The 43,908-nt window shown below is 70.7% G+C and carries 33 protein-coding genes (1 of these 33 cut by a window edge); 24 read left to right on the top strand and 9 right to left on the bottom strand.

Annotated elements, in window-relative coordinates; translation table 11 throughout:
• Positions 1–183 precede the first annotated feature (183 nt).
• The 5 genes from ACFY0T_RS40585 to moeZ all read left to right on the top strand — a co-directional run bounded on the left by ACFY0T_RS40585 (position 184) and on the right by moeZ (position 7,218).
• Entirely contained in the window at positions 184–1,971 is a 1,788-nt protein-coding gene (locus ACFY0T_RS40585; protein ID WP_388882949.1) for a DUF3492 domain-containing protein, read from the top strand.
• Between the two features lie 656 nt (positions 1,972–2,627).
• Positions 2,628–3,659, top strand: coding sequence for a hypothetical protein (locus ACFY0T_RS40580; protein ID WP_388882982.1), 1,032 nt, complete (start codon positions 2,628–2,630; stop codon positions 3,657–3,659).
• Between the two features lie 620 nt (positions 3,660–4,279).
• Positions 4,280–5,239 (top strand): NAD-dependent epimerase/dehydratase family protein, encoded by a 960-nt coding sequence (locus ACFY0T_RS40575; RefSeq protein ID WP_388882946.1) that lies wholly within the window; start codon positions 4,280–4,282, stop codon positions 5,237–5,239.
• Positions 5,227–5,976 (top strand): spherulation-specific family 4 protein, encoded by a 750-nt coding sequence (locus tag ACFY0T_RS40570; RefSeq protein WP_388882943.1) that lies wholly within the window; start codon positions 5,227–5,229, stop codon positions 5,974–5,976. Before ACFY0T_RS40575 ends, ACFY0T_RS40570 begins: the two co-directional genes overlap by 13 nt.
• Positions 5,977–6,039: 63 nt before the next feature.
• Complete coding sequence (gene moeZ, locus ACFY0T_RS40565; protein ID WP_388882940.1) at positions 6,040–7,218, top strand: adenylyltransferase/sulfurtransferase MoeZ; 1,179 nt, start codon at positions 6,040–6,042, stop codon at positions 7,216–7,218.
• Positions 7,219–7,325: 107 nt separating this feature from the next.
• Here moeZ and ACFY0T_RS40560 read toward each other — a convergent pair whose 3' ends face one another.
• The 3 genes from ACFY0T_RS40560 to ACFY0T_RS40550 form a co-directional block, all read right to left on the bottom strand.
• Complete coding sequence (locus ACFY0T_RS40560) at positions 7,326–8,882, bottom strand: alpha/beta hydrolase (RefSeq protein ID WP_388882937.1); 1,557 nt, start codon at positions 8,880–8,882, stop codon at positions 7,326–7,328.
• A 114-nt stretch (positions 8,883–8,996) separates the two neighbouring features.
• Positions 8,997–10,541: an alpha/beta hydrolase gene (locus ACFY0T_RS40555; RefSeq protein WP_388882934.1), complete on the bottom strand. Its 1,545-nt coding sequence runs from the start codon at positions 10,539–10,541 to the stop codon at positions 8,997–8,999.
• Positions 10,542–10,685: 144 nt separating this feature from the next.
• Complete coding sequence (locus ACFY0T_RS40550; protein ID WP_388882931.1) at positions 10,686–13,517, bottom strand: lysylphosphatidylglycerol synthase domain-containing protein; 2,832 nt, start codon at positions 13,515–13,517, stop codon at positions 10,686–10,688.
• 186 nt (positions 13,518–13,703) lie between these two features.
• On the opposite strand from ACFY0T_RS40550, the gene ACFY0T_RS40545 reads away from it, so the two are divergent.
• The 5 genes from ACFY0T_RS40545 to nudC all read left to right on the top strand — a co-directional run bounded on the left by ACFY0T_RS40545 (position 13,704) and on the right by nudC (position 24,165).
• Entirely contained in the window at positions 13,704–14,069 is a 366-nt protein-coding gene (locus tag ACFY0T_RS40545) for an MGMT family protein (RefSeq protein WP_388882928.1), read from the top strand.
• Positions 14,070–14,371: 302 nt separating this feature from the next.
• Entirely contained in the window at positions 14,372–17,959 is a 3,588-nt protein-coding gene (locus ACFY0T_RS40540) for an ATP-dependent helicase (protein WP_388882926.1), read from the top strand.
• Positions 17,960–18,081: 122 nt separating this feature from the next.
• Positions 18,082–21,672 carry a UvrD-helicase domain-containing protein gene (locus ACFY0T_RS40535; RefSeq protein WP_388882923.1) on the top strand — a complete coding sequence of 1,197 codons (3,591 nt, stop codon included), beginning with the start codon at positions 18,082–18,084 and terminating at the stop codon, positions 21,670–21,672.
• 10 nt (positions 21,673–21,682) lie between these two features.
• Positions 21,683–23,095, top strand: a complete 1,413-nt coding sequence (locus tag ACFY0T_RS40530; protein WP_388882921.1) for a dipeptidase — start codon at positions 21,683–21,685, stop codon at positions 23,093–23,095.
• A 122-nt stretch (positions 23,096–23,217) separates the two neighbouring features.
• Positions 23,218–24,165 carry an NAD(+) diphosphatase gene (gene nudC, locus ACFY0T_RS40525; protein ID WP_388882918.1) on the top strand — a complete coding sequence of 316 codons (948 nt, stop codon included), beginning with the start codon at positions 23,218–23,220 and terminating at the stop codon, positions 24,163–24,165.
• Positions 24,166–24,177: 12 nt separating this feature from the next.
• Here nudC and ACFY0T_RS40520 read toward each other — a convergent pair whose 3' ends face one another.
• Positions 24,178–24,420 carry a mycoredoxin gene (locus tag ACFY0T_RS40520; RefSeq protein WP_081219297.1) on the bottom strand — a complete coding sequence of 81 codons (243 nt, stop codon included), beginning with the start codon at positions 24,418–24,420 and terminating at the stop codon, positions 24,178–24,180.
• 183 nt (positions 24,421–24,603) lie between these two features.
• Here ACFY0T_RS40520 and ACFY0T_RS40515 point away from each other — a divergent pair, with 183 nt between their 5' ends.
• From ACFY0T_RS40515 to ACFY0T_RS40495, 5 genes are all read left to right on the top strand, one after another.
• Positions 24,604–26,799 (top strand): ATP-dependent DNA helicase UvrD2, encoded by a 2,196-nt coding sequence (locus tag ACFY0T_RS40515; RefSeq protein ID WP_388882915.1) that lies wholly within the window; start codon positions 24,604–24,606, stop codon positions 26,797–26,799.
• A gap of 163 nt (positions 26,800–26,962) precedes the next feature.
• Positions 26,963–27,286, top strand: a complete 324-nt coding sequence (locus ACFY0T_RS40510) for a hypothetical protein (protein WP_388882912.1) — start codon at positions 26,963–26,965, stop codon at positions 27,284–27,286.
• Between the two features lie 174 nt (positions 27,287–27,460).
• Positions 27,461–27,829: a WhiB family transcriptional regulator gene (locus ACFY0T_RS40505; protein WP_099499760.1), complete on the top strand. Its 369-nt coding sequence runs from the start codon at positions 27,461–27,463 to the stop codon at positions 27,827–27,829.
• Positions 27,826–28,149, top strand: a complete 324-nt coding sequence (locus tag ACFY0T_RS40500) for a hypothetical protein (RefSeq protein ID WP_388882909.1) — start codon at positions 27,826–27,828, stop codon at positions 28,147–28,149. The genes ACFY0T_RS40505 and ACFY0T_RS40500 overlap by 4 nt, the downstream gene beginning before the upstream one ends.
• 118 nt (positions 28,150–28,267) lie before the next feature.
• A complete protein-coding gene (locus tag ACFY0T_RS40495) occupies positions 28,268–28,492 on the top strand; it encodes a hypothetical protein (protein ID WP_388882906.1) in 225 nt (74 codons plus the stop codon).
• A gap of 6 nt (positions 28,493–28,498) precedes the next feature.
• Here the strand turns inward: ACFY0T_RS40495 and ACFY0T_RS40490 are convergent, their stop codons facing one another.
• Positions 28,499–29,863: an ABC1 kinase family protein gene (locus ACFY0T_RS40490; RefSeq protein ID WP_388882903.1), complete on the bottom strand. Its 1,365-nt coding sequence runs from the start codon at positions 29,861–29,863 to the stop codon at positions 28,499–28,501.
• A complete protein-coding gene (locus ACFY0T_RS40485; protein ID WP_388882900.1) occupies positions 29,856–31,082 on the bottom strand; it encodes a TOMM precursor leader peptide-binding protein in 1,227 nt (408 codons plus the stop codon). Before ACFY0T_RS40485 ends, ACFY0T_RS40490 begins: the two co-directional genes overlap by 8 nt.
• A gap of 217 nt (positions 31,083–31,299) precedes the next feature.
• Here ACFY0T_RS40485 and ACFY0T_RS40480 point away from each other — a divergent pair, with 217 nt between their 5' ends.
• The 4 genes from ACFY0T_RS40480 (at position 31,300) to ACFY0T_RS40465 (ending at position 35,245) form a co-directional block, all read left to right on the top strand.
• The gene (locus ACFY0T_RS40480) at positions 31,300–31,896 is read left to right on the top strand and encodes a M48 family metallopeptidase (protein ID WP_388882897.1); all 597 of its coding nucleotides are present in this window, start codon (positions 31,300–31,302) and stop codon (positions 31,894–31,896) included.
• Positions 31,897–32,041: 145 nt separating this feature from the next.
• Positions 32,042–33,781 carry a TerD family protein gene (locus tag ACFY0T_RS40475; RefSeq protein ID WP_388882894.1) on the top strand — a complete coding sequence of 580 codons (1,740 nt, stop codon included), beginning with the start codon at positions 32,042–32,044 and terminating at the stop codon, positions 33,779–33,781.
• 11 nt (positions 33,782–33,792) lie between these two features.
• On the top strand, positions 33,793–34,473 hold the full coding sequence (locus ACFY0T_RS40470; RefSeq protein WP_054228171.1) for an AIM24 family protein: 681 nt from the start codon (positions 33,793–33,795) through the stop codon (positions 34,471–34,473).
• A 16-nt stretch (positions 34,474–34,489) separates the two neighbouring features.
• A complete protein-coding gene (locus ACFY0T_RS40465) occupies positions 34,490–35,245 on the top strand; it encodes an AIM24 family protein (RefSeq protein WP_388882891.1) in 756 nt (251 codons plus the stop codon).
• An 81-nt stretch (positions 35,246–35,326) separates the two neighbouring features.
• On the opposite strand, the gene ACFY0T_RS40460 is transcribed toward ACFY0T_RS40465, so the two are convergent.
• Both ACFY0T_RS40460 and ACFY0T_RS40455 read right to left on the bottom strand, forming a co-directional pair.
• Positions 35,327–35,848 carry an NUDIX hydrolase gene (locus ACFY0T_RS40460; RefSeq protein ID WP_388882888.1) on the bottom strand — a complete coding sequence of 174 codons (522 nt, stop codon included), beginning with the start codon at positions 35,846–35,848 and terminating at the stop codon, positions 35,327–35,329.
• A complete protein-coding gene (locus tag ACFY0T_RS40455; protein ID WP_388882885.1) occupies positions 35,845–37,260 on the bottom strand; it encodes a zinc-dependent metalloprotease in 1,416 nt (471 codons plus the stop codon). The genes ACFY0T_RS40460 and ACFY0T_RS40455 overlap by 4 nt, the downstream gene beginning before the upstream one ends.
• A 191-nt stretch (positions 37,261–37,451) precedes the next feature.
• On the opposite strand from ACFY0T_RS40455, the gene ACFY0T_RS40450 reads away from it, so the two are divergent.
• The 4 genes from ACFY0T_RS40450 to ACFY0T_RS40435 all read left to right on the top strand — a co-directional run bounded on the left by ACFY0T_RS40450 (position 37,452) and on the right by ACFY0T_RS40435 (position 40,830).
• Entirely contained in the window at positions 37,452–38,564 is a 1,113-nt protein-coding gene (locus tag ACFY0T_RS40450) for an SDR family oxidoreductase (RefSeq protein WP_388882882.1), read from the top strand.
• Between the two features lie 229 nt (positions 38,565–38,793).
• Entirely contained in the window at positions 38,794–39,255 is a 462-nt protein-coding gene (locus tag ACFY0T_RS40445) for a molybdenum cofactor biosynthesis protein MoaE (protein WP_388882879.1), read from the top strand.
• 177 nt (positions 39,256–39,432) lie between these two features.
• Positions 39,433–39,618, top strand: a complete 186-nt coding sequence (locus ACFY0T_RS40440) for a hypothetical protein (RefSeq protein WP_388882876.1) — start codon at positions 39,433–39,435, stop codon at positions 39,616–39,618.
• Positions 39,619–39,735: 117 nt separating this feature from the next.
• Positions 39,736–40,830: a PDZ domain-containing protein gene (locus tag ACFY0T_RS40435; RefSeq protein WP_388882873.1), complete on the top strand. Its 1,095-nt coding sequence runs from the start codon at positions 39,736–39,738 to the stop codon at positions 40,828–40,830.
• Positions 40,831–40,839: 9 nt separating this feature from the next.
• Here the strand turns inward: ACFY0T_RS40435 and ACFY0T_RS40430 are convergent, their stop codons facing one another.
• Entirely contained in the window at positions 40,840–41,382 is a 543-nt protein-coding gene (locus ACFY0T_RS40430; protein WP_388882870.1) for a PPA1309 family protein, read from the bottom strand.
• Positions 41,383–41,545: 163 nt separating this feature from the next.
• Between ACFY0T_RS40430 and ACFY0T_RS40425 the strand changes: the two genes are divergently transcribed.
• Positions 41,546–43,908 carry the 5' portion of a UPF0182 family protein gene (locus ACFY0T_RS40425; protein ID WP_388882979.1) on the top strand. Its footprint extends 556 nt past the window's final position, so 2,363 of the gene's 2,919 nt are visible here — the first part of the coding sequence; it begins with the start codon at positions 41,546–41,548; the stop codon falls past the right edge of the window.

The following is a 43,908-nucleotide window of genomic DNA, read 5'->3' as shown; positions in this document are numbered from 1 at the left end:
TACTGCCGCCCCCCGCCCCCCCCCCCCCCCCCGCCGGGGGCGCCGGCCCCCCCCCCCCCCCGCGGGGGGGGGGGCCCGGGGGGGGGCGCCCCCCCCCGCCACTGCGTTGTCCGCATACGTTCGTCCCGCTGCGAGCCGCCGGGTCAACGGCGGCTCCCCATACGGGAGATCGGGGGTGCACTCGTGCGCATCGGACTGCTGACGGAGGGTGGCTATCCGTATGTGAGCGGTGACGCCAGGCTCTGGTGCGACCGGCTCGTGCGCGGGCTCGGGCAGCACGAGTTCGACATCTACGCGCTCAGCCGCAGCGAGCGGCAGGAGGACGAGGGCTGGATCCAGCTGCCGCCCCAGGTCAGCCGGGTACGGACGGCTCCGCTGTGGACGGCCGAGGACGACGGTGCGGTGTACGGGCGCCGGGCGCGCCGGCGGTTCGCGGACGCGTACGGGGAGCTGGCCGCGGCGGTGTGCGGGGGGCGGGGGACTGCGGATGGCTCGGGGGCTTCCGGGCGCTCGGGGGTCTCCGGAAGCTCGGTCGGTTCCGGCGGATCGGTGGTGTCCCGTGGCGCGGCGGCCTCTGACGGTGTTGAGGCGGACCGTTTCGCCAGCGCACTGTACGGACTCGCCGAACTTGCCCGGGATGAGGGCGGCCTGGTCGGAGCGCTGCGCTCCGAGGACGCGGTACGCGCGCTGGAGCGCGCATGCCGTGCGCCCGGCGCGCTCCGCGCCGCCCGCACCGCGCGCGTACCCGATCTGCTCGCCGTCGCCGCCCACATCGAGCGCGTGCTGCGCCCCCTCTCACTGGACTGGTACGAGGACGACGGGCTCGACTCGGTCGACCTGTGCCATGCCGCGGCCGGCGGCGCGGCGGCACTGCCCGGCCTCCTCGCCCGGCACTTCTCCGGGGTACCGCTGCTGGTCACGGAGTACGGGGTGCAGTTACGGGCGCACTACCTGGCACCCGCCACCGTCGGAGAGGTTCCCGCCGTGCGGGCGTTGCTCGCCGCGTTCCACGGCAGGGTCGCCGCGGAGGTCTACCGGGCGGCCGCGCTGATCACGCCCGGCAACACGCACGCCCGCCGCTGGCAGGAGCGCTGCGGTGCCGACCGCGCCAAGCTGCGCACCGTCTACCCCGGCATGGAGGCGTCCCGCTTCGCCGAGGTGGGGGAGAGCGCGGAGGACAGCGGGTGCGCGGACCCGGACACGCTGGTGTGGGTCGGCCGCATCGAACCGGCCAAGGACCTGATCTCCCTGCTGCACTCCTTCGCGGAGATCCGCAAGGAGGAACCGAAGACACGGCTGCGGATCGTCGGCACGCCCGCCGACGGGCCCGCGGGTGCGACGTATCTGGCCCACTGCAAGGCGCTGGCCGCGCAGCTCTTCCCCGACGAGGCGGAGGGCGTACACGCCGTCGGCGACAACCCGGTGTCCTTCGAGGAGATCGGCGGCCCGGAGGTCCCGAGCCTCGCGGAGGCCTACGCCTGCGGAGCAGTGATCGTCCTCTCCAGCGTCGTCGAGGGCTTCCCGATCAGTCTCGTCGAGGCCATGTTCTGCGGCCGCGCCACGGTGTCCACGGACGTGGGCGCGGTCGTCGAAGTCATCGGCGGTACGGGCCTCGTCGTGCCGCCGCGCAATCCGCGGGCGCTCGCCGAGGCGTGCGTGGCACTCCTGCGCGACCCCGAGCGCCGCGAGCGCCTGGGCGCGGCCGCCCGCGCACGCGCCCTCGAACTCTTCACCGTCGAGCAGAACATCGCGGCATTTCACGGCATTTACCTGGAGATCGTCTCGCACTCCCCGGTGCGACGGGTGCTCGTGGACGAGGAGGGCGAACCGCTGCCCTTCGGAGTCCCGGCCGAGGCCCACGTACCCGGCCGCTGGACCGAGACCCGCCTCATGGCCACGGGCCGGCCGCGCTGGGCGGCAGGGGCGCCGGTGCGGGGCACGGCTCCCCTGGTCGCAGGGGAGGGGGCGTGATGAGCGAACTCGGAGAACTGGACCGCCCGGAAAAGCCGAACAGCCCTGGCGCCTGGGATGCGCGGTCGGAGGAGTCGCTTGTGTATGGGGTCGGGGAGCCGGACGCACGGACGGACGACGCGTCGGAGGGGGTCGACACCTCCAGCGGGGCCGGGGCGTCGGTTCGAGAGGCGGGTGAGGGGGCGGGGGATGCGCGCGCCGGTGCGGGCGGATCGTACGGCGGTACGGGTGGTTCGTACGGCGGTGCGGGCGGATCGTACGGCGATGCGGGTGGTTCGTACGGTGATGCGGGTGGTTCGTACGGTGATGCGGGTGGTTCGTACGGCGATGCGGGTGGTTCGTACGGCGGTACGGGTCGTTCGCGCACCGGTGCGGGTGGTACGCATGCCGGTCCGGGCGGTGGAAGCGGTGCAAGCCGCACTGGCGGGGTAGGCCGCACTGCTGGGGTAGGCCGCACTGCTGGGGTAGGCCGCACTGGCGGGGCAGGTGGTGCTGGCGGGGCAGGTGGTGCTGGCGCGCGCGAGTCCACCGGCTCCACGGGTTCCACCAGCTCCACGGGCGCCACGGGCCGCACCAGCTCCACGGGCCGGACCAGCTCCACCGGTTCCAGCGGCTCCACCGCACGCCGCGGTGCCGTCGACCCTGTGAAGGCGCTGATGCACCGGCACCGCGAGCTCTGCGAGCGCGCTGTCGACCCGTTGGAGATCGCGGCGGGTCTGGAGGCACACGGGGTGACCGACCGGACCGCCGCTCGGTTCCGGCACCGGGACGTGTTCTCGCTGGCCGAGGAGATGTACGCACGCCTGCCACGTGACGGCGAACCCGCGCCCCGCCCGGCGCCCTTGGGGCGCCCCGGCGCGCGCGCCGACTGGGCGGCGCTCGCCCTGTTGCCGGGCGCCCTCTGTACAACAGCAGCGGTCGGGCTGCGGATCACCGACGGGCAGCCGCGCCTCGCGGTCGCCGTGGTCGGCGCCCTCGCCGTGGCGCTCGGCCTGCGCCTTGCCCTCCGCCGCGGCCCCCTGAGCACCGGCCACCGCACGACAAGCGCCACGCGCGCGTGGACGTGCTGGCTCATCGCGTACGCCCTCCTCGGCGATGGACTGCTGAGCGCCGGCCTCGACGGCGGCCCCGACGGCGCCTGGCCCCTGGCCACCGCACCCGTGCTGGCTCTCGCCCTGTCCTGCGCCCCGGCGGCCTGGTGCGCCCACCTCTTCGCCGTACGCGCACGCCGAAGGCTGACCGCGAGCCGTGGCCTGGAGGAATTCGCTGCCTCCGTACAACCCCTGCTCCTCGGGGTGTTCGGCCTGTTCCTGTGCGCCCTCATCGGACTGCTCGCGCTGTGCGGGGCGGCGCTCGACGAGCCCGCCGCGTACGACGGCGCCGGGGCCCTCGGCGCGCTGCTCCTGCTCGCCCGTCTGCTGACAGCGCGCGGCTTCACGCACGCCCCCGCCCTCGTACTCGCCGTCGCGGGCGCGGCCGAGGCGACAGCCCTCGCCACGGTGTTCGCGGGCCGCCTCCCCGGCTGCTCGTTCCTGGCCGCCCCCGTCGAGACCGTCGTCGGCGCCTGGGGACCGGGCGCCGTACCGGCCCTGGTGTGCGGCGCGGCCGCCCTCGTCCTCCTCATCCACTCCACGCGCACCCTGACCCGGGCCTCGGCTCACGCGACGCCGTCAGGGGAGCCGCTGTGACGGGCCATGGGAGCGCAGGCGGACGCCCTGCCGTGGAGGCCGCAAGTCTCCACGTACCGGCAGTCGCGGAACCGGCGGAAGGGGCCGTGCCGGTACATCGAATGCCCGTCGCTCACCCCAGCCACGTTCAGCGTCCCAGCAGCGCCCACATCGCGACGGGCGGATGTACCGGCACGGCCCCGACCACCCACCAACCGCATGCGCCCACGCCGGGCCGCGCGACGGCACGACGTCCGCAACCCCGGAAGACCGCAGCCGCCCCACGCCGGACCATGCGACGGCACGACGTCCGCAACCCCGGAACACCGCGGCCACCCCACGCCGGACCGCGCGACGGCACGACGTCCGCAACCCCGGAAGGCCGCGGCCACCCACCCCACGCCAGACCGCGAGCCCGCACGACGGCCGCAACCCCACAGGGCCGTGGGAACCCCACGCGACCGCGCGACGGCAAGACGGCCGCAAGCCCAGAAGACCGCGGGCACCCCACGCCGGAGGCGCCCGCACCCCTCCCGCGGGGCCGACACCGCGGGCCCTCTCCCCGACCTACGGCATTACTTCGAAGGAGAACGCCAGATGATCACCTCCCGAACCGGAGAATCCGCCCCGGGAGCCGCCCGATGAGGGTCCTGCTGATCGGAGCCAACGGATACCTCGGCCGTTTCGTCGCCGACAGACTGCTCGCCGATCCCGCCGTGCAGCTCACCGCGCTCGGCCGGGGCGACGACGCCGACGTACGGTTCGACCTCGCCTCGGGCAGCCCCGGCGCGCTCACCCGCTTCCTGGACGCGGTGCACCCCGGAGTCGTCATCAACTGCGCGGGCGCCACCCGCGGCGGCGCCCGCGAACTGACCCGGCACAACACCGTCGCCGTCGCCACCGTCTGCGAGGCCCTGCGACGCAGCGGCTGCGGGGCACGGCTCGTCCAGATCGGCTGCGGCGCAGAGTACGGGCCCAGCCAGCCCGGCTCCTCCACCGCCGAGGACGCCGTGCCACGCCCGGGCGGCCCCTACGGCGTGAGCAAACTCGCCGCCACCGAACTGGTCCTCGGCTCCGGCCTGGACGCCGTGGTGCTCCGCGTCTTCTCGCCCACGGGGCCCGGCACGCCCGCCGGATCCCCGCTCGGCCGACTCGCCGAAGCCCTGCGCCGCGCCATGCAGTCCGGCGACGGCGAACTCAAACTCGGCGGTCTCGGCGTCCAACGCGACTTCATCGACGTCCGCGATGTCGCCCGCGCCGTCCACGCCGCCTCGCTCTCCGCCGCACAAGGCGTGATCAACATCGGCTCGGGCCGTGCCGTACGCCTCCGCGACGCCGCCGCCGTCCTCGCCCGCGTCGCCGGCTACGGCGGCGCCCTGCACGAACTCGACGGCCCGCCCGGCCCCATGAGGCCGACCATCGGCCACCCCCGCAGCGAACCAGACCACGCGGCCCCGGTCGCGTACCCCTATCCGGACGGCTGCGGCAGCTGGCAGCAGGCCGATGTGCGCACCGCACGCGACCGGCTCGGCTGGCGGCCCCGGATCAACCTCGAGGAATCCCTCGCCGACATCTGGATGGAGGCGGCATGCCGTATCTGACCAGCACCCCAGCGGGCACCGCGAGCACGGACTTAGCGATCGGCTTCGGCATCCCCGGCTATGCGCACCCCCTCGTCGCTCCCGTCGAGTGGGGCGAACTCACCCGCCCCGGCACCCCCTTGCACTGGGTCGTCCTGAGCGTGGCCAACGGTCCCGGCACGCGACCCGACCCGCACTGCCTCGAGGCCGCCGGACGGCTTCGCAACGCGGGGGTCCGGATCCTCGGGCACCTGGACACCACCTACGGTGCGCGCACCTTCGGCGAGCTGATCTCCGACGCCCACCGGTATCTCGACTGGTACCGGGTCGACGGCTTCCTCCTGCACCGCTGCCCCACCGAACGCACCGCGCTCCCCGAGATCCGCCGCACGGTCACCACGCTCCGCGCACTCCGTGACGACGCGCACATCGTCTTCGGCCACGGCACCCACCCCCACCCCGGTTACGCCGAGAACGCCGACCAGTTGGTGACCTTCTCCGGCCCCTGGAGCGACTACCGCTGGTCGCAGGTCGCCGAGTGGACCGCCGACTATCCGCCCGAGCGCTTCTGCCACTTCGTGCACGGTGTGCCGCGCGGCCACCTGGACGAGGCGCTGCGCATCGCCCGCTGGCAGGGCGCCTCGACGATCTACTTCACCGACCGCACGGACCAGGGCGGGCGCGTCGACCCCTGGGAGACGATGCCCGGTTACTGGGACGAAATCGTCTCGCGGGTCGGAACGGGTGTCTCGGAATGAAGAAGGGCGTGGCAGTGTTACGGCAAGAACAACTGTAGTGATTGACCGACCAACGGAGTCCCCGTGTCGCTGCCACCCCTGGTCGAGCCAGCTTCTGAGCTCACCGTAGACGAGGTCCGCAGGTACTCCCGCCACCTGATCATCCCCGACGTGGGCATGGACGGGCAGAAGCGGCTGAAGAACGCCAAGGTGCTCTGTGTGGGCGCCGGCGGCCTCGGATCGCCGGCGCTGATGTACCTGGCCGCGGCGGGCGTGGGCACGCTCGGCATCGTGGAGTTCGACGAGGTCGACGAGTCGAACCTGCAGCGCCAGATCATTCACAGCCAGGCGGACATCGGCCGCTCCAAGGCCGAGTCGGCGCGCGACTCCGTGCTGGGCATCAACCCGTACGTGAACGTGATCCTTCACGAAGAGCGGCTCGAGGCCGAGAACGTGATGGACATCTTCAGCCAGTACGACCTGATCGTCGACGGCACGGACAACTTCGCGACCCGCTACCTGGTCAACGACGCGTGCGTGCTGCTGAACAAGCCGTACGTGTGGGGCTCGATCTACCGCTTCGACGGCCAGGCCTCGGTCTTCTGGTCCGAGCACGGCCCCTGCTACCGCTGCCTCTACCCGGAGCCCCCGCCGCCGGGCATGGTCCCCTCCTGCGCCGAGGGCGGCGTCCTGGGCGTGCTGTGCGCGTCCATCGGCTCCATCCAGGTCACCGAGGCGATCAAGGTCCTCACCGGCACGGGCGAGCCGCTCGTCGGCCGCCTGATGATCTACGACGCCCTGGAGATGCAGTACCGCCAGGTCAAGGTCCGCAAGGACCCGAACTGCGCGGTCTGCGGCGAGAACCCCACCGTCACCGAACTCATCGACTACGAGGCCTTCTGCGGCGTCGTGTCCGAGGAGGCCCAGGAGGCGGCCGCCGGCTCGACGATCACTCCCAAGCAGCTCAAGGAGTGGATCGACGACGGCGAGAACATCGAGATCATCGACGTCCGCGAGATCAACGAGTACGAGATCGTCTCGATCCCCGGCGCCAAGCTGATCCCGAAGAACGAGTTCCTCATGGGCGCCGCCCTGGAGACCTTGCCGCAGGACAAGAAGATCGTCCTGCACTGCAAGACGGGTGTCCGCAGTGCGGAAGTCCTCGCCGTGCTGAAGTCCGCGGGCTTCGCCGACGCGGTCCACGTCGGCGGCGGCGTGATCGGCTGGGTCAACCAGATCGAGCCGGAGAAGCCGGTCTACTAGGCGTACGGCTTCTTCGGAGGAGGGGCTCGGCACCGCGTGTGCCGGGCCCCTTTCCCTTCCCGTTGCCCGAGGAGGCCTTGGCCGGTGCGGCCGGCCCTCGACGAGGTCTACGAGGCGCAGACCTTGCCGTCCTTCGGCACGGTCCCGTCCAGGAGATAGCTGTTCACGGTCGAGTCGACGCAGTCGCTCCCGCTCCCGTACGCCCCATGGCCCTCGCCCTTCCAGGTGAGCTCCACTCCGACGCCCTTGCCCAGCTCGTCGGCCATCCTGCGGGCGCCCTCGTACGGCGTCGCCGGATCCCCCGTGTTGCCGACGACCAGGATGGGCTTGGCTCCCGGCGCGCTGACCTCCGGGTTGTCGTACTGACCGGCCACCGGCCAGTCGTGACACCAACCCGCCGTGTCCCATCCCATGAAGTCCCCGAAGACGGGGGAGATCTTCTCGAACTCGGGCAGCAGCTTCTTCGTCTCCTCGGGCGCCGGCCGCTGCTTGTCGTCCAAGCACGATATGACCCGTTGTGAATGTGTCGTCGTGCCGTAGTGCCCCAAGGGGTCGCGGTCGTTGTAGCCGTCGGCGAGCTCCAGCAGCTGCGAGCCGTCCCCGTTCTCGGCCTGCTTGAGGGCGCTGGTCAGGCGCGGCCAGCCCTCCTTGCTGTACAGCGGCAGGACGATGCCGGTGAGCGCGAGGGTCTGGGTGAGCTTGCGCCCGCCGTCCGTCGGCAGCGGCTTCGCGTCGATCCGCTTCAGCAGGTCCACGATTTTCTCGGAGCCCTGCTTCGGGTCCTGGCCCGTGGACTTGAGGTAGTCGTCCAGGGCGCGCTGGAAGCCCAAGGTCTGGTTCTTGGCGTGACCCACCGTGTCGGCGCTCGGGTCGACGACGGCGTCCAGGATCAGGCGTCCCACGTTCTTGGAGAACAAGTGGGCGTACACCCCGCCGAGTTCGGTGCCGTAGGAGATGCCGAAGTAGTGCATCTTCTGGTCGCCGAGGACTTGGCGCAGCAGGTCCATGTCGCGGGCGGTGTCCGTCGTCGAGACGTGCGAGAGCAGCTTCCCGGCGGCCTTCTCACAGCCCTTGCCGAAGTCGGCGGCGTCCTTGAAGTACGCAGCCTCCTCGGTCGCGTCGTCCGGTGTGGCGTCCACCGACTCGGCGGCCTGGATCGCCTTGTCGCTGCGACAGCGCACGCCCTCGCTGGCGGCGACGCCGCGCGGGTCCCAGCTCACCAGGTCGTACCGCTCGTGGAGCTCGCCGACGACGCTTTCATACGCGGGCATCGTGGAGACGCCCGAGCCGCCGGGGCCGCCGAAGTTGAACAGGAGGGAGCCGATGCGCTTGCCCTGGCCTCCGGTGGCCTTCGAGCGGATGAGCGCGAGGCCGATCGTCTCGCCGTCCGGCTTCGCGTAGTCAAGCGGCGCCTTCAGCGTCGCGCACTGCCAGCCGCTACCCGGGGCGGGAGAGTCCGAAGTGCCCTTGCAGCGGCCCCAGTCGAGCTTCTGCGAGGTGAGCGAGGCGGGCAGCCCGGAGGCCGCGCCGGAGGAAGGGGCGGCGGCCGACGGCGTATCGCCGTTCTTCCCCTCGTCCTTGCCGTCCCCCGACGAGCCGCTGCTGCAGCCGGCCACCAGCAACGCGGCGGCGGCCGCGGCCGTCCATCGTGCGAAACGCGTCATGAGCTTCCCCTCGCCCGTGATCCGCCCGAAGTCGCGGATCACATGCAGGCCATATTAGGCGTCGACGGTCAGTCGCCACCGAGCCCTGTGGATAACTCTTTGACCTGTGGTTTTCTAAGAGCAGATGGTCCCGGCCGCTGGCAGGGTCCCCTCCAGCAGATAGCCGTTCACAGCGCCTTGCACGCACTTGTTCTTGCTGTCGTACGCCCCGTGCCCCTGGCCCTTGTACGTCAGCTCGACGCCGACTCCCTTGCCCAGCGCGTCCACCATCTTCTTCGCGCCCTCGTACGGTGTGGCCGGGTCGCCGGTGTTGCCGACCACGAGGATCGGTGCCGCACCGGCTGCGCTGACGTCCGGGTGGTCGGCGGCGCCTGCCACGGCCCAGTCGGTGCAGGTGACCATGCCCCAGGCCAGATAGTCGCCGAACAGCGGCGAAGCGGCCCGGAACTCGGGCAGTTTCGACTCCACGTAGTTCGAGGTGTAACGCGGCTTGTCGTCCGCGCAGTTGATGGAGACGTTCGCCGCGACGAGGTTGCTGTACTGGCCGTTCTCGTTGCGGCCGTTCATCGAGTCCGACAGCAGCATCAGCACCCTGCCGTCACCGTCGTACGCCTGCTCCAGCCCCTCCGTCAGGTACTCCCAGAAGTCCTTGGAGTACAGCGCCTGCGCGATGCCGTTGGTCGCGGCGGTCTGCGTGAGCTCGCGGGGGAAGACGCCGGGGATGGGCTTGCGGTCGAGATCCCTCAGCAGCTTGGCGATGCGGTCCTTGACGTCCTGCGGGGTGTCGCCGATCGGGCAGGGTTCGGTCTTCGAGGTGCAGTCGGCGGCGAAGTTGTCGAGCGCGAGCTGGAAGCCCTTGGCCTGCCCGAGCGAGCTCTGCTCGGGGTTCTGCGTCGGGTCGACGACCGCGTCGAAGACGGCGCGTCCCACGTTCTTGGGGAACAAGTGGGCGTAGACACCGCCCAGTTCGGTGCCGTACGAGATGCCGAAGTAGTGCAGCTTGTCGTCGCCGAGCACCTGACGCATCAGGTCCATGTCGCGGGCCGCGTCGGTCGTGCGCAGATGGGGGAGGGTCTTGCCGGAGTGCTTCTCGCAGTCCCCGTTGAACGTCTTGGTGTTCTCCAGGAGCTTCTGCTGCTCGGCGGTGTCGTCCGGGGTGGCGTCCTGCTGGAAGTACACGTCGAGCTGGCTGTCGTTCTCGCACTTCACACCATCGCTGCGGCCGACCCCGCGCGGGTCGAAGCTCACCAGGTCGTAGCGGGTGCGCAGCTTGGCGTAGCCCTCGCCGAAGGCGGGCAGTGTGGTGACACCCGAGCCGCCGGGGCCGCCGAAGTTGAAGATGAGGGAGCCGATGCGCTTGCTCTGGTCGCCGCTCGTCGTCGCCCGGATCAGCGCCAGCCCGATCGTGTCGCCCTTGGGGTCGGACCAGTCGAGGGGCACCTTCAGTGTGGCGCACTGCCACTCCGTACCGCCCGGCAGGGGCGAGGGAGGATTGCCGCCGCCTTCGGACGCGGACGGTGCCGGGCACTCCTTCCAGCTCAGCTTCTGGGCCGTCAGGTCCTCTTCCTTGGACTCGCCGCTGCAGCCCGTCATCAAGGAGGTCAGCAGGACGGCGGTGACGGTCAGGGCAGCGACGCGCAGCTGGGGAGGGTTCGGCATATTCCCCATCCTGCGGGCGTGCGGAGCGGGGCGCGCGGGGCGCGAGCCGTGTGGGTGAGGGCGCGCCGCGGACTCGTAGGGGATGGCCTGCGGATTCGTACGGGATGGTTCTGTGGACGCCGTACGGGATGGCCGTACGCCCGCCTAGAGCGCTCCCTTGCGCGTCAGGTGGTTGAAGAACAGCCACCCCGGGAGCACCGGAAGCCACAGTGTCAGCAGCCGGTACAGCAGCACCGCGGGCGCCGCGACCTCCTTGGGGAGGCCGACGGCGATCAGACCGAGCGTGAGGCTGGCCTCGACCGCGCCGACGCCGCCGGGGGTCGGCGCCGCCGAGCCGAGCGCGTTACCGGCGAGGAAGACGACGGCGACGCTGGCGAGGCTGAGCGTGGTGGTCTCCTCGTGGCCGAACGCGCGGATCGAGGCGTCCAGGCACATCACGAAGCAGGCGGTGAGCAGCAGCATGCCGCCGATGCCGGTGACCAGCTTCTGCGGCCGCTGCAGCACGTCGAGCATGCGCGGTACGACGCCCGCGAACAGCGACCTCACGCGCGTGACGATGAATTTGCGCAGGAACGGCACCGACGTCACCACGAGGACCAGCACCGCGACCGTCAGCAGACCCGCGATGACCGTGCGGGACGGCGACAGGGACGGCGTCTTCTCGGTGCCGGTCAGATAGCCGAAGGACAGCAGCATCAGGATGTGGCAGCCGAGCCCGAACAGCTGCGACGCCCCGACGCTCGCCACCGCGAGACCCGGCCGCACCCCGGCGCGCTGCAGGAAACGCGTGTTGAGCGCGACACCGCCGACCGCGGCGGGCGCCACGATCTTCACGAACGAACCGGCGACCTGTGCCGCCACGGTCCGCAGGAACGGCACCCGCTCGGGCACGAAGCCGAGCAGGCTCATCGCCGCCGCGAAGTAGCTCAGCGCCGAGAACAGCACGGCCGCGGCGACCCAGCCCCACTCGGCGTTGTCGAAGAGGGTCCCGAACTCGATGTGGGTGAGCTGCGTCAGCAGGAAGTACGCGCCGATCGCACCGGCGATGAAACTGATCAGCGTGCGCGGCCGGACGCGCTCCAGTCGAGCCGGTTCGACCGGTGCCTGCGGCCTGATCAGCAGCACCTGATGGCGGATCTGGGTGAGCAGATCCTCCTCGCGCGCCTCCTCCAGAGCCTCGTCGATCGCCCGCTTCTCGGCCCGCTGCTCGGCACGTACGGCCTTCTTGCCGGGCTTCTCCGGTACGGGCGCTGTGGCTTCCTTGGCCTCTTCGGTGCGGGCGAGCTTGTCCAGCCGGGAGGCCTCCAGGACGGCCTCGCGCTCGCGGTGCGCGCGCTCCCGTGCCAGTTTCCGCAGCGTCGCGCGCGTGGAGCGCGTCAGCGCGATCGGCTGCAGCATCGGCAGACAGTCCGCGACCGCGTCCGGGCCGAGCACGCCGACCGCCGACGCGACCGCGCGCTCCGCGCCCACGCGCAGTCCGAGGGTGGTGACCAGCTGGGCGATGTCCATGCGCAGCAGCAGGTCCCCCGCCGCGATCTCGCCGCCCCGCAGATCGGTGAGGATCACCGTGCCGGAACGATCCACCAAAATCGCGTCACCCGCGAGCCTGCGGTGCGCGATGCGCCGGGACTGCAGGGCCTGCACCTGATGCCAGGTGTCGCGCAGCAGCTCGTCGGTGATGAGCTCGTCGGGCAGCGAGTCGAGCGTGCGGCCACCCGTGTGCTCGTAGACGAGCATCACGGCGTCCGGACCGAGTTCGGAGGTCGCGATCAGCTTGGGCGCGTTCGCCCCGGCCGCGATGGCCGCGTACGCGAGGAGCGCCTCCTGCTCCAGGGCCTGGCGCAGCGACTGGAGACTGCGGCGCGTGGTGATGCCGCGCAACGTCAGGCGGCGCCATACGCGGTAGAAGAAGCCCTGAGCCTGCTGCTCGCGGTCGACCACTGTGACGTCCAGTGGCCGGCCGTCCTCCAGGGTGACGAAGTAGCGCCGGCCGCGGTCGCCGTTCTCCGTGGCCTCCGGCGACTCCTCGCGGGCCGCGGTCACCGGGTGGAAGCCGACGTGCCGCAGGCCCGCCATCAGCGTCCGCCCGGTGGGCCGCACGTTCGGCGAGCCGACCGCGTACAGCGTCCCGTACGCGACGGTCCAGCCGATCAGCACGGTGAGGATGATCGAGAACGGCGTCGTATAGCCCGTGACCAGCATGGAGAAGGCGTCGAGGAGCAGCACCACCCAGAGCACCGCACGCCAGCGCGGCCTGCGGGACATGCCGACGGCCGTCATATAGGCGATGACCGGTGCGAGATAGCCGTGCACGGGGTCGGTGAGGGCGTGGATGTCACCGGGCGAGGGCTGGGTGAGCGCCTCCTGGATGGAGTCCGGGGCCGCCTTCGCGACCCATAGGTCTGTGGCGAGCGTCACTCCGTGCGCCAGGACCGCGGCGAGGACGCCGTCGGCGATGCGCAGCCCGTCCCGCTTGATCAGCCGCTCGATCGCGAAGGCAACGGGAACCAGGAGGATCGCGATACTCGACGCCAGACCCGCGATCTTGATCAGCAGATCGGGTGCCTGGCCCGTGCCCTTGTTGATGTCCTGTTCGAGCCCCGAGGTGGTGCCGTGCGCGAACGCGGCGATGGCGAGCAGCACGACGATCGCGAGGAATCCGACCAGGAGCCGCATCAGATCGGACGGACGGTGCACGCGCGCGGGGAGCAGTGGTTCGTCGCCCTCGACCTCGTCGGCGTGGGCTTCGTCACCGCAGTCGGCGCCCTGCTTGACCTGCTTCTTCTCGTTTTCGTGCGTCTTAGGGGCGGGCTCGTGCGTCTCAGGCGTGGACGTTTCGCCTGCCGTGGAGGCCGAATCGCTCGCCCCGGAGGCTGTGTCCTTCTCGCCTTTCTCGTCGACGCCGTCGGCGTCCGGGCGCGACGAGGCCTCGGAGGTGCCCTCCGCGTCTTCGGGGTGCACGCCCTGCTGCCTCATCGTCTCTTCTTGATCTCGTATCACCAGTCACCGCCCGCACGATGGTGGCATGCCCGGCCGACACACGGGGGCATCAGGGTGCAAATGCGGGGGCGCACAGTCTGCCCCAAGCGTCGTCGCGGGGCGAGGGATACGCACAGTCGTCACCGCGTCACATTGTCGGTGGGGTGGGGCAGGATGGGGCGGATGAGCGAGGAGAGCCTTCCGGCGGACGCCCTGCCGGAGTACGCGGAGCGGGTCCTCGAGGTCGCCGAGCTGATCCCGCCCGGGCGCGTCATGACGTACGGCGACGTCGCCGAATGGCTGGGGGAGGGCGGGCCGCGCCAGGTGGGCCGCGTGATGGCCCTCTACGGAGGAGCGGTTCCGTGGTGGCGCGTCGTACGCGCGGACGGCGTGCTGCTCCCGGGCCACGAGCTGGAGGCGCTGGCCCACTACCGCGACGAGGCCACGCCCCTGAAGGAGGCGAGCAGAGCCTCCGAGGGGCATCAGCCGCGCATCGACATGAGACGGGCGCGATGGGACGGCGGCGAGCGCGCGGAAGGTCACACCTGACAGCTTCCGCCATCGGACGGGCGGAAGGGGAACCTGTGGCCCGTACGGAGGAAACGAGGCACATCCGTGACATGCCGTACGTTCGTGAAGCGAGGGACGCACGTGGCGTGAGGGAAGAAGGGGAAGCCCTCCTTCCACGTAGCTCACCGGCGTAGCGTCGTCGGCGCGCGTCTCCCTCACCCCGCGGCCACCGCCCTCCACACGCGGCGGCCTTTCCACCCGTCGCCCGACCACCACCCCTCCATGACGGCGCTCCGCGCCGGCAGTGTCAAACCGCACAACCACCAGGACCGGCGAACCACGTGAGCTCCTCTTCTTCCACCAGGCGCTTGGCGCACCCCCAGGTGCGCCAAGGGACCCGCGGCGCGTACCGACTGGTGCGTACCCCGCCGGCCCGGGTGGATCCCCCTCGTCTGGACGCAGGGCAGCGCGCGGTGGTTGACCACAGGAGCGGTCCGTTGCTCGTTCTCGCAGGTCCGGGCACCGGCAAGACGACCACGCTCGTCGAGTCCGTGGCCGCCCGGATCGCACGGGACGGCGACCCGGAGCGGGTCCTGGTGCTGACGTTCAGCAGGAAGGCGGCCGTCGAACTGCGCGACCGCATGGCACTGCGCATAGGGGCCGCCCGCGCGCCCCAGGCCACGACCTTCCACTCCTTCTGCTACGCCCTGGTCCGTGCCCACCAGGACAGCGACCTGTTTGTGGAGCCGCTGCGCCTGCTGTCCGGTCCCGAACAGGACGTGGCCGTGCGTGGGCTGCTCGCGGGCCAGCCCGACCTGGAGCGGCTGGGCCTCGCGCATGTGCGCTGGCCCGACGAGCTGCGCGCCTGCCTGACCACCCGCGGCTTCGCCGACGAGGTCCGCGCGGTCCTCGCCCGCAGCCGTGAACTCGGCCTGAGCCCCGATGCTCTGGACGCCTTCGCCCGGCGCATCGGCCGCCCCGACTGGGGTGCGGCGGCGGCCTTCCTCGCCGAGTACCTCGACGTTCTCGACCTGCAAGGAGTACTCGACTACGCGGAACTGGTCCACCGCGCGGTGCTGCTCGCCCGGCGCCCCGAGGTCGCCGAGCGCCTCGCTGCCCAGTACGACGCCGTCTACGTGGACGAGTACCAGGACAGCGACCCCGCGCAGGTGCGGCTGCTGCGTGCCCTCGCGGGTGGCGGGCGCACACTCGTCGCCTTCGGCGACCCCGACCAGTCGATCTACGCCTTCCGGGGCGCCGACGTGAACGGCATCCTGGACTTCCCCGACGCCTTCCCGCGCGCGGACGGCCGCCCGGCGCCGGTCGAGGTCCTCAGGACGTCCCGTCGCTCGGGCGCCGCCCTGCTGGGCGCCACCCGCCTGGTCACCCAGCGCATGCCGCTGACCCGTCTCCCGGCGGAGAAGGTACGCGCCCACCGCGAGCTGTCCCCGGTACGGGACGGGGGGCGCGTCGAGGTCTACACGTACCCGACGCCGGGCACGGAGCTCGACAACATCGCGGACATCCTGCGCCGCGCCCACCTGGAGGACGGCGTCCCCTGGAGCGACATGGCCGTCCTGGTGCGCGCGGGCTCCCGAACGATCCCCACGATCCGGCGGGCACTCACTGCCGCGGGGGTGCCGCTCGACATCGACGGCGACGATCTGCCGCTGCGGCACGAGCCCGCGGTCGCGCCGCTGCTGACGGCGTTGCGGGCGGTGGCACAAGCAGAGCTGGGTGAGGATTCCGGCACTGAACCGGCCGCACCCACAGAAGGCGAAGACACCCGCGGCGAGGAACCCGAAGAGGGCACCCACTCCGACTTCGAAGGGGCCATCGGTTCCGAGGAAGTCAGCGGCTCCGAGGGCGCCATCGGTTCCGAGGACGTCACCGGCGAAGAGGCCGCCGACTCTGAGGAAGTCACCGGATCCGCGGACGTCACCGGCTCCGACACCGGCTCCAAGGACGTCACCGGTTCCGAGGGTGACACCGGCTCTGAAGCAGCCGCAGACTCTGAAGCAGCCGCAGACTCCGAAGCGTCCGCGGTCGAGCCGCCCTGGCTCGACACCGAAACCGCGCTCACCCTGCTCGCCTCGCCCCTCGCGAGCATGGACGCCGCCGATCTGCGGCGCCTGGGCCGCGCGCTGCGCGACGAGGAGCGCGCCGCCGGCAACCTCGTACCGCCGCCGTCCGACGACCTCCTCGCTCGCGCGCTGGCCGAGCCGGAGCGGCTCGTCGCGCACGACCCGGCGTACGCCCGAGGAGCCCAGCGCCTTGGCGCGCTGCTGCGCAAGGCACGAGAGCGCCTCGCGGGCGGTGGGACGGCCGAGGAGGCGCTCTGGGACCTCTGGGAGGGCACCCCGTGGCCGCAGCGCCTGGAGCGGGCTGCCCGGCGCGGCGGCGCGGCCGGGCGCAACGCCGACCGGGACCTCGACGCGGTGTGCGCGCTGTTCGCGACCGCGGCGCGCGCCGAGGAGCGCACCGGGGGCCGCGGCGCCCTCAACTTCCTCGAGGAGATCGAGGCCGAGGACATCGCCGCCGACACGCTCACCCGCAGGGCCGTACGCCCCGAAGCCGTACGCCTGATGACCGCGCACCGCTCCAAGGGCCTGGAGTGGCGCCTCGTCGTCGTCGCGGGCGTCCAGGAGGGCCTGTGGCCGGATCTGCGCCGCCGCGGCTCCCTGCTGGAGGCGGACCGCATCGGACGCGACGGCCTCGCCGAACCCCTCACGCCCGGAGCACTCCTCTCCGAAGAGCGCCGTTTGTTCTACGTGGCCGCCACGCGCGCGCGTGAACGCCTCGTCGTCACCGCCGTGAAGGCCCCCGCCGACGACGGCGACCAGCCCTCCCGCTTCCTCACCGAACTCGGCGTCGAGGCCAAGGACGTGACCGGCCGCCCGCGCCGCCCGCTGTCCGTCGCCGCACTGGTCGCCGAGCTGCGCGCCACGACCGTCGACCCGCGCGTCTCGGACGCCCTCAGGCAGGCCGCGGCCCGCCGCCTCGCCCGACTCGCCGCGCTCGCCGACGAGGACGGGCGTCCGCTGGTCCCCTCCGCGCACCCCTACCGCTGGTGGGGCATGTACGAGCCGACCGAGAGCAAGGTCCCGCTGCGCAACCGGGACCAGCCCGTCGTGCTCTCCGGAAGCGCCCTCGACCAGCTCGCCAACACCTGTGCCCTGCAGTGGTTCCTGGGCCGCGAGGTGAAGGCGGACGCGCCCGCGACCGCCGCCCAGGGATTCGGCAATGTGGTGCACGTCCTCGCCGACGAGGTCGCGTCCGGACACACCCCCGCCGACCTGGCCGTCCTCATGGAGCGCCTCGACTCCGTGTGGAACGCGCTCGCCTTCGACGCGCCCTGGAAGTCCGCCCAGGAGAAGGAGCACGCGCGCGTGGCGCTCGAACGCTTCCTGAGGTGGCACGTCATGGACCGCACCGGACGTACGCCGGTGGCCAGCGAGCACGACTTCGACGTGACGCTCGAAGCGGGCTCCTACGAAGTACGCATCCGCGGCTCCATGGACCGCGTCGAGGCGGACACCGAGGGCCGCGCCTATGTGGTGGACTTCAAGACCGGCAAGCAGGCGCCGAGCGCCGCCGAGGTGACACACCACCCGCAGCTCGCCGTCTACCAGCTCGCCGTCCGCGAAGGCGCCGTCGACGACGCCTTCGACGGCGCACGCCCCGAGCCGGGCGGCGCCGAACTCGTCCAGCTGCGCCAGGGCGCCGCCAAGAAGAACGGCGGCGAGATTCTCCCCAAGGTGCAGGCCCAGGAGCCCCTGGAGGGCGAGTGGGTGGGCGACCTCCTGGCCACGGCCGCCGGAAAGGTTCTCGACGAACGGTTCTCGCCGACGACGGGACAACACTGCACGCACTGCGCGTTCCGGGCGTCGTGCAGCGCCCGGCCGGAGGGGCGGCACGTCGTCGAGTGAGGTGCCCGAGGGACGTCACACAGACGAGTGATGTACGGCACCACGTGTGCTGACCAGCGGTTCTTTCGCCTCGACGGCCGATGTGGCCCCGGCTGTCAGTGGGCGCCGCTAGCCTCTCTGAGGTGTCCGCCCGTATCACCGATCCCGAGCAGCTCAAGGAGCTCCTCGGGATCCCCTTCACCCCGGAGCAGACGGCCTGCATCATCGCACCGCCCGCCCCGCAGGTGATCGTGGCCGGAGCCGGTTCGGGCAAGACCACGGTGATGGCGGCGCGCGTGGTGTGGCTGGTCGGCACCGGACAGGTCGCCCCCGAGCAGGTCCTCGGCCTGACGTTCACCAACAAGGCGGCGGGCGAACTCGCCGAGCGCGTCCGCAAGGCGCTCATCAAGGCGGGCGTCACCGACCCGGACGTGATCGACCCCGACAACCCGCCGGGCGAGCCGGTCATCTCCACGTACCACGCCTTCGCGGGCCGCCTGCTGACCGACCACGGGCTGCGCATCGGCCTCGAACCCACGTCCCGCCTGCTCGCCGACGCCACCCGCTACCAGCTCGCCGCGCGCGTGCTGCGCGAGGCACCGGGGCCGTACCCGGCGCTGACCCGCTCCTTCCCCGACCTCGTCGGCGACCTCCTCACGTTGGACTCCGAACTCGCCGAACACCTTGTACGCCCCGAGGACCTGCGCGCATACGACGCCGAGCTACTGCGGTTCCTGGAAGGCGCCAAACTCACCAACGCCGACCTGCGCAAGGTCCCCGAAGCGGCTGCGGCCCGGCGTGAACTCGCCGAGCTGGTGGGCCGCTATCGCGCGGCCAAGCGCGAGCGCGACCTCCTCGACTTCGGCGACCAGATCGCCCTTTCGGCCACCCTCGCCCGCACCCGCCCCGAGGTCGGAGAGATCCTGCGCGACGAGTTCCGCGTGGTTCTGCTGGACGAGTACCAGGACACCTCGGTGGCCCAGCGTGTCCTGCTCGCGGGGCTGTTCGGCGGCGGCACGGGGCACCCCGTGACCGCGGTCGGCGACCCCTGCCAGGCGATCTACGGCTGGCGCGGCGCCTCCGTCGCCAACCTCGACGACTTCCCCGAGCACTTCGCGCACCCTGACGGCCGCCCCGCGATCCGTCAGGCGCTCAGCGAGAACCGTCGCAGCGGCGGCCGCCTCCTCGACCTCGCCAACGGCCTCGCGGAGCCCCTGCGCGCCATGCACGCGGGCGTGGAGGCCCTCCGCCCCGCTCCCGGAGCCGAGCGCGACGGCCTGGTCCGCTGCGCGCTGCTGCGCACCCACGCCGAGGAGATCGACTGGCTCGCCGACTCCCTCGCGCATCTCGTACGCACCGGAAAGGCGCCGGGCGAGATCGCGGTCCTGTGCCGTACGGCCGGCGACTTCGCCGAGATCCAGGGTGCGCTCGTCGCCCGCGACATCCCCGTCGAGGTGGTGGGCCTCTCCGGATTGCTGCACCTTCCCGAGGTCGCCGATCTCGTCGCCGTCTGCGAGGTCCTCCAGGACCCCGGCGCCAATGCCTCTCTGGTCCGCCTGCTCACCGGCCCGCGCTGGCGGATCGGCCCCCGCGACCTCGCCCTCCTGGGACGACGCGCCCGCCTTCTTGTGTCCCACGCGCGCGTGGGGGCCGACGACGACCCGGACCGCAGGCTCGCCGCGGCCGTCGAGGGGGTCGATCCGGCCGAGGTGATATCGCTCGCGGACGCGCTCGACACGTTCCTGGAGATGCCCATGGAGGCCGAGGGAGACGACGACGGGCTGCCTTTCTCGCCGGACGCACGCGTGCGGTTCGCTCGGCTCGCCGCCGAGCTGCGCGACCTGCGCCGCTCGCTCGCCGACCCGCTGATGGACGTCCTGCACCGGGTGCTCGCCGTCACCGGTCTGGAGGTCGAGCTCTCCGCGTCCCCGCACGCCCTGGCCGCCCGCCGCCGCGAGACCCTGTCGAACTTCCTGGACATCGCCGCGTCCTTCGCCGCGGGCGACGGCGAGGCGACCCTGCTGGCCTTCCTCGGCTTCCTGCGCACCGCCGCGCAGTACGAGAAGGGCCTCGACAACGCCCTGCCCGGCGGCGAGAACACCGTCAAGGTGCTCACCGCGCACAAGTCCAAGGGCCTGGAGTGGGACGTTGTCGCGGTGCCCGGCCTCGTCACCGGCACCTTCCCCAGCACCCAGGGCCGCGAGAAATGGACCGCCCAGGGCAAGGTCCTGCCGCACGAGCTGCGCGGAGACGCCGACACGCTGCCCGACATCGACGCCTGGGACGCCAAGGGCATCAAGGCCTTCCACGAGGCCATGAAGGACCACCAGCACACCGAGGAACTCCGCCTCGGCTACGTCACCTTCACCCGCCCCCGCTCGCTCCTGCTCGGCTCCGGTCACTGGTGGGGACCCTCCCAGAAGAAGCCGCGCGGCCCCTCGGACTTCCTGCACGCCCTGTACGAGCACTGCGCGGCCGGACACGGTGAGATCGAGGTCTGGGCGGACGAGCCCGCGCAGGACGAGGAGAACCCCGCCCTGCGCGAGGCGGCCGCCGACCACGCGTGGCCGCTCCCGCTCGACGACATGGCACTCGCCCGCCGCCGCGCGGCCGCCGAGACCGTACTCGCCCACCTGGAGCGGGTGGCGTCCCACGAGGAGGACCACCCCGGGGCTGAGGGGGGCCGGCCCCGGGCCGCCCACGACCCGTCCTCGTACGACGATCCGGACTGGCCACCTCCGCCGGAGGACGACGAGTCCCCCTACGGCGAATCCCCCTACGACGATTCCCCCCACGACGCGTTCCCTTACGACGAGTCCCCCTACGGAGAAGACGACTTCCCCGACGGAGACGACTCCGACTGGGACTCCTGGGCGACGGACCGCCCTGGGCAGCACGCGACCGACCGGTCGCCCGCCCGTCCGACGGTTCCGCACCAGGGGACGGCCCCGCAGGCGCGTCCTCATCCCGAAGACCCGGCGCACCTCACTCCCGAGGAGGCCCGCACCCTCGCCTCCTGGGACCGCGACCTGGACGCGCTGACCGGAGAACTCCTGCGGGCCCGCGCGAGCGTCACGGACGTACCCCTGCCGTCGTCGCTGACCGCCTCGCAGCTGCTGCGGCTGGCCGCAGACCCGGACGGCTTCGCGCAGGAGCTGGCACGCCCCATGCCGCGCCCCCCACAGCCCGCCGCGCGCCAGGGCACGCGCTTCCACGCCTGGGTGGAGTCCCGCTTCGAAGAGCTGCGGCTGCCCATGCTGGAGCCGGAGGAGCTGCCCGGCAGTGAGGCCGAGATCGCCGACGAGCGCGATCTGGAGGCCCTCAAGGAAGCCTTCGAACGCACTCCGTACGCACACCGCACTCCCCACCGCGTCGAGGCACCCTTCCAGCTCGCGATCGCGGGACGGGTCGTACGCGGCCGTATCGACGCCGTCTACAGGGAGGACGACGGCGACGGGACGACATACGAGATCGTCGACTGGAAGACCAGCCGCAGCCGCACCGCGGACCCCCTCCAGCTCGCGCTCTACCGCCTCGCCTGGGCCGAGCAGCAGGGCGTGCCCCTGGAGTCCGTCAAAGCCGCGTTCCTGTACGTCCGCAGCGGCGAGGTCGTCCGACCGGGCGCCCTCCCGGACCGTGCCGCACTGGAGCGCCTGCTCATCGAAGACCCGGGAGGCCCACAGGAAGAGGCTCCCGGGGAACCGCCGGACGAACACGCCTCCGTGGGCGGATAGGCTCGTGAGCATGAGCAAGCCCGTTGACAATGCCGTCAGCACAGTCCGTACGTACATTCAGAACCACCGCGACGCCTTCCTCGGCGACCTCGCGGAGTGGCTGCGCATCCCCTCGGTGTCGGCTCAGCCCGACCACGCCGCGGACGTGGCGCGCAGCGCCGACTGGCTTGCCGCCAAGCTCCGGGAGACCGGCTTCCCGACCACGGAGGTCTGGCCGACCGCGGGCGCCCCGGCCGTCTTCGCCGAGTGGCCCTCCGAGGACCCGGGAGCCCCCACGGTTCTGGTCTACGGGCACCACGACGTGCAGCCAGCAGCCCGCGATGACGGCTGGGACACGGAGCCCTTCGAGCCGGAGATCCGCGGAAACCGCCTCTACGCGCGCGGGGCCGCAGACGACAAGGGCCAGGTGTTCTTTCACACACTCGGCGTCCGCGCTCACCTCGCCGCCACCGGGCGCACCGCGCCGGCGGTCCACCTCAAGCTCCTGATCGAGGGCGAGGAAGAGTCCGGTTCCCCGCACTTCCGTGACCTTGTCGAAGCGCGGGCGCAGCGGCTCGCCGCCGACGCCGTGATCGTCTCCGATACCGGCATGTGGTCCGAGGACACCCCCACGGTGTGCACCGGCATGCGCGGCCTCGCGGAGTGCGAGATCGAGCTGCATGGCCCCGAGCAGGACATCCACTCCGGCTCCTTCGGCGGCGCCGTACCCAACCCGGCGACCGCCGCCGCCCGACTCGTCGCGGCCCTGCACGACGAGCACGCGCGCGTGGCCGTGCCCGGCTTCTACGAAGGCATCACCGAACTCACCGACCGGGAGCGCGAACTCTTCGCCGAGCTGCCCTTCGACGAGGAGCGGTGGCTGCGCACGGCCAAGTCGACCGCCACCTACGGAGAGGCCGGACACACCACCCTGGAGCGCATCTGGGCCCGCCCGACCGCCGAGGTCAACGGGATCGGCGGCGGCTACCAGGGCCCCGGCAGCAAGACGATCATCCCGTCCTCGGCCATGGTGAAGCTCTCCTTCCGGCTCGTCGCGGGACAGGATCCGGACCGCATCGAGAAGGCCGTACGCGCCTGGGCGGCCGAACAACTGCCCGCGGGCATCCGGCACGAGATCACGTTCAGCGCGGCCACGCGCCCATGTCTCACGCCCCTGGACCACCCGGCCCTGCAGTCCGTCGCCCGCGCCATGGGCCGCGCCTTCGAGCAGCCGGTCCGCTTCACCCGCGAGGGCGGCTCGGGACCCGCGGCCGACCTCCAGGAGGTCCTCGGCGCCCCCGTGCTCTTCCTGGGCATCTCCGTCCCCTCCGACGGCTGGCACGCCCCCAACGAGAAGGTCGAACTCGACCTCCTCATGAAGGGCGTCGAAACCACCGCCCACCTGTGGGGCGATCTGGCCGAGAACTGGCCCGAGGCACACTGAACAAGGCATCCACGAAGAAGGCGATCCACGCCCTGAGGAGCACCAAGCACACCCGCACCGCCGTACGTCCTGCTGAACCGCCCGCCGAAATAACCGTTCCACCGGGGGAGTTGGAAGCACCCGTGACCACCTGGACCGACCGCACAGCCAACCGTCCCATCACGCTCACCGCCCCGAGTGGCATCGACCGGGCCGCCCACCACCGGCTCGACGAGGCCTGGCTCGCGGCGGCCTGGAGCCACCCCACGACCCGCGTCTTCGTGGTCTCTGGCGGTCAGGTGCTCATCGACGAGACGGCGGACGGCACCACCGAACTCGTGATGACCCCCTCCTTCGAGGCCCCGCTCACCGAGGCACACCGCTACTTCCTGGGCACGGACGACGACGGTGTGAGCTATTTCGCACTCCAGAAGGACGCGCTTCCCGGCCGCATCGACCAGTCCGCGCGCCCGGCGGGCCTGCGCGAGGCCGGACTGCTGCTGTCACCCCGCGACGCGGGCCTGATGGTGCACGCGGTCGCCCTGGAGAACTGGCAGCGACTGCACCGCTTCTGCTCGCGCTGCGGCGAGCGCACGGTCATCGCGGCCGCCGGCCACATCCGCCGCTGCCCCGCCTGCGGCGCCGAGCACTACCCGCGCACCGACCCGGCCGTGATCATGGCCGTCACGGACGACGACGACCGCATCCTGCTCGGCCGCCAGGTGCACTGGCCCGAGGGTCGCTTCTCCACGCTCGCCGGCTTCGTCGAGCCGGGCGAGTCCATCGAGCAGTCCGTGCGCCGCGAGGTCTTCGAGGAGGCGGGCGTCACGGTCGGCGAGGTCGAGTACATCGCCAGCCAGCCCTGGCCCTTCCCCTCCAGCCTCATGCTGGGCTTCATGGCCCGCGCCACCTCGTCGGAGATCGACGTCGACGGCGAGGAGATCCACGAGGCCCGATGGTTCTCCCGAGAAGACCTGCGGGCCGCCTTCGAGTCCGGGGAGGTGCTGCCTCCCTATGGAATCTCGATTGCGGCCCGTCTGATCGAGCTCTGGTACGGCAAGCCCCTGCCTACGCGGGGGAGCGCCGTCTAGCGCCTACGCCGCTCAGACGCCGATCTTCTGCTTGACCTGCGCCAGCGAAGGGTTCGTGAGCGTCGAACCGTCCGGGAAGAGAACGGTGGGAACCGTCTGGTTTCCGCCATTCGCCTTCTCCACGAACGCCGCGGACTGCGGGTCCTGCTCGATGTTGATCTCGTTGTACGTGATGCCCTCGCGGTCCATCTGGCTCTTCAGCCGACGGCAGTAGCCGCACCACGTGGTGCTGTACATCGTCACAGTGCCCTGCATGTCGATTGCGCTCCTTCACGGCTTCGGGGTGCTGGTCGCTGCCAGTGGAACGTATGTGACCTGGTTGTCATTCCCGTGGGGGGTATCCCGGCGGACGTGACGCCTGCCGCATTAGTACGACTGCAAGCGCCTCCCTGTGGACAACCGGCTCATCCGTCTCCGGCGACCTGGCAGCATGGCGGGGTGACAGCAGCAACGCACTCCACCCTCTTCCCGCAGGTTCCGGACACGGCCGATGCGGTGCTCGACGGGCTCGACCCCGAGCAGCGCGAGGTCGCCACCGCCCTGCACGGTCCGGTGTGCGTGCTGGCAGGCGCCGGCACGGGCAAGACGCGGGCGATCACCCACCGCATCGCCTACGGAGTGCGCGCCGGGATCCTCCAGCCCTCCAGCGTGCTGGCCGTCACCTTCACCAACCGCGCCGCGGGGGAGATGCGCGGCCGTCTCCGCCAGCTCGGCGCCGGCGGCGTCCAGGCCCGCACCTTCCACTCCGCCGCGCTGCGCCAACTCCAGTACTTCTGGCCGAAAGCAGTCGGCGGCAGCCTGCCCCGGCTCGTCGACCGCAAGATCCAGCTCGTCGCCGACGCGGCGGCCGCCTGCCGCATCCGCCTCGACCGGGGCGAACTGCGCGACGTCACCGGCGAGATCGAGTGGTCCAAGGTCACCCAGACCATCCCCGCCGACTATGCGGCCGCCGCCGCCAAGGCCGGCCGCGAAGCCCCCCGCGACCCGGCCGAGATCGCCCAGCTCTACTCGACGTACGAGGACCTCAAGCGCGACCGCGCGGTCATCGACTTCGAGGACGTCCTGCTGCTGACGGTCGCCATCCTCCAGGACCGGCACGACATCGCCGAGCAGGTGCGCTCCCAGTACCAGCACTTCGTGGTCGACGAGTACCAGGACGTCAGCCCCCTCCAGCAGCGCCTGCTGGACCTGTGGCTCGGCGAGCGCGACAGCCTCTGTGTCGTCGGTGACGCCAGCCAGACGATCTATTCGTTCACGGGTGCAACTCCCGACCATCTTCTCGACTTCCGCACCCGCCACCCCGGAGCCACCGTCGTCAAGCTCGTCCGCGACTACCGGTCTTCGCCTCAGGTCGTCCACCTTGCCAACGGTTTGCTCGCCCAGGCCCGCGGCCGGGCCGCAGAGCACCGCCTGGAGCTGATCTCCCAGCGCGCCCCGGGTCCGGAGCCCAGCTACGCCGAGTACACGGACGAGCCCGCCGAGGCCGAGGGCGCCGCCCGCCGCATCCGCGACCTCATCGCCTCCGGCGTCCCCGCGGGCGAGATCGCGATCCTCTTCCGTACGAACTCCCAGTCCGAGATCTACGAACAGGCCCTCGCCGACGCCGGAGTGCCCTACCAGCTGCGCGGCGCCGAGCGGTTCTTCGACCGCCCCGAAGTGCGCAAGGCAGGCGCCGCCCTGCGCGCCGCGGCCCGCTTCGGGGGCAATGACTCGCTGCTCGACGATGCCGTCGACCTCCCCTCACAGGTCCGTGCCGTGCTGTCCGGTGAAGGATGGACCAGCCGGCCCCCCGCCGGCTCCGGAGCGGTCAGAGAGCGCTGGGAGTCGCTGGCCGCCTTCGTGCACCTCGCCCAGGACTTCGCCGCCGCCAAGCCCGGCGCCACCCTCGGCGACTTGGTGGCGGAGCTCGACGAACGCGCGAGCGCCCAGCACGCCCCGACCGTGCAGGGCGTCACCCTTGCCTCGCTGCACTCCGCCAAGGGACTGGAGTGGGACGTCGTCTTCCTGGTCGGTGTCGCCGAGGGCATGATGCCGATCACCTACGCAAAGACCGACGAGCAGATCGAGGAGGAGCGCCGCCTCCTCTATGTCGGCGTCACCCGAGCCAGAGAGCACCTCTTCGTCTCCTGGGCGCTGTCCCGCTCGCCCGGCGGCAGGCCCAACCGCCGGCCCAGCCGTTTCCTCGATGGGCTGCGCCCGGGCTCCGTCGCCACCGCGGGGCGCGGCAGCGGCGGCGGCACGGGAGGCATCGAGCGCGGCATCGGAAGCAACGGCGGCACCGCCGTACGACGGACCAGCCGGACCCCGGCGCGCTGCCGGGGCTGCGGTCGCACCCTGACCGACGCCGGTGAGATGAAACTGATGCGCTGTGAGGACTGCCCCTCCGACATGGACGAGGGCCTCTACGAGCGGCTGCGCGAGTGGCGCGCGGTGCAGGCGCAGCGCAGTGGGCAACCCGCGTTCTGCGTCTTCACCGACAAGACACTGATGGCGATCGCCGAGACCGTGCCCGGCGACGAGGGCGAGCTCGCCCGGATCCCCGGAGTCGGAGTGCGCAAGCTCAACCGCTTCGGAGCCGATGTTCTTGCCATCTGCGCAGGTCGAGAGCTTGGAGGAGACGATGAAGATGACTGATACCAACTCGTCGAAAAAATAGTTTGCGCATGCCCCAGCAATCCCCATAGGTTCTTAGCACGGAAGCGGCGGCCTTCTCCAAGGCCCTGGTTCCGTGCTGTACTTAATAGCCGTCGGACTGGCTCACCCCAGTCCCCTTAGACGCCGAGAGGAGGCGATTCCAGTGATCAGCATCACCACCAGCTCCACCAGCACCGTCAAAATGACCGATCGCTCGGTCGTCTCCACGTGCATGCTCGGCGTCTCGAACCTGGGCACCGGTCTGTCCGGCATTCCTGCCGTCCGTCCGGCGTCCTCCGTGTCTCTCGCGGGTCTTCCCGTCCGTGAGCGCAATGAGCGACCGACCCAGGCACTGGAAGCAGCAGTAGTGGCAGAGGCGCGCGCCTATGCCTTTGCGGCAGCCGGTGCCGGATCCCTGAAGCAGACGACGCAGCACCACACGATGTGGGCCTTCCGTGGGCCTGAACCCTGGAGTGATCCAGCCTGATCCTCGATCAGGCCGGCGCCTTCAGGGCCGCGGAACCCCACCCGGGATCCGCGGCCCTTCTGTTTGTCCCCGACCGGGGACGGCAGAGCGAAGGGGCCTCGGGACAAGAAAAGAACCCGGTACCAGCCGCCAACCGGCCAACCGGCCGGCACGACCAGACGAGGAAGACGAACCGTGCAACTCGAAGCGCACGCCCCGTCCGTACCGCCTTCCGAAACGATCCCCCCGCCCGGCCTCACGGAGGACTCCACCTTGACTCCGCTCACCGCGCTCACCGCGCTCGACGACGCCATCGAGAACCTCGGCGTACCCGTCCCCTGCCGCTCCTACGACCCGGAGGTCTTCTTCGCCGAGTCGCCGGCCGATGTCGAGTACGCCAAGTCCCTCTGCCGCACCTGCCCGCTGATCGAGGCCTGCCTCGCCGGCGCCAAGGAGCGGCGTGAGCCCTGGGGCGTCTGGGGTGGCGAGCTCTTCGTCCAGGGTGTTGTCGTGGCCCGCAAGCGGCCGCGTGGCCGCCCGCGCAAGAACCCGGTTGCGGCATGAACGCCCGAGGAACGATCGACCGCCCACTGACGCACGACCCCAAGAAGCAGGCCCCGATGAAGCCGTCCACCAGCGAGCCCGCAGGCTCCGCGATCCCAGACTTCACCACCACCGGCGCGAACGACTCGCGTCAGAACAGGACCCGAGAGATGCAACTCATCCCAGAAGCCCTGGCTCGTGCGCATATGCACGAGCGACTGCACCAGGCCGAGCAGGAACGCCGGGCCGTGCGCCTGGCGACCGCCCGCCGTATGCAGCGCCGGGCCGAGCGCGCCTCGATGCGAGCCCGGCGCGCGCTGGCCATGGCGGTCATGCAGTAGCCGACGGCAGTCGCGGCAGTAGCAGGCAGTGATTCCTCGCGGGGGTCGGTCCGAACGGACCGGCCCCCGCGGTGCGTTGTGCCGCGCGAACCGCCGACCACGGCGATATCGTCGCCGGGTGACGAGTCTTCCCGGGGACAGTGACAGCACCGGCTCCGCACCGCGGCCCGACGCGGGCGAGCGCCAGCACATCGTGTGCGCCCGCTGCGGCACCTCGGCCGACGGCCCCCAGCCGACATGGACCTGTTCCGTCGAGAACGGCGCCCGCCACTACTTCTGCGACAACTGCGCCCGCACCAACCTCAGAGCGATCGAGGGCCGCCTGGACTCGGCGTGGTGGTAGGCCCTCTCACGCCTCCACCGCCGACTCCTCCTCATCCAACAGCTCCTCGTCCGGCACGAACCCCGGCAGCCACTCCTCCAGTTCGTCGCGGAGGCGGACCGTCGCGCCCAGTTGGCACAGAACGCCGATGGTGCTCAGAGTCACGCGATGTATCAGGAGGTACGACGGGGGCAGGTTGAGTTGCTTGCCCAGTTGGTAGGCGGGGGAGCGGGGGTCGGCCACTCGGGCGGCCTGGCTGCGCATCCAGCCTCGGGTGAAGGTGAACTCGTCGGCCTGGGCCGGCTCGATGATCGGCAGGAGATAGTCCAGGACCGCGTCGGGTTCGAGGTCTATCGACTCCTTGACGAAGCCCTCCTCGCAGAGCAGTTCGTAGACCGCCTCGGCCTCGCCTTCCAGAGTCATGCGGAGCGAGTCGCCGATCGGCAGGGGCAGACCCCCGGGGAGGCGGTCGACCGTGCCGAAGTCCAGGACGCCAAGGCGCCAGCCGTTCTTCTCATCCGGCAGGAGACGGAAGTTGCCCGGGTGCGGATCGGCGTGCAACAGGCCCGTGCGAGCGGGGCCCGAAAAGAGGAAGCGGGCCAGCAACTGACCGGCACGGTCCCGCTGCTCCTGGGTCCCGTCGGCGATCACTTCCGACAGGGGGATCCCGTCGATCCACTCCGTCACCAGGATCTGGTCGCGCTGGTGGACCACCGCCGGCACGAGGACATCCGGGTCGCCCGCGAACTCCTCCGCATGTGCCTTCTGGGCCTGGGCCTCCAGTCCGTAGTCGAGCTCCTCGGACACTCGGTCGCGCAGCTCCGTGATGAGCGGCTTGATGTCCATGCCGGGGATCAGCGGGCCGAGGAGTCTGGCGAAACGGCTGAGCTGGGTCAGATCGGACAGCAGGGCCTCGCCCGCCCCGGGGTACTGCACCTTGACGGCGACCTCGCGCCCGTCGTGCCACACCGCCCGGTGCACCTGGCCGATCGAGGCCGCCGCGGACGGCGTGTCCTCGAACTCCAGGAACAGCTCGGGCCAGTCCTCGCCGAGCCGCTCCTCCAGCGCGGAGTGGACGGTGCGTGTCGGCATGGGCGGCGCCGCTTCCTGGAGTCTCGTCAGCGCCGCGCGATACGGCCCCGCGACCTCCTCGGGCAGCGCCGACTCGAAGACGGACAGCGCCTGCCCGAACTTCATCGCGCCGCCCTTGAGCTCGCCGAGCACCTTGAACAGCTGCTCCGCCGTGCGCTGCTGGAGCTCGCGGCCCACGATCTCCGCCGACTTCCCGCCGATCCGTTTGCCGAGCCCCCAGGTCGCCCGCCCGGCGAAGCCGAGCGGTAGCGCGGCGAGTTTGGCGGTACGGGTGACCGCCTTCCGGGGAAGATCAGACATGTGCCCTCCAAGTCCCAGACAGCCGTGCCGCGTACGGCTGTTGCCCCGCCATTGTCTCGTGCGGCCCGGCGTCCTCCGAGGTGCGCTCCCCTTTAGCTTTCTCCGCCGCGCCGCAGGGGCATGCCGGATGCGACCAGACCGGTCTCGCGTGCCAGTCGAAGCCCGGGACCGATGCCTCCCAGCGTGCCCCCGCGCTGGAGGGCAACTCCCCGTCCAGGAAGGCAAGCGCGTGACCCGCGGCCACTCCGGCGACGCCGGCCGCCAGCGCGAGGTCGCATGCCTGCACCTGGCGCTGCTGCCCGGAGCGCCACTGTGCGACCAGGCGGGGCCACGTCGGATCCCGGTCGACGCGTCCCTGGTCCAGGCAGCCCGCGCAGCCGGTGTCGCCGGGCAGGACCAAGGGGCCCACGACGCCGGTGCCTTCGACGACACCTGCGTAGAGATGTGGCGTCCCCGAGGTGATCAGGGTCTCGGCCGCGGCCGGATCGGGCGCGTGGACGGCGAGGCCGTCCCGGGGGGTCAGGATCACCAGTGACAGTCCCCGCTCACTCGCCTTCTCCGTTTCGTTTTCCTTCGAGGATGTCTCCTTTGAGGACGTTCTCCTCGATGATGTCCGGGGTGGACGGTCCGGTGCAGCTCGGCGCACCGCGCGGCGGGCGGCTTCCTCCCGGCGCTCACCGATGGACTCGGCGGGCAGCCCGCCCGGTGCCACGTCCCCCGGCTCGACGCAGCCGACGTCGCGCACATCGACCTCGCCCACGCCCGCGCCCGCGAGCAGTGAGGCCAGGACCACTCCCACCCGGCCGGCGCCCCGCACCTGTACGCGCAGAGAGCGGCGGGCGGCCAGCCGCTTGATGGCGTCGCCCGGCTCGGACGCGACGAGGGAGAGGGAGGCGAGGTCGGGGCGCAGCCGCTCCAGGACCGCCTTCTTGTCGCGCAAGGCGTCCGCGGCCGGGCCGCCTCCGGTCGCGTCGTCCAGCAGGCCGGACCGGGCCAGCCGCTGCACCAGCCCGTCGACATGGCCGTCGGGCAGCCCCATCCTGCGTCCCTCGTCGCGCAGGAGCGGCATCCCGCGTGTCCCGTTGAGCAGGTCCAGGAAGCTGCCCGTCGCCGTGTCCATCGGGCCCAGCACCATTGCGTGCGCGGGTGCCATCCCGAACTGCACGGTGTTGAGATCCCGCCAGCCGCGCCGCAGCGCCGGTTTCACGATCGGATGCATGACCTACCCCCGTAGCCCGTAGAGCGTCCCCGTGTGTCGGCGGTGTGCGTCCCGCGCCGCCGATCGAATGCCAGCATGCCCGTCCGGGCCGAACCGTGCCGAAAGTTGTCCACAGGCGGCACCGTTAGTCGTACAAATCAAGCGCACGGAGTGCGGATCGGCATCGAACCGTCCCGGGGGCGGGACTTCCCCCGTGTGCAGCGGGTAACGTCGGGGCGTGCCCGCCGACCCACTGCACCGCGCCGGAAAACCACAGCGCAGCACGACGAGCCCGCCGCCGAGCGGCTCGGGGGCGAGCGCGATCGAGGTCCGCAGGAGTGCGCGACGGCGCAGAACGGTCTCCGCGTACCGCGAGGGCGATCGCACCGTCGTGCTCATCCCTGCCCGGATGTCCGAGGCGGAGGAGCAGCGCTGGGTGACCGTCATGCTCGACAAGCTGGCCGCGCAGGAGAACAAAAGGGTGCTCGGTGACGCCGAGCTGGCCGAGCGTGCGGAGCGTTTGTCGGTCCAGTACTTCGACGGGCGCGCCCGGCCCACGTCGGTGCGCTGGGTCACCAACCAGAACACGCGCTGGGGCTCGTGCACCCCGTCCGAGGGCAGTATCCGTCTGTCGCACCGGTTGCAGGGCATGCCCGAGTACGTCGTCGACTACGTCCTCGTCCACGAACTCGCCCATCTGCTCGTGCCCGGACACGGGCCGCGCTTCTGGCGGCTTCTTGAGGCGTATCCGCGTACCGAGCGTGCTCGCGGCTACCTCGAAGGGGTCGTCGCCGCCGACCGGCTGCCCCATCTGCCCGCCGCGCGCGACGAGTAGACGAGTAGAGGATGAGCAGAGGCGGTCCATCCGCGCCGGGAGAGGCGATTGTGTACCGGGTCTGTACCGGCTTCGTCCAGTGCCAGAGTTTGCCGTTAGCCTGACGCGACGCACTCGCATTCGGGATGGGGGACGGTCGTTACGCATGGCCAGGGAATTCCAACGCGGCCACAAGGCCAAGATCAGTGACCTCACCGCGGGCACCGATCTGTACGTAGGCGTGCAGATCACCGGCCCCGGACTGACCTTCGACATCAGTTGCTTCGGTCTGGACGCCGACGAACGGCTGTCGGACGACCGGTACTTCGTCTTCTTCAATCAGCCGAAGACGCCCGAGGAGTCCATCCAACTCCTCGGTGCCCAGTCGGGTGACACGGAGTCCTTCCGCGTCACGCTCGACCGGATCCCGGCGCAGATCCAGAAGTTGTCGTTCACGGCGACCATCGACGGCGCCGGGCAGATGTCGCAGATCGCTCCCGGATACCTCCGTATCGTCGCGGGTGGCGAGGAGGTGGCCCGGTACTCGTTCAGCGGCGCGGAGTTCTCCACGGAACGTGCCGTCATGCTGGGCGACTTCTACTTGAAGGACGTCTGGCGGTTCGCCGCCGTGGGACAGGGCTTCGACGGCGGCCTCGAGGCGCTGCTGCAGAACTTCGGCGGCGAGGTCGCCGACGAACAGCCCGCCGCGCAGCAGCCGCAGTCAGGCGCCGCACCGTCCTTCGCCCCGCCGGCCCAGGCCGCCGCGCCGCCCGCGTTCGGCGCCCCGGCCGCACCCGCTCCCGCCCAGGCTCCGGCGCCCGCGCCGCAGCCCGCCGCGCAGGGCTTCGCGCCGCCCCCGGAAGCCACGCCGCCTCCGGCCCCGGCGCCCGCCGCGCCCTCGGTGCACGCCGCGCCGACCATCGTCGCGCCCCTGCACACCCCGCCGGGCGGCCCCGTGCCGCCGCCGGGCCCCGCGCCCTACGCGCAGCCGCCCGGGCAGCCCGGTCCGCCGCCCGGATACGGCCAGCAGCCTCCTGGCCAGACGGCTCCGATGCCGCCCGGTTACGGCCAGCAGGCGCCGACCGCGCCCCCCGGTTACGGGCAGCAGGCCCCGACCGCGCCTCCCGGCTACGGTCAGCAGCCGCAGTACGGCCAGGTCCCGGGCCAGGCGCCCGGGCAGTACCCGGGCCAGCCCGGCGCCCCCTCCCCGTACGGCGCTCCTCAGGGCGCCCCGCAGGGCGGTGCCGGTGTGGCCGCCGCGCTGGGGGCCTTCAAGGAGACGCCCACCGGCCAGCGATGGACCCAGCAGAACAAGAAGCTGATCCGGGTCGACCTCGGCATGGGCGGCGACCAGGCCGTACTGGCCCGTCAGGGCAGCATGGTGCTCTACCAGGGCAAGGTCGACTTCAGCTACAAGGGAGCCGGCTTCGCCGGCCGGATCGTGGGCAACGCGACCGGCCAGGAGATGCAGTTGATGCGGTGTACCGGCCGGGGCCAGGTGTTTCTCGCCGAGAACTCCACCATGCTGCATCCCATCGAGCTCCAGGGCGACGCGATCTGCGTGTCCGCGGAGAACGTCCTCGCCTTCGACGAGACCCTCCAGTACGAGGTCCGCCGCATCGAAGGACACGGCATTCCCGGTGGCGCGCTCTTCACCATGCAGTTCCAGGGAACCGGCACGATCGTCGTGAAGACGCACGGCGCCCCCGTCGTACTGCCGGTGACGCCCACGACGTTCGCCGACTGCAACGCCGTCGTCGCCTGGTCCGCGGCCTCCCAGGTGGTCGTCTCCAGCCAGGTGCGCATGCGCCGGAACGCCTACCCCGGAGACACCGGCGAGAGCGTGAACCTCCAATTCCGCGGCGCGCCCGGCAATTTCATCGTCGTCCAGCCGTACGAGGTCTGAGGGAGCCCGTCATGAACCAGCCACTCGCGGGCTTTGCCCCGGCACCCGTCACCGCCCGCATGGAGAACCACGGCAACCACATGCTGAAGGTCGCCATGCAGACCGGAAACGACCTCTTCGCGCGCGTGGGGTCGATGGTCGCCTACGAGGGGTTCGTCCAGTACGAGCCCAACCCGCCCGCCGTACGCCAGATCGCCCGCGACTGGATGACCGGTGAGGGCGCGCCCCTCATGAAGTGCACCGGTGACGGGCTGCTCTATCTCGCCGACTACGGGGCGAACGTCGTCGTCATCAACCTCAACGGGGACGCGATCTCCGTCAACGCCACCAACCTGCTCGCCTTCGACGCCCACCTCCAGTGGGGTGTCGAGCGGGTGAAGGGGCTCGCCAAGTTCGCCGGACAGGGTCTGTGGAACACCAAGATCTCCGGCCAGGGCTGGGTCGCGCTGACCTCCCGGGGCAAGCCGATCGTCGTCGACTGCGGCGGCGGTGAGGACGAGACGTACGTCGACCCGGACGCGCTCGTCGCCTGGTCCCCGAACCTCAAGGTGAAGGGCAAGCGCAGCTTCAAGGCGCAGTCGCTGATCGGACGCGGCAGCGGCGAGGCGTACCAGATGGCGTTCTCCGGGCAGGGCATCGTCGTCGTCCAGCCCAGCGAGGACAGCACCGACCGCCTCCGGATCCGGGGCTGAGGGGGAGCACGACACCATGCAGAGTCCGCTTTTCGGCTACAACGAACAGCAGACCCAGGAGCGCTACAGCCTGCAGAACTCGCAGATGCTGCGCGTCGTCCTGGAGGGCCACGACGACATCCTCGCCCGCAAGGGCACCATGGTCGCGTACCAGGGGCTCGTCGAGTTCGACGCCGAGTACCAGAACAGCAGCCAGCACCGCGCACGTGCGTACACCGGCGAGGGCCTCGACCTGATGCGCTGTCACGGGCAGGGGACGATCTACCTTGCCAACCTCGCCCAGCACGTGCACGTCATGGACGTGGAGCAGGACGGCCTCACGGTCGACAGCAGCTACGTCCTGGCGATGGACTCCTCACTGCACCACGACGTCATCGCCGTGGACAGCCAGTACGGCATCTCCGGCTCCGGCAAGTACCAGCTCAACATCACGGGGCGCGGCAAGGTGGCCCTGATGACCTCCGGGATGCCGCTGCTGATGCAGGTCACGCAGGACAGGTACGTCCAGTGCGACGCCGACGCGATCGTCGCGTGGTCCACGGGTCTGCGCGTGCAGATGCAGGCCCAGACGCACTCCTCCGGCGTGTGGCGGCGACGCGGCAACACCGGTGAGGGCTGGGAGCTCAGCTTCATGGGCAACGGATACGCGCTCGTCCAGCCCAGTGAGCTGCTGCCCCCGCAGAACGCGGTGATCGGGCAGGGGCTGCGCGCCCAGTACGGCATGGGCCAGCACGGCGCGCACGGGCAGAACCAGGGCAACGTCTGGAGCTGACCGCCCGACCGTCCGGGAAGCAAACGTAGGGGGCGACCGCCATTGCGGTCGCCCCTTACAGGTTCAAAGCGTGTGGCACGGTCACAGCCTGGCGCGCGTTGCCTCCAGCAGACGGACGACGGACTCGTCGGCTACGTCCGCCACCTCGTCGTACGCGAACCAGCGCACGTCGATCGACTCGTCGCTGACCGCGTGCACGGCGTCCGGCGGTGCCAGCACGGCGTACTGGACGTCGAAGTGGACGTGGCACGGTGGCGGAATCGGATGGCGGTCGAGGCGCACCGGCCCGCCCGGAAGCAGTGTCAGCCCCCCGACGCCGGACTCCTCCGTGGCCTCGCGCAGGGCCGCGGCCTCCAGGGAGGCGTCGCCGGGCTCGCAGTGGCCACCCATCTGGAGCCACATCCGCAGCTTCCTGTGGAGCGTGAGCAGCACTCGGCCGCGTTCGGGGTCCACCACGAGGGCGCTCGCCGTGATGTGCCCGGCGTGGCACGACTTCCATGTGCCGTCCGGGTGCGCCTCCAGGTGGTCCAGATACGCCTGGCGCAGCTCTTCCTGGTCCTCGTAGTTCTTCAGTACGAGGACCGCGTCGTCGTGAAGGCTCACTCGGCGTCGTCGCCCTTGTCGTCGTCCTTCTTCAGGTTCGGCTTCTCGGCGGAGCCGCCCGCCGCCTCGCCGAGCATCTTGTCGATCTCGGAGAAGTCCAGCTGCTCGCGGTGCACGAAGCCGTCCGGGTCGTCCAGGTCGGACGCGGTCGGCAGCATGTCCGGGTGTGCCCACAGACCGTCACGGCCGTCGACACCGCGCGCGTCGGTGAGCGAGGCCCACAGGCGCGAGGCGTCCCGCAGCCGGCGCGGGCGCAGCTCCAGGCCGATCAGCGTGGCGAACGTCTGCTCGGCGGGACCGCCCGTGGCACGGCGCCGACGCAGCGTCTCGCGCAGCGCGTCCGCGGACGACAGGCGCGGCTTGGCGGCCGAGTGCACGACCGCGTCCACCCAGCCCTCGACCAGCGCGAGCGCCGTCTCCAGGCGGGCCAGCGCGGCCTTCTGCTCCGGGGTGTCCTCCGGCTGGAACATGCCCTGCTGGAGTGCCTGCTGCAGCTCCTCCGGGTTCTGCGGGTCGAACTGGCCGACCACGTCCTCCAGCTTGGCCGTGTCGACCTTGATCCCGCGCGCGTAGCCCTCGACCGCGCCGAACAGGTGCGAGCGCAGCCATGGCACGTGCGCGAAGAGGCGCTGGTGGGCGGCCTCGCGCAGGGCGAGGTAGAGCCGCACCTCGTCCTGCGGGATGCCCAGGTCCTTGCCGAACGACTCGATGTTCAGCGGCAGCAGCGCGGCCTTGCCGGCCGGGCCGAGCGGCAGGCCGATGTCGGTCGAGCCGACGACCTCGCCCGCGAGCACGCCCACGGCCTGCCCGATCTGCGTACCGAACATGGCGCCGCCCATGGAGCGCATCATGCCGATGAGCGGGCCCGCCATGGCCTGCATCTCCTCCGGCAGGACGTCGCCCATGGCCGCGCCGACGCGCTCGGCGACCGGGTCGACGAGCTCCTTCCACACCGGAAGGGTCGCCTCGACCCACTCCGCGCGGCTCCAGGCCAGGGCGGAGCCGGCGCCGGATGGCAGGGACGTCGCGTCGTCCAGCCACAGGTCGGCCAGGCGGACGGCCTCCTCGACCGCGGAACGCTCGGCGGGGCCGACGCTCGCGTCCTTGGTGCCGTCAGGGGTGCCCTGGGAGACCGTCTGGCGGGCGATCTGCTTGGCCATGTCCCAGTTCACCGGGCCGCCCTCGTACGAGAGCATCTGGCCGAGCTGCTGGAACGCGGCGCCCAGGTCATTGGGGTTCATGGAACCGAACATGGCTGCGAGCGGATTGTCGGCTCCGGGACCACCGGCTCCGGGCAGCCCGAAACCGAACGGTCCCTGACCACCGCCGCCCTGCTGGTCCTTCTTCTTGCCCTCGTCGCCGTTCTCCGGCTCCTCCGGCGGAAGGCCGAATCCGAATGGGGTGTCACTCACGGGATTCCTCGGCTGGTAAGGCCGCCGGTTCTTTCCGACGGCGGCTGCCCGACAACACCACCCAGCGTAGACACCACAGCCCGATCGGGCCTCGATGCTTCGCCGACTCTTGGCCTGCGGCAGGATGGATGCCACCTGGTACGTACGCGTCACGCGCGTCCGTTACTGAAGACAACCGCTGGAGACGCCCGGTGAGTTCCCCAGATCCGCAGGTTCGCGCAGCGCGAAACCACTCAACCAGCCCAGCTCCGCGCGGGCCCGTCGTCGCGGTCACCGGCGCCGCGTCCGGCATGGGTGCGCTGCTCACCGAGCGGCTGGCCGCCAGCGAGGAGATCAAGCAGGTCATCGCCATCGACGAGCGGCGCGGTGAGTGCGCGGCCGCCCAGTGGCACATCCTGGACGTCCGGGACCCGGCGATCGCCGAGAAGCTGCGCGGTGCGGACGTCGTGGTGCATCTCGCGCTGGACCTCGATCTGGAGACGGACGCGGCGGCGCGGACGGCGTACAACGTCCGGGGGACGCAGACCGTGCTCACGGCCGCGGCCGCGGCCGGGGTCCACCGGGTGGTGCTGTGCACCTCCGCGATGGTCTACGGGGCGCTGCCCGACAACGAACTGCCCCTCTCCGAAGACGCCGAATTGCGGGCGACGGCCGAGGCCACGGGGGTGGGTGACCTCCTGGAGATCGAGCGGCTCGCGCGGCGGGCGCCGCGGGCGCATCCGGGACTCAATGTCACCGTCGTGCGGCCCGCCGTGCTCGTCGGGGGCACCGATACCGCTCTGACCAGGTACTTCGAGTCGCCTCGGCTGTTGGTGGTGGCCGGGTCCCGACCGGCCTGGCAGTTCTGCCACGTCGAGGATCTGTGCAGTGCTCTGGAGTACGCCGTCGTCGAGAAGGTGGAGGGGGAGCTGGCCGTCGGGTGCGACGGGTGGCTGGAGCAGGAGGAGGTCGAGGAGCTGAGCGGGATCCGGCGGATGGAGTTGCCGTCCGCGGTCGCCCTGGGGGCTGCGGCTCGGCTTCACCGGATTGGGCTCACCCCTTCGCCTGCCGGGGACCTGGCGTACACGATGTATCCCTGGGTGGTGAGTGGGAGCCGACTGCATGACGCCGGGTGGCGGCCGCAGTGGACCAATGAGGAGGTTCTCGCGGAGCTGCTGGAGGAGGTTGCCGGGCGGCACACGGTGGTTGGGCGGCGGCTTGGGCGCAAGGATGCGACTGCGGCGGGGGCTGCGGGTGCGACGGTGGCTCTGCTGGGTGCGGCTGCCGTGGTGCGTCGGGCTCGGAAGGCTCGGCGGCGAATCTGAGGACCGGGCGGCCTGCCCTGGGTTCCGAGGCACCCAGGGGCGGGCCCGCGCGAGGGTGCGAGGGCGAGCCCGGCGCCTGCTGGGGGGCACTGCGCCCACCCGTGCCGCCCCAGCGGCAAATTGTCCGCAGCTACGTTGCAGCCCCTGTAGGAGGCTCCAAAGCCGCACGCGTGTGTGCCGGGGGAAAGCTCTATTTCGTGTTGTCAGTGGTGTGGGGCACGATGGGCTCATGGCAGCGATGAACGACCATCCCGGTGAGCAGGCGGCGCAGGACGCGATCAAGTTGATCGCCATTCGTGAGACGCCGCTCTCCCTGGACGAGGTCTTCAGGGCCGTGGGGGACGACGCCGCCGGAGGGACCGCGCTGTTCGTGGGGACCGTACGGAATCATGACGGCGGTGCCGACGTCGATGAGCTGGGGTATTCGTGTCATCCCAGTGCCGAGGCGGAGATGCGGCGGATCGCCGAGAAGGTGATCGCCGATTTTCCGGTGCGGGCGTTGGCCGCCGTGCACCGTATCGGGGACCTGGCCGTGGGTGACCTCGCCGTCGTCGTCGCCGTTTCGTGCCCGCATCGGGGTGAGGCCTTCGAGGCCTGTCGCAAGCTCATCGACGACCTGAAGCACGAAGTGCCCATCTGGAAGCACCAGAAGTTCTCCGACGGTACGGAGGAATGGGTCGGCGCCTGCTGAGGCAGTCCGTCGAGGCAGTTCGCCGAGGTAGTCCGTCGAGGCGGTCCGCCGAGGGTTGACCAACCTCTCACTCACCCTCCGGTTGCGTAACCGGGCCCCTGCCGTGAGCGTTAACCATGCGGAGGGTTAATCTGCTGATCAGTCAGTTGCGGTCGCTCATGGGGTTGGGAGGTCGACATGGCGGCGCTCGCCTGGTTGCTGATTCCGCTTATCGCTGCGATCGGTGCCGGACTGTGGGGCAGTTGGGCCGGCCGCAATCGCAAGGCGGCGGGAGACGACGTCGAGCTCGCGGGATACACGCGCTTCCGTGAGGCCATGGAGAGGTCCGACGCCCGGGAGAAGTCCCACTCCGACGCCGTCTGAGCCCCCCGTGCTCGCCCTCGTACGCACGGCTTCGTCCGACCTGTACGGTGGCCTGCTCCGACGTCGTACGGACGGCCCCGACGGTGCGCTGACAGCACCGTCCCGTACTGTCGTTCCATGCCACGCCGCACCGCGACGATGCTCGCCTCCACTCTGATTCTGATCGCGCTCCTGTGCGCGGGAGTGTTCATCAAAGTGCCCTACTCGGAGATGTCACCGGGGCCGACGGTGAACACGCTGGGTGAGCACGACGGCGAGCCGGTGCTGCAGATCTCCGGGCGCAAGACGTATCCGACCACCGGGCACCTGAACATGACAACGGTCCGGGTCACCAGCGCCGACTACAACATGAACCTCGTCGAGGCCGTGTACGGGTGGCTCGCGCATGACAACAAGGTCGTGCCGCACGACACGCTCTACCCCGACGGCAAGACCGAGGAGCAGTCGACGCAGGAGAACGCCGAGGAGTTCAGCCAGTCCCAGGAGAGCGCCAAGGTGGCCGCTCTGAAGGAGCTGAACGTCCCGGTGAAGTCCTGGGTGATCGTCTCCACCGTTCTCAAGAGCTCCCCCGCCGAAGGCCGGCTGCATGCCGGAGACGTCATCAAGGCCGTCGACGGTACGACGGTGAAGGCGCCGGACGACGTCGCGAAGCTGGTCACCAAGCACAAGCCGGGCGACAAGGTCGTCTTCACGATCGTGCCCGCCAAGGAGCAGGCCGCCGCAGAGAAGAAGAACAAGACGGCGACCGCGACCAAGGACGTGACGATTACCACGACCAAGTCCGACGACAGCGGTACGGACCGGGCGATCGTCGGGATCTCGGCCGGGACCGACCACACCTTCCCGTTCACCATCGACATCAAGCTCGCCGACGTCGGCGGCCCGAGCGCCGGCCTGATGTTCGCGCTCGGCATCGTGGACAAGCTCACCCCGGGGAGCCTCACCGGCGGCACGTTCGTGGCCGGCACCGGCACCATCGACGACGACGGCAAGGTCGGCCCGATCGGTGGCATCGAGATGAAGACGGTCGGCGCGCGAGAGAAGGGCGCCCAGTACTTCCTGACGCCCAAGGAGAACTGCGCGGCCGCCGCCAAGGACACCCCCGAGGGGCTCACGCTCGTCAAGGTCAACACCATCGACGATGCGATGAGCGCCCTCAAGGACATCAACTCCGGCAAGACCGACGACCTGCCGAAGTGCACGACCAAGTAGTCCGAAGGACTACTCCGCGAACGTCGCCGACAGGGCCTCCGCCAGGCCCGGCACCAGCTCCGACCCCGTGAGCACCTCCGTCGGCGCGTCCTTCTCGCGCAGGCGGAGGGCCGAGTCGCGGGTGCCGTCGCGCAGGACGCCGACCGTCATGCGCACCTCCTGACGGTCGGGGTGCTCGGCGACCCACTTCGTGAGCTTCTTCTCGCTCAGGCCCTCCGGGACGGAGGCCTCCGCGGACGGCGGCAGCATCAGCCGCTCCACGGTGAGCGCGCAGCCGACCACGGCATCGGGCCAGGCGATGGTGCCGAGGAACTCGTCCAGCGGCTTGTCGGCAGGGATCTCGTCCTGCTCGATGGGGGTGAGACCGGCGGTCTCCGGCTCGTCCTGCAGGCCGAGCTGGGCCGCGAGGCCGGGTTCCTGGGCCCGCAGTCGCGCGGTGTCTACGAGGGCGAAGAGGCGAGCGGGCTGGTCCCAGCCGAGGCCGGAGGCGTACTCGTCGATCTCGAGTACGGCCCGGGTGAGCGGGCTCGCTGCCATGGGAGTGTTGGACATGGTCACAATCCTGCCTCGTTCGTACCCGGAACCGGGAACCGAGTAAAGCGTGAGTAAGTTGCATAGATGAGGCTCCTCGATCACGGAGCCTTACGGACGGCCCACCATCACGGGGGCCTGACGGATCAACAGCGACTTCGAGGTGCGCACCTTGGCTTTCCAGATGCCGGACCGCGGCGGAGGCCCGACGGGGCCACGGATCAGAGTGGGCCGACCCTCCCGGCGTGTCCGGACCCTGCTCATGACGCTGGGCGTGCTGGCCGTGCTGGCCATGGCCTTCGTCATGTTCGCGGGCTTCTGGACGGACTGGCTCTGGTACCGGTCGGTTCACTACTCGTCCGTCTTCACGACCACCCTGTGGACCAAGATCGGGCTCTTCTTCGTCTTCGGCCTGCTGATGGCGGCCGCGGTCGGCGTGAACATCTGGCTGGCGCACCGGCTGCGCCCGCCGCTGAGCGCCATGTCGATGGAGCAGCAGAGCCTCGACCGGTACCGAATGAGCATCGCGCCCTACAAGAGGTGGCTGCTGTTCGGCATCACCTCCCTGGTCGGGCTGATCGCCGGCGCGTCCGCCTCCGGCCAATGGCGTACGTGGCTGATGTGGGTGAACGGAGTGCCCTTCCACCAGAAGGACCCCCAGTTCCACCTCGACGTCTCCTTCTACGCCTTCGACCTGCCCTGGTACCGCTTCCTGCTCGGCTTCGGCTTCGCGGCCGCCGTGCTCTCGCTGATCGCCGCCGCGCTCACGCACTACCTGTACGGCGGGCTGCGGATCACCAGCCCGGGAGCGCGCGCCACGGGTGCGGCCACCGGTCATCTCTCCGTGCTGCTCGGCATCTTCGTCGCCCTGAAGGCGGTCGCCTACTGGCTCGACCGGTACGGACTCGCGGTGAAGTCCAGTGACTTCAAGGCGACCGGCAACTGGACGGGCCTCAGGTACGTCGACGCGAACGCGTATCTGCCCGCCAAGACGATCCTGTTCTGCATCGCCGTCATCTGCGCGCTGCTCTTCTTCGCCACCCTGTGGCGGCGCACCTGGCAGCTGCCCGTCATCGGCTTCGGCCTGATGGTGCTCTCGGCGATCCTCATCGGCGGCCTGTACCCGGCGATCGTCCAGAAGTTCCAGGTCCAGCCGAACGAGCAGGCCAAGGAAGCGCCGTACGTCGAGAAGAACCTGAAGGCGACCCGCGAGGCCTACGGGATCGACGGCACCGACGTGACGGATTACTCGGGCACCAGCAACACCACGGACAAGACCAAGCTGCGCGACGACGCCGACACCGCCGCGAGCATCCGGCTGATGGACCCGAACGTGGTGTCGCCGACCTTCCAGCAGCTCCAGCAGGTGCGGAACTACTACGGCTTCCCGTCGAACCTGGACGTGGACCGGTACACCAAGGACGGCAAGGACCAGGACACGGTCCTCGGTCTGCGCGAGCTGAACCTCCAGGGGATTCCGAAGAACAACTGGATCAACGACCACTTCCGTTACACCCACGGATACGGCGTCGTCGCGGCCAAGGGCACCACGGCCGACAGCGAGGGCCGTCCGGTCTTCACCGAGTACAACCTGCCGTCCAAGGGCGACCTGGGCGCGTATCAGCAGCAGGTCTACTACGGCGAGAAGACCACCCAGTACTCGATCGTCGGCGGTCCCCAGAAGGAGATCGACTACTCCGACGACAGCGGTGAGAAGACCACCAGCTACAAGGGCAAGAGCGGCGTCAACCTCTCCAACCCGATCAACCGGGCCGCGTACGCGGTGTCGTTCAGCGAGCCGCAGATCCTGTACTCGGGTGCGATCGGCGAGGGTTCGAGGATCCTCTACAACCGCACGCCCAAGGAGCGGGTCGAGGCGGTCGCCCCCTGGCTCACCATCGACGGTGACGCCTATCCGGCGGTCGTCGACGGGAAGATCCAGTGGATCGTCGACGCGTACACGACCACCAACGGCTATCCGTACGCCTCCCGCACCACCCTCGGTGACACGACCGCTGACTCGTTGACGGCGGCCAACAACCAGCGCGCGGTGGTGGCCCAGCAGAACCAGGTCAACTACATCCGCAATTCGGTGAAGGCGACCGTCGACGCGTACACCGGTGAGGTCAAGCTCTACCAGTGGGACACCAAGGACCCGGTCCTGAAGACGTGGATGAAGGCGTTCCCGAACACGGTGAAGTCCAAGGACTCGATCTCGCCGTCGCTGATGGCTCATCTGCGGTATCCGCAGGACCTGTTCAAGGTCCAGCGCGAGCTGCTCACGCGCTACCACGTGAAGGACGCGCAGACGTTCCTCAGCGGCAGTGAGGTGTGGCAGATCCCGGACGACCCGACCAACAAGTCGGGCGACGCGGTACCGCCGTACTACCTGAGCATGAAGCTGCCGGGCGAGCAGTCCCAGGTCTTCTCGCTGACGACGACGATGACACCGAACGGCCGGGACAACCTGAGCGCCTTCATGTCGGTCAACGCCGAGGCGGGCACCAGCGATTACGGCAAGATCACCATTTTGAAGCTGCCGACGGG

Source organism: Streptomyces sp. NPDC001530 (genome assembly GCF_042894545.1).
Taxonomy (GTDB): Bacteria; Actinomycetota; Actinomycetes; order Streptomycetales; family Streptomycetaceae; genus Streptomyces.
This window is presented reverse-complemented; position numbering and strand designations above follow the sequence as displayed.

Bases quoted from the DNA above. Each gene is read 5' to 3' on its own strand.
- ACFY0T_RS40555 (WP_388882934.1), bottom strand. From the start codon at position 10,541: ATGCCGAACCCTCCCCAGCTGCGCGTCGCTGCCCTGACCGTCACCGCC.
- ACFY0T_RS40530 (WP_388882921.1), top strand. From the start codon at position 21,683: ATGAGCAAGCCCGTTGACAATGCCGTCAGCACAGTCCGTACGTACATT.
- ACFY0T_RS40440 (WP_388882876.1), top strand. From the start codon at position 39,433: ATGGCGGCGCTCGCCTGGTTGCTGATTCCGCTTATCGCTGCGATCGGT.
- ACFY0T_RS40490 (WP_388882903.1), bottom strand. From the start codon at position 29,863: ATGTCTGATCTTCCCCGGAAGGCGGTCACCCGTACCGCCAAACTCGCC.
- ACFY0T_RS40465 (WP_388882891.1), top strand. From the start codon at position 34,490: ATGCAGAGTCCGCTTTTCGGCTACAACGAACAGCAGACCCAGGAGCGC.
- ACFY0T_RS40520 (WP_081219297.1), bottom strand. From the start codon at position 24,420: ATGCAGGGCACTGTGACGATGTACAGCACCACGTGGTGCGGCTACTGC.
- ACFY0T_RS40560 (WP_388882937.1), bottom strand. From the start codon at position 8,882: ATGACGCGTTTCGCACGATGGACGGCCGCGGCCGCCGCCGCGTTGCTG.
- ACFY0T_RS40435 (WP_388882873.1), top strand. From the start codon at position 39,736: ATGCCACGCCGCACCGCGACGATGCTCGCCTCCACTCTGATTCTGATC.
- ACFY0T_RS40430 (WP_388882870.1), bottom strand. From the start codon at position 41,382: ATGTCCAACACTCCCATGGCAGCGAGCCCGCTCACCCGGGCCGTACTC.
- ACFY0T_RS40545 (WP_388882928.1), top strand. From the start codon at position 13,704: ATGAGCGAGGAGAGCCTTCCGGCGGACGCCCTGCCGGAGTACGCGGAG.
- ACFY0T_RS40575 (WP_388882946.1), top strand. From the start codon at position 4,280: ATGAGGGTCCTGCTGATCGGAGCCAACGGATACCTCGGCCGTTTCGTC.
- ACFY0T_RS40550 (WP_388882931.1), bottom strand. From the start codon at position 13,517: ATGAGGCAGCAGGGCGTGCACCCCGAAGACGCGGAGGGCACCTCCGAG.
- ACFY0T_RS40470 (WP_054228171.1), top strand. From the start codon at position 33,793: ATGAACCAGCCACTCGCGGGCTTTGCCCCGGCACCCGTCACCGCCCGC.
- ACFY0T_RS40445 (WP_388882879.1), top strand. From the start codon at position 38,794: ATGGCAGCGATGAACGACCATCCCGGTGAGCAGGCGGCGCAGGACGCG.
- ACFY0T_RS40485 (WP_388882900.1), bottom strand. From the start codon at position 31,082: ATGCATCCGATCGTGAAACCGGCGCTGCGGCGCGGCTGGCGGGATCTC.
- ACFY0T_RS40500 (WP_388882909.1), top strand. From the start codon at position 27,826: ATGAACGCCCGAGGAACGATCGACCGCCCACTGACGCACGACCCCAAG.
- ACFY0T_RS40475 (WP_388882894.1), top strand. From the start codon at position 32,042: ATGGCCAGGGAATTCCAACGCGGCCACAAGGCCAAGATCAGTGACCTC.
- ACFY0T_RS40570 (WP_388882943.1), top strand. From the start codon at position 5,227: ATGCCGTATCTGACCAGCACCCCAGCGGGCACCGCGAGCACGGACTTA.
- ACFY0T_RS40580 (WP_388882982.1), top strand. From the start codon at position 2,628: ATGCACCGGCACCGCGAGCTCTGCGAGCGCGCTGTCGACCCGTTGGAG.